Here is a 57671-nt window from a genome sequence, read left to right as displayed (position 1 = left end):
CAGACTTCGAGAATGTAAAAGATAACGAAACCGATATCGCAGCCATCAGAAAAGGATTAGAAGAAGCAGTTCACAGACAACTGATGAGCGATGTTCCTTATGGTGTTTTACTTTCTGGTGGTCTGGATTCTTCTATCATCGCGGCTGTAACTGCAAAATTTGCAAGACAAAGAATAGAAAGTGGTGACACTCAGGAAGCTTGGTATCCAAGATTACACAGTTTTGCTGTAGGTTTGGAAGGTTCTCCCGATTTGGCAGCGGCTAGAAAAGCAGCAGATCATATCGGTTCTGTTCATCACGAAATTAAATATACCGTTCAGGAAGGTTTGGATGCGATAAAAGATGTGATTTATCATTTGGAAACTTATGACGTAACGACTATCAGAGCTTCTACTCCAATGTATCTTTTGGCAAGAGTCATCAAATCGATGGGAATCAAAATGGTACTTTCCGGAGAAGGTTCAGACGAATTGTTTGGCGGTTACTTGTATTTCCACAAAGCACCATCTGCTCAAGCTTTCCACGAGGAAACCGTAAGAAAATTAGGAAAACTTCACCTTTATGATTGCTTAAGAGCCAACAAATCTCTAATGGCTTGGGGAATTGAAGGTAGAGTTCCTTTCCTTGACAAAGAATTTATGGATGTAGCGATGACCATCAATCCAAAAGATAAAATGGTAACACCCGAAAGAATGGAAAAATGGGTTCTGAGAAAAGCTTTTGAAGATATTTTACCCGAAAGTATTGCCTGGAGACAAAAAGAGCAGTTCAGTGATGGTGTTGGTTATTCCTGGATTGATACTTTGAAACAAGTAGCAGAAGATGAAGTGACAGACGAAATGATGGCGAATGCGAAATTCAGATTCCCGATTAACGTTCCGATGAGCAAAGAAGAATACAGATACAGAACCATCTTCGAAAGTCATTTCCCAAGTGATTCCGCTGCAAGTTGTGTTCCTTCTGTCCCTTCTGTAGCTTGTTCTACGCCTGTTGCTTTGGAATGGGATGAAGCTTTTAAAAATGCTAACGACCCAAGCGGAAGAGCGGTAAAAGTGCACGAGACAGCTTATTAGGAATTTATTAAAACTAACTATACTAACTACACCGAAAAACCGCAAGTCTAGGCTTGTGGTTTTCTCTTATTAATTAATAATTTTTTCTATAATTAACCCCTTGTATTAGATATTCTGCTTTATGCCCATCATTAATACGAAACAATGTTCTAAGACTTCTATATTTTTGGGGGTTAAGCACAGAGCAATTAAAATGTAAATGTGGACCCGTGCTCCATCCGGTATTACCACTTAAGGCTATCACTTGTCCTTTTTTTACTTTATCACCCTTTTTTACATTTAAACTATTAAATTGCAAGTGTACATAAGAGGCCATTGTTCCATCAGAATGTAAGATAATTATAAAATTAGCATCTTTAGCACAAGCTTCATTGTCACATCCTGTATTACTATCTTGCTTAAGCAAAATTACAACACCTTCTCTCGCTGCCAGAACTTCAGTTCCTTCCGGCATTTCAAAATCAAGGGCATTTTGATTTTTATGAGAATATCCCCCATTATATCCCTGCACTACTGCAAACATTCTTCCTTTAGCATAAGGTAGATCATAAATATAATCTTCATCAGCATCTTTCCAATTATTGCCTGGCGTCAACTTGAATTCAGGTATTTTTTTAAAGCTGGAAGGCTTATGGATATCTAGAGGAACAAATTGAGCTAACCTTAATTTGGATGTATTCTCTTCAATCACATACCGATTTTTGAAATGCTCGCCTATCGACCTCATATTCTCAACCTTTGGTTGTCCAAAAAACTCAATTGAATATGGAAGAGAATCTTGATTATCCATCAAAAGTGTAATGGTATCATTCTTCTTCTGGTAATAAATTTTAAGATTAGGTGCTTGCGAAAATAGAAAACTATTTTTTAAAATAATTATCGCCCAAATTAATTTTCTCATTCTTCAAAATAAAGCCCCCATTTCTGAGGCTTTTTAATTATTGCTTAGTGAAAATTATATTATAAGGCAACGGATCTGGTCTTTCAGAGGCAGGCTTATCATAATAGAAACAATCTGTATCTATCCAGTTGGTATCTTTGGAATAAATCCATTGCAGCTTTGTTTTTGCAGAATCTATAAAGTTGATAATAATATCTCCTGTTATACCACATAAATCTCTATCTATATAAAATAGTGAATATTTATTATCTGATTTCCCAAAATTAGTGCCTTTTATTTTTGCTTTATCATCGATTATATTGGTATTATCAAATAAAATATTTCCATTATTATCCGACACTTTAAACTTTCCTATTAAAATATCGGCATAATAGGCACGAGAGTCTAGAAAATCTTTATAGTATTTAATTTTTTTTAGAGTAATAAAAATAGTTTTATTGCTCCAAGTTGCTTTCCATACGCCTTCATATTGTGAAAGTTCATTGGTGGTGTCTTTCAAATAAGAATCCTTTGGAAATTCTATTCCGTAAGTTCTTAATGGATATTCCTGTGCGTTACAGGACAGAAATATGTTGACTATAATTAATAAGATTATTTTTTTCATAATTATATAATTTAATTTTATGGGCAAGGAGTTGATTTTACAGGCTGGTCAGCGCCATTGTATTCTAATTTCGCAGAAGATGTTTCGGTCACTTTATATACTTCCAGCCCATCAATTTTTGTAACTTCTTTTATAAATTGTGTGAATATTTTCTCAACATTAGCTTGAGTTAATTTTTCGTCATTAATTAATTTTCGATATTCATCTTTATACCAGGTCTGCCATTTTTCTTTTGTTTCATAATTAATAGAACCCGGCCAAGTAGCTTTAGTATATTGCAGCATATAATTTCCGCCAGAAGTTGTAACTATCGAGTACGCATTCATGTAGCTTCCCGTGTAACTACTTGCTTGCGGCATGAGAATATTAATAAAAGTCCTTACATCTGTTGGTGAAAAGATTTTTATCGGATGATTTCCATTAGCATCTTCATCTTGATGAGAATGCATCAATCCCGAAACGCCACTTTTATCGTCAGGTAAACTCATATCGGTAGTGCCTATCTTATTTTCAATATCTACAAATGAAGGCTGCAAACCACTATTTTTTGGTGGATATCTTTCAAAAGTACCTTTCTCGTGATCTAAACCAAAGACATCTGGCTTGTTTATATTATCATATTTTGCTTTAAATTTTGTATCAGCAAATTTTGCTTTTATCTTCGTACATGGATCATTCAACAAAGGAATACTCACCGTACCAGATCCCACACCATTGCAGTTACCCTTGTTGGATCCACCATAAAAAACATGCTGTGTCTCACCACATAGGTTGATCCATACCTCACCGGTGATGTATCGCTCTCCCGTAACAGGATTCTGAGAGTATGTATAATGGGAAAGCTGATAGACTCCGCAGCCATTTCCGCCGGTACCACCAGTTGGCCCACCGGTATCCCCAGTATTCGGCCAGTTCCCACCGCCACCTCCACCAGTATCACCAGGACCGTTTGTACCGCCTGGGCCGCTAGGGCCGCCACCGCCACCAGGATTACCTGAGCACCCACCACTGCCATTTACCATAGACATGTTGGTTTGTTGGGTTCCGTCCAAAGTATAGGTGCTGATGTTTCCCGAAAAGAACAAAAAATCGTTAGGATCATTTGTAAGCCAGTCTTCCGATGGAGAATATCTTACAATTTTCGAGGTATAAGTCCCATCAGAAACTTTGACTTCCAAATTATAAATATCCGGTGTACTGTCTGCAGGCACCACCGGGAAATTATAATAGATACTTCCATTGTTAGTAGTCTCAACGACGAAATCTGTCTTGACCTCCCCAAAGATGGTCTCTGATTTTCCACTGGCAGATGATGCTTTCAGGCTAACAATGAAGTTGGCTGTCTTCGCCTGCAGTTCATTGATAACCCCGGGGATACTGGATTTTGGCACAACCCGGAATTTTAAAGCTTGTTGATTGTTGCTGGTTTCGTTAGCGTTGAAATTGTCATTTCTACAACCAATGATGAGGAATGTAAGAATTACAAACCACATTAAATAGTTTTTTCTCATAAGTGTTTTTTATTTTTTTATTACATTACTAATGTAAAAAATTCTCACAATAAAAAAGTACGGAAAAACGCATTTTGATAAAAATTTAATGAATTTTTAATTTTACCAGATATTATTTGCCGATATATCAATATTTATTTTAATTTTATCTCATTAATGAAATTCAATTTTTAATTAAAAACAACACAAAAGATGAGAAAATTTATTCTTAGTATCCCGGCAAAAGCCGTTACGGATACCTACACCGCAACCATTACTAGTTCCCTTACACCAATTAATCCTTACAAAATCAATCTTACGGATGACGAGAAACCTGGCATGCGAACAATGGCAGAGGGCAGAGAAGGCTACGCACGACTAATCTCTCGTATTGCCACACAATTTCCTGACGCTCTGGGCAGAAGCGACAGTCCCGAAGAACTCGCTGCACTGCTGGATTATTACGGCAATCTGGAAGGGGGCAGAATAGCTATTCTGCAGAATCTTGAAACTTTTGAGGAGATTCAGCTAGGGGCTTCTGCAGATATAATGGCGCTTACAGACCGTTACAAAAAACCTGCAACTCTCCCGAGAAAATGATGCTGCGCTGGATCTTGCGATGCGCGATGTGGATAGCTGGAATAGCCGATTTACTAATAAAAGTAAAACAGCCGACGCACCACCATCTGAATAGTTTTATTATTAATCCCATAAGCCCGCTTTGAATTTTCAAGGCGGATTTTTTATGGCATTTACTTTACATTAGCATCTTAGAATATATATTGGAGAAACTTTCAGGTTAGGAATCAACTTAAAGCTGTTCGCCTATGAATATTATAGGCAAGCCTATCATTTCAGTAAGCGAGCCTATGGATTTAGTAGGCTAGCGTACCAATTTGAAAGACGTGCTTATAACTCTTGTAGGCCCGGCTAAGTATTTAGCAAGAGAGCCTATTATTTTGCTAAGCGAACCTACTATTTTCACAGGATCGGTTCCACTATTTATAGGATTGGTTATCTTTTTATTAACCTATCCTATAATTGATAAAGGCTTACCAATGAATTCTTTTGGTTCTCCTACTTTTTTAACAGGTCGCTCCTACGGAACTTTAGCCAATTGTAAGAAAACTATTTCTATTAATAGTTTGTAGCTCTGCTTCTTTATTTTGTTGATATTATTATGAACAGCTATGTTGCTTTAACACCAGTCTAAATAACAAGCTGCAAATTAGTTAAAACAAAAAACCACAAACTTAAGCTTGTGGTTTTTGATTTTTCAGTTGTAATTGTTTGGCTCTTTTTTTCCGTCTGTTGGAGATGACTTCTGTTATTTTCCCGCCGATCCACGAGAATGGGAAGAAAATCAGGAAGATGGATATCTTGTAGAAGACAGGATGGTAAGGATATATGATAATATCCAACATCGCAATGAATAGCATGATAAAACCTATCAAAATGGCATAAGCTACTTTGGCATATTTCACAATCATTGCGGTTACTACTCCACCGAAGGTCACGCCCAATCCACCAAAAAACAACAGTGCTATATAGAAAGAATCTTTGCCTTGGACAGACTGCAAGAGCAATTCCCAATGACTAAAAGGTGCAAACTGCTTATAGGTGATCCACGAGGAGTCTATCTTTACCCCAAGTGTGATAATGAGAGCGGCTACCGTAAGACCAGCCAAAACACCTAATGTATTCCTAAGAAAGTTCATCTAGTCCTTGTAAGCAATCATAGAGATTTCTACATCCACATTTTTGGGAAGGCAAGACACCTGCACGGTTTCTCTCGCCGGAAATTGATCGTTATTAAAATAGGAAGCATAGATCTCATTCACTACTGCAAAATCATCCATATTTTTAAGGAAGATAGAAGCTTTTACAGCATTATCAAAATTCATATCAGCGGCTGTTAAAATAGCTTTCAGGTTTTTCATCACCTGATGTGTTTCCTTATCAATACCTTCTACCAACTTTCCAGTTTCCGGATCTACAGGAATCTGACCAGAGATATACAAGGTTCCGTTGACTAAAGTTGCTTGCGAATAAGGTCCGATAGCAGCCGGAGCGTCTGATGTATGAATGATTGTTTTCATTTCGAGAGTTAAATTTTTACAAAACTATATAAATTAGATGGAAGTTGGAAGCCAGAGGTGATAAGATTTCCTGATTATGATTAAATAATTTGCAAATGCTACTCTTCTAACTTCGGTTTTTATTTTTCGTTTTTAAAAAGTACTGTTAGGTTGTGTGAAACTTCTTTCTTTATATTTCACCGCATCTTTCAGGATATTGGCTTTGATTCCGATAAAGAAATCATAGACTTTATACTGCCCAAAAGGCACCCAGTTGAATGTTATGGTAAAACTACGCTGATCTCTGGAAAACCCAAGTCTTGTGTACCCCAGCTCTTTCCTTTCTATATCATAGTTTGTACTTCCGTTGATATTCCAATAAGGTGTCAGCTTTATACTACCATCCAAACCAAGCGATGCAACTTTGGTACCTAAACGGGAAAGACCTCTTGTGTAAGCATAATTGGCATTCACATTCAGTGTCCAGGTTGGAGAATAGTGGGAGTAATTATCATCATCAAAGAAATAATTCTCGTTCCGTATTTCTCCTTTCTTTTTGTACTTTTTGGAGCCTTCTTCCTTCTTACCAAAAATGGCTTCACTCATCGGGTAAGATAATTGAACATTAATTCCTTGTAAACTGAAATGTCCAAAATTTTCTGTTCTTACGCCAACGTCACTTCCTTCGGTAAATACAATTTCATAAGGTTCAATCGTCATACTGGAGTTGACATTCAATTTATTATTAAAGAATGACGACTGCGCACTAACACTGAAAACCGACCATTTGTATTTTTCTGCCGCAAAGTTATACCCTCCGGAAATATTAAGATTTTCAAAAATCTTCACTTTTTTCACTCCGGTAGAGTCTGTTTTGGACTTCACTTTCATCTCCAAATTATTTGAGACATTGAAACCCATAGTTTGCTGAAGTCCGGAAGAGGGTGCACCATAAATCCCACCTTCGAAGATAGAATAAGGCGTCATTTCTCCTCTGGCATTAGAATAATTCTTATAATAACCCCAGCTTCTCTCACCAAAATCCGGAGAATAGGAAAAGCTCATACTTGGCGTTATCATATGACGAATAGCAACAATCGGAGAGTTTTTGTTAAAGTTTTTCTGACCATACAAAACCGTCTGCAAACTTGCACTTGTAGAGAATGTGGTATAACCACTAACATTACTTTTATAATTATCCTCCACCAAGTTGGTCAATGGATTGTATTTTTTTTCCAGAGTCTTTGTCGTTAAAACATTATCTGCATTAGCCGATAAAGTAAATGTAAAATATTTGGCTAATGTTGTGTTTGTAGAAAGTGAGATATTGTTTTTTGCGCCCGTTTTCAGGTCTTTCCACATTTCCTGTTTGAAAAGCTTATCTTCTGTAGTTGTTACATAATTACTCAATGCAAAACCTGTATTCACGTTGATGTTTTCCAGCAATCCGGTTCTAACACCTGTTTTTGGTTTGAAAAGATAGAACTGATTAACTGCAATCGTCATATCCGGCAAACGCAAATCAGTAAGTTTCGTAGCAAAGTTCTGGTTGTAAGCCATACTTGCACTAATTGTAATCGGAAGGTTCAGAAATCTTTTAGTAACATTCACTCTGGAAGTCTGGGTTGTATTCAGAACATTACCATTGAAAATATAATTGTTATTAACTGTATTAGTATAAAAAGCACTACTGCTTACAACATCCACACTGGCGTTGAATGTGAAATATGGGTTAGCTTTAGAATCCTGAGAATGTCGCCAAGCGATTCTGAAAGTTCTTGTTTTAGAATAATCATCCAAACCTTTGATTCCACGAACCGTATAACCGTAATCCGCCGCGAAATTTCCAGAGTAGCGGTATTTTTTAAGATAATTAAGTTCCGGCTTCAAATTCCAGCTTCCTTTGGTGTATAAATCTGAAAGAATTTTCAAATCAAAGTGATCGCCAATAGGTTGGTAATATCCCAAACCATTCAGGAAGAAACCAACGTCCTGCCTTTCTCCAAAACTTGGAATCAAAATACCCGCGGATCTTTTATCTGAAAAAGGAAGAATAGCAAACGGCATAATCAAAGGCGTGGGAACTTGTTCTATGTACATTTGGATGGGGCCAGTTACAATCTGTGAACTGTTTTTACCTTTCAAAAGTTTGATGATACGGGCAGACATATGATAATCCGGCAAAGAATCTTTTTTCTTCAGAAAATATTCATCCGTTGTGTACATTCCTCTGCTCATTACAAAAACAGAGTCATTATACTTCTTGGTTTTTTGCGCCACAATAACACCTTCACTCTCTTCTGTTCTGGCATTGAAAGCGATGGCTTGTTTGGTTTTGATATTGTAAATTACCTCGTTGTATTCATATTTTTTACCCGCTTGTGTTGCAATGGCCGGTTTTATAATCTTGCCTTTTTCATCCTGCTCTCCTCTTGCATAGATTTTCCCGGTTTCCCATTCGAATCTGATGTAATCTGCATCGATTTGCATATCCTGATAGATAATCTGAGCATTCTTATAAAGAGAGGTTTGCTTGTTGGTAATGGAAGAAGTATTTCGCTTTTCAGCCTTCATTTTTACGATACCTTCCAACTCTTCTTTAGGAAGAATCGTATCTTTTTTCTTTACACCTAAGGAATCTTTGGTTATATTTATAGAGTCACGAATACCGCTTTTTTCATCAACATTTTTAGGCACAGTTTGTGATAAAATATTGTTAAAAATTAGGATATTTAAAATTAGTAATATACTTTTGAAAATACTTCGAGCCAATGCAGTCATTCTGAAATTGGGTTCAAAATTAATTAAATTTTAAAGATTAAAATGACCAGCTTCAAATTTTATAATAAAATTTTCTTTCTGTTAACATTTTTTATCGGTTTTAGCAGTATTTATTCACAAAAAAAATTCACCATTGTTCTGGATGCTGGACACGGTGGAAGCGACATTGGCGCTAACAGAACATATAGTGACATTGGTTCTGTTCAAGAGAAAAACGTAACTCTGGGAATCGTTTTGAAATTGGGAAAAATGTTAGAGAAAAATAAGGATTACAAAGTCATCTATACCAGAAAAATAGACGAATATCCTTCTTTAACTACCAGAACAACGCTTGCTAACAGAAGCAAAGCTGACCTTTTCATATCAGTTCATGTCAACTCATCGCCGAGCAAAAGTGCTACAGCGCAAGGAACAGAAACCTTTGTCCAAGGTCCTAATCAAAACAAAGCGAATCTGGATGTTGCAAAAGCAGAAAATGATGTGATTTTCTTAGATGAAAAAGATAGAGAAAACTTCGCATCCTATAATCCAAGTTCTCCGGAATCCTTAATTGCCCTTAAAATTCAGCAAAGCAAATATCTTGAGGCAAGTCTTATCATTGGTGGCTTGGTTGAAGAGAATTTTGTAAAAAAAGATAAAAGAATGTCTCGTGGTGTAAAACAAGAAAACTTACACGTTTTAAGAATGAATGCGATGCCATCTATACTTATAGAAACCGGATTTGTTAACAATTATGAAGACGCTCATTATATTTCCACAGAAGACGGACAGCAAGCCATTGCAGAAAGTATCTTCAATGCTATTACAAGTTATAAAAAACTCGTGGATAGAAACGTAAAAGAACCGGAGCCTGAAAAACCTGTAGAACAGCCTTTGAAAAACGACTTCAGAATATTATTGATGAGCACGCCGTCCAGATATACAGAAGATGACCCAGCTCTGAAAGGTTTAAAATACATTTTACCTATTAAAGAAGGTGAATTCTACAAGTATTATTACGGAACAACAAACTATGCTTCGGTAAAAGACACCAATCTGAAGACAGCCAGAGATGCCGGATTTAGAAATTCTATGGCCATCAGTTTTGTTCCAAATCAAGCTTTAGGAATGGGTTACTATACTATAGAAGTATATGCCGGAAAAGATAAGTTAGATTCTAAATCTAATATATTAAGGGCTCTTCCAGATATTGTAAGAAATAAAGAGAATGGTATTTTCTATTATACTAATGGTAAGTACAGAACTCTTGAAGATGCTGTAAAAGCTCAGAAAGATTTGGAAAGTAAAGGGATCTCCAATACTGTCATCGAGAAAAAATTGAAATAGATAAAAACGATTTGCAAAAAGTAGAGAGTTTCTCTACTTTTGCATACCGTAAAAGGAATGGCCTATTCGTCTAGTGGTTAGGACTCAAGATTTTCTTTCTTGCAACAGCGGTTCGATTCCCCTATAGGCTACATTTGAAAATTAAAATGAAAGTTATTTTGAATAGCTTTCATTTTTTTTTATCTGAAAATCACGATTTTAAAAAAACATCTAAAAAAATATTTTGAATTTTAAAAAATATCTATACTTTTGCACCGCCTTAGAGGAGAAGAGAAAGATACCCAATCTTAATCATTCAAAAACGGTTTTTAAATCACAATAACTTCTAAGCAAAATAAAATTAAATTTTAAAAAAAGTTTGCAAATTAAAAAATAGTTTTTATCTTTGCACCCACATTTGAACGATATGGCAAATCATAAATCAGCATTAAAGAGAATTAGACAAAACGAAGTAAGAAGACTTCGTAACAGATACTACCACAAAACTGCAAGAACAGCTTTGAAAGCGTTGAGAAACGAAGAAAACAAGGCAGCAGCAGTTGAGCAGTTACCTAAAGTTATCTCTTTATTGGATAAATTAGCAAAGAAGAATATTATTCATAAGAATAAAGCTTCTAACTTAAAAAGTAAATTAACTAAACACGTAAACGGTTTAGCTTAATATAAAGCTTGGCCCGTTCGTCTATCGGTTAGGACCTCAGGTTTTCATCCTGGTAAGAGGGGTTCGATTCCCCTACGGGCTACTTAAAATACCTTCCCTAATTTTTCTGGAGGTATTTTTTTTAAACATTTAAAGTCTGTGTTTTTCATTTAGAATGGTACAGATAAACAAAAAGAAAAATTAACTAGGCCCGTTCGTCTATCGGTTAGGACCTCAGGTTTTCATCCTGGTAAGAGGGGTTCGATTCCCCTACGGGCTACTTAAAAAACCTTCAGAAATTTCTGAAGGTTTTTTCTATTATGATAATTAATCCAAATCCTTTTTATCTATACAATCTGCTCGTTTGTCTATTTTTATTTTGATTAATTATAGAGATTCTTACCTTTGGCAAAAAAATACATATGTATATTATTATTGCTATCGGCTTAGTCATACTGACTTTATTTCTTATCAACTCAAAACTATTTGATGAATTAAGGGCAAGAAAAACCAGAAGTTTCGAATTCTTCATTTCTTTAATTTCAACATTTATAGGTTTCTTTATTGCGTTAAGTCTTAATACAATTTTGTCAGACATTAATCAAAAGAAAAATCTGGTTAAAGTTTTGGATGCAACCAATCTTTCATTGGAAAATAGTGAAATGAAAACCCAAGGAATGTATTTGAACGCTGCCAAAAAAGGAGCTGATATTTCGGAAATTATTCAGTATGCCCCGATGGAAATTCCAAAACTCTATAGTAATCTGGAAACAAATTCGCTTGTAAGTGATTATTTTTTGTCAAATGCATTTCAGGCATACATTTTGTGTAACGACAATCTGCAAACTTTTGTAAAAAGCGCTAATGCAAGTAATGTAACATCAGAAAAGAAAGTCCTGATTTTAGAAAAATATCTGGCTTACCTTAATTTGGCAAAGCAAATCAATACATTAGAAATAAAAAGATTGAATGGAGACATTTCTCTGTCTGATGAAGACCAAGAGTTGCAAAAATTAATTCAACAAATAAAGAACAATTAACAAATGAAAAAAACACTTTTAACACTGGCTCTAGCAGGTATTGTGATGACAGCTAACAGTTGTAAAAAAAATGATGATTCTACAACAAAGATAGATTTTACCCAATCTTATGAAGATGCAGCTTTAGCACTATCTAGCGCTCAGAAAAACTACGAAGCGGCTTTGGCAACTAATGACCCAGTAAAAATAGAAGCGGCTAAAAAAGAATTAGAGGCAGCACAGCAAAAATATGTAGAAAGTAAAAATACTTATGTTGCAAAAGGCGGAACTGTAAAACCTGAGTACGAAAATTATCTGACAACTTCTACCCAAGCATTAGGAGCAACGGCTTCTGAAGCGATTGGAAATGTGGTGAAGGGTTCTGACAGCATCATCAGCGGAACGGTTACCAATGCTGTAGAAAACAAAACTACGGAGGTTAAAAATAAGCTAAATGCTGAAAAAACGAAGATTACAGATGAAACTAAAAAAACGGTTGCTGATGTAAAAGCTTCTGCCAATAAAACCAAAGAAGATTTCAAAAAGTCTGCTGAAGAAACGAAGAAATCAGCGAATGAAGAAATTGATAAGGCAAAGCAAAGTCTTAACAATCTTTTGAATAAATAATTACACCAAATCACACACTATATTTCAAAAAATCCTCAGAAATTTCTGGGGATTTTTTACTTTTACATTAATTATTGAAAAGCAATGAAAATCCTAATCATCAACGGACCTAATCTCAACTTACTTGGAACACGTGAACCGGAAATCTACGGCTCTGTTTCTATGGAAGATTATCTGAATGAATTAAAAAATGAATTCCCTTCTGCCGAAATTACGTATTATCAATCCAATATAGAAGGCGAATTGATTAACCGTTTACAGGAAGATGATTTCGAAGCTGTAATTATTAATCCTGGTGCTTTTACCCATTATTCTTACGCCATATCAGATTGTCTTAAAAATATCAATAAACCTAAAGTTGAAGTTCACATCAGCAACATTTACAAACGTGAGGAATTCCGAAAAAAATCTGTGACTGCGGAAAGTTGCGATGCGGTTATTTCCGGATTTGGAATGAAAGGTTACAAATTAGCAATTAAAAGTTTGATTTAAAAATCATAAAATCTCGCAGATTTTATAGATCATGCAGATAAACTTATATATAAATTCTGGAAAATTTGCTTAATCTGCGAGACAATTAAACGAAAAAAGAATCTCGATTGAGATTCTTTTTTATTTTATTCAATTTTGACAAAAAACTTACCAACCGGCGTTCCTTCTGCCATATTGCTTTTAGCTAATATCAGCCAATATTCTCCTTTTTGTTTGGTGTCATATTCAATGGTTGGTCCGAATGGTCCGTCAAAAGTATTGTCTGGCATTCTGATTTGATTGAATCTCAGATTCATTGGTTTTTCGGTTTTCAAATAACCTTTGATTTTTGGTTGATTGAGATTTTCTAATTTTAAAATCAGTTGGTCATCTGGGTTTTTGATTTCGAGATTCAATCGGATTGGCATTTTTGAGGCGTCGACTGTGACGATATTTTGATTCGATTCTTTTTCCGTTTTCAAAATGGTCGAAAGTGAATCAACTGGTTTTTCAATAGTGGTAACAGTATCTACTTTTTGTTCTTTGATTTCCGGTTCTTTTTTACAGGCAATCAAAAACAGTGGAATTAATGCCAAATATTTTAAACTATTTACTTTTAGGTTTTTTGATATTAATTGTTTCATAATATAAAATTTTTGAGAGAAATGTTTCTTTTTGATAAGATTCTATTCTTTCCTTAAGTTGATTTTTCATTTCGGAGTTTTTGGTTTTCTCGGCATAATCCAACAAAATTTGTTCGTTATAATTGATGGAAACCAAGTGATAGTTTTCCGCAAAATCCTTTCTTTTGATATTGTTGGACGTGATAATCCACCCCCAATTGACGTAACTGCAAACCAAAATCAAGCCATAACAAGCCCAAAACATTTTGTTAAAAAGGAAAGCATTGGTCTTCTTTTTCTGGATTTTGATGAATGTGAAAATCAATCCTATCAAAGCCATCGCCAAAAAAGCATAAACGCCCAAACGTTTGTAAGTCAAACCATAATTGATGATATATTCTGAATTTTTAAGAGAAGCCGAGATTACCAAAACCGCATTAAGAACTATCCATACTTTTGCAGAAATCTTAAGTGATTTTGCTTTGTCATCGAAATTAAATCCTTTTTTGAAATAAAATAAAATCACGAGAATTGCCATTATAATAGACATTATCACAGCATTAACACGTTCGTGTGTTTCAGCACTCAATCCGTCAGCAGACTTTGTAGCTTCGAAAAACTGTTCATAATTGTAAGTCGCAATGAAAATCAAAAGCAGAACGTTAAGCGCAGAAAAGGAAATCAATCCGCTCGTTCTTTCGGAATCGATATCGAGGAAAGAAAATGTGGGTCTTTGAATTTTGACTAAGCCAGAAAAATTGTCATTCAAGAATCTGTTTTGTTTGAAGATGAATCTTTCCACTCCGAAATTCCAGAAAATAAAACCAATGTAAAATCCGATAATTGCTAAAACTATAAAAGTCAAGGGTTGAAACTCTAGTTCGGAATCTCTGAACAGATTCGCAAAATGGTCGCTTCCAAAAGCATAAATAAAAAAGAAAATGGTCACAAAAAATGCAGGAATCAAAATAAAAGTGATAAGTTTTTTCCCAAAGCTTTTGCCTTCTTTCGGCTTTTCGTACCATTGCTCTATGTTGAAAACTCTTCCCAAGAATGTGAAGAGATTCAACAATAGAACTTCAATATATAGAAATGGTTTTAGTTTCGGATAAGTTCCTTTGAACCTCAATAAAAATAATGACACAAAAACTGCAGCAAACGAAATAGCATCGCCAAACCAAGCAAAAGCTAATGATGAAAAAATGGAGGTTACAAAAAGAGTTAGAAAAGTTCGTCTTTTGAATTCTGGTTTAGTTTGAATGTAAGTTAAGATACTTAGAAAAATCCCGAAAATTCCTAGATTGAGCGCAATATATTCTTTGTAAAAGAGAATGATAACTGCCAAAACTGTGATGAAAATCAAATGATGTTTTTTCATAATTATGATGTTTTATTATTTGAATTAAATCAGTACAAAACCACTGTTTCTCTTTGGTTAATAAAATCTTTCACATTTTCGAAATTCTGAAAAAGTAATTCCTCAAAATCCCAATGATAAAAAGGTCTCATACGTTTTCCTTTCCTGTAAGCCTGCATATAAATCCTGAAATATTCTGGAAGAATGAGGCTTCCTAAAAATATTGCCGCAAGGAGATGAGCGTTCATTTTGCCGTTTCCTAAAAGCAAAAACTGCATTGCAATTTCTTCTTCGAACTTGGTTCCACAATCCGTGAGCAAATGATGAACATCGTGATTTTCCATCTTTGGAATCATTGTAAAACCGTACTTTTTATAGAATTCGCCAAGTTTTCTTCCAAGCGTATCTTCTTCAAAAGACAATAATTGCTGTTGGGAAAACGCCCATTGCCTTTTCTTTTTCTTAAAATATTTTCTATATAACTTTTGCGTATTGTCGTAAACAAACAGCAAAAATTGAATGCGTATTTTTTTCATAATTTTTATTTTAAAATTGAGGTTCCGATGAAGAAATAGAGAATAGCAAAAGGAATATTAATGAGTAGAATCATAGCAGATTTGATGGATTCGCTTTTATAATTTGGGTTCATTAATCCATACATCATCAATCCGAAAAATGCGAGCAGATTAATAATAGTTCCAAAAATCAAAAGCAAGTAACCTCCGATTGCAAAACCTTCATCGCCAGAAAAAATGTAACCAAAAAGACAAATGTTCCCCAATATAAATGAGAGCCAGAAAAGGGATTTCCCAAGGTTTAGAATTTTAAAATTTTCCATAATGTGTTGATTTTAATATTAAATAGATTTCAAAGTGAAAAGTGTGATTTCCGGTCTGCAATTGAATCTGACCTGATAAGAATGTCCCAAAGCACGATTGATGTAAAGCATTCTGCCATCTTCCAAATCGATGATTCCGGAGATATATTTTCTGTTTTTAACTGGTAAAATTAATGGCGGAAGAAATGGCGGTTTCGCCTGTCCGCCGTGTGTATGTCCAGAGAGAATCCAACCTTGATAATTGTTCCAGACATCCAAATCGCAAACGTCGGGATTGTGGCAAAGGACGAGATTAGCTTCTTCCGGATTAATGGTTTTTGTTAATTTCTCAGGATGAAAATTGGTTCCCCACAATTCTTCGAAACCATAGATATTAAGTCCCGATAAATTCACTTTCTCATCCCGAAGAACTTGAATCTTGGAGTCAGTTAATATTTTTGAAACCTCATCTGCAACATATTCTTCTCTCCATTCTGCACCGTAATCGTGATTGCCTAGAATTGCCGTTGTTCCTAATGTTCCAAGAACGGCTTCTTTCATTACGATTTTCAGTTGTTCAAATTGTTCAGCATTATCTTCCCAACAGACAAAATCGCCGGTGTAAACGACAAAATCTGGTTTGTAAGTTTTGGCTTTTTTAAAAGAGTCAATCAAGAAATTCCAATCGAAACGATTACCGACGTGCAAATCTGAAATCTGCATCAGAACTTTATTATGAAGATTAGATGGGAGATTTTTGATTGGTAAATCTTGGTGAACAAACTCCAACATAAACGGTTCAATTTGCCAACTATAGAATAATGATAATCCTGCTGTTGCGAGTAATGATTTGGTTATAAATTTTCTACGATTCATTTTTAATTAATTGTAAAGTTCTTTGAATCACAAAGTAAATTTTCAAAAAAAATTGAGAGTTATCGTCCCAACAATTTTTCCAGATTATTAATATGTTCTGTGAACGCATCTCTCCCTTTTTGTGTGACACGGTAAGATGTTCTCGGTTTTTTACCCACAAATTCTTTTTTGATTTCTATATATTCAGCTTTTTCGAGAGCGGAACTATGACTTGCCAAGTTTCCGTCGGTGGCATTCAGCAAATTTTTCATTTCAGTAAAATCAACCCAGTCGTTGACCATAAGAACGGACATAATGCCCAATCTTACACGGCTTTCGAATTCTTTGTTGAGTTGATTAATGTTTAACATTTCTTCTAATTATTAATTGGCTGCCATTCTCCTTTTTTGAAAAACATATTCGAATAAGGTTTAGTTTTAAAAACTAAATAAAAATCCCGAGAGTTTCTATATAGTGTTGGCTCTGTTTCTAAAATGAAATTTGGATTTTCATTAATGATTTTCAAATGTGGACTTACTCCTCCTTCTATAAATTGAATTTTTCTTTTATAAATCTTTAATACTTTGCTTTCATTGGTAATATATAGATTCAAATCATCATCTTTTGTGATTTCGAATCTATAATGATTGTATTGCCAGTCAGCATTACTTCCTTTAAAAAATTTTCTATCAACAATGTATGTTCCATAAAAATCCTCCTTATCTATTTTTGTGCTATATAAAAAATTAGAAAGAATTGCAACAATAGCAAATGAGCCAACCACAATCCAAATTCCGACAGAAAGTTTTATAAATATTTTTTCCCTTGTTAAATGATAAATAGATAATAATATAAGAGTAATAAATCCTAATAATAAAAATAGTATCAGAGAAAAAAACATCCACATAATTTTTATTATAAAATAGAATCAATCATATTTTCTATACATCAAAATCCCATAAAAAATATGTAAAAATCCAAATCCTATTGCCCAAAATACCAATCCCCATCCCAGCCAAAATAAAGCTATAATTCCTAAAACTACTTCGCAAATCCCAAGATATTTGACATCGCTTAATGTGTATCTTTCAGCATTAATCAAAGCTAATCCATAAAAGATAAGCATTGACGGCGCAATTAAAGGAAAATAATGATGATACCAAAGTGCGACGCAAAAAAAACCACCTGCAATTAATGGAATTGCAAAATTGAGCAACAGTTTTTTCGTAATGGAATCCCAAACTTTCAGATTTTTCTTTTTACTCTTTCTGGCTGTAAAAATATAACCACTGGAAATTGCCAAGACTAAAATTACCAAAGCAACAAAGAATAGTTCTTGAGCCAAAGCTGGTGTATAGATATTTCTTTCACCGTCAAAGTAATCGATTCCCTCTCTCTGGAAAATAAAATAAACATAAATAGAGCCCAGCAACGCAACAATTCCTGCGACAACACCGGACAAACCGCTCAATGAAATAAATCTTGAACTGCGTTCCATCATCTGACGGATATGCGCTAATTCATCTTGGTAATTTTTTGATTCCATAAAAAGAACTTTGAATTACAAAGTTATAATTTATTTTAAAACTTCAAAATAAATTTTGAAGTTTTTTGAAATAAAAAAGGGAACAAGCAAGTTCCCTTTTATAAATTATTTTTTGATGATTTTAAAAGTATGAATTTCTGAATTGCGATCTGTCAGCCTTATTACATAGCTTCCTGAGGCAATATGAGCAATATCAATTTTTAAATTTTTATCAGATATCATTTTCTGAATAATCATTTTTGAACTCGCATCAAATATTTCAAACTTTTTAATTTCAACTGGCGAATCGATATTCAGAATTCCTGTTGTTACCGGATTAGGGAAAATCTTGATATTTTCCTTATCACTATATTCTACAGAAAGATTCTCATCACAATTAATCAAAGCATCCCAACCAGGATAAGTTGAACTAGAGTCTGAAGTAAACCTGAATGTCAAAGCTCCAGAATAATGTGAGGACTTATATGTCTGTGGAAGGCTTTGCATTGACCCAGAAGAAAACAAAATTGGAGATAATATATCTGGCCCATTATAAATCGTCAATCGATCGCAGCAGCTTTCTAGGTTGAAAAGCGTAAACTTTGCACTTACAAGTTTGCCCGCAGACATTGGATAGATGGTCTTAATCCAATTTTCATTGTCTTTATAATTTCCATTTGTACCACCAGAATCGTAGAAATGATCACCACAATAATTTGGTGTTGTACAGAAAGCTATTGATGATTTTGTCCATTCGGAATTACCAACAGTACATATTGATCTTACATAGACATCATAACAGGTATCTTCTAATAAATTAGAAATTAAATATGATTTTGCATTAACTAGAGTTCCTTGGCCAGTCGGAGTTTGCCCGAACTTAACAATTTCTATCTCCCACTGTGTTGCATTGGAATTTTCTGTCCAATTAACATTTAAAGAATTTGATGTTGAACGTTCCAACGTAATCAAAGTTGGTTTTCTTGCACAAGGTGGCAATGGCTCACAAATTATTTGAGCATCCCAGCCTGCCTTTTGATTATTGTTAGAATAAGTTGGATTAAAAACAAAAGTCAGCGCACCAGAAGGATCTGTCGAAACTAATGTTCCTGGCAGAGTTGAATTATTATAACTATTGTATAAAATTGTGTTACCATATGAATATGGACCATCGTAAACCATAAATTGGTCATATTGATGAATATCGAATAAATCGAAAATAGCTTTTACTCTATTTCCAGTCCCTGACGGATAAATAGTTTTAGTTAAATACTCATTATTTGGATAATTACTTAATCTTCCTCCTAAATCATAAAAATGATCTCCCGCACAATAATCAGCTTGCGTACAAACTAATTTAGACACGCCCCATTCTGATTTTCCACCAGCACATACAGATCTGATGTAAACTTTGTAGCAAGTATTTCTAATAAGTCCCGAGATGGTATAAGTACGAGAAGAAACGATTGTCCCAATTCCGGTAGGGACATCACCATCTTTTACAGCTTCTACTTCCCATTGGTTTGCATTGGAATTATCTGTCCAGTTAAATGTCAAAGTATTAAGTCCTGAATTCTGAAGATTAATATAAGTTGGAGGATTAGGACAAGCTGGCATTGGCTCACAAATAATTTTAGCATCCCAACCTGCCTTATTGCTATTATTTCCAGAAGTTGAAAAATAGAATGTTAACGCTCCTGTGTTGATATCTGTCGAAGAAATTGTAGTTGGAGGTGCTGAATTACCATAATTATAACTATATAGAACATTATCACTATATGTATTAGTTCCATTATATACAGTAAATGAATCGTATTGATTGATATCAAACATTTCAAAAACAGCCTTCACTCTATTACCATTTCCTGTTGGATAAATCGTCTTGGTAAAATATTCGTAGGTTGTAGGATAGCCACTTAATGCACCTCCTGAATCATAGAAATGATCACCACCACAATAATCACCTTGAGTACAGAACAACTTAGACACAGTCCAAGTAGAGTTACCTCCAGAACAAATGGATCGGATGTAAACTTTATAACAAGTATTACTTTGAAGACCTGTAATAGTATATGGATGGCTCGAAATAATTGTTCCGGCACCTGTCGGAGAATTACCATCTTTTACCACTTCTATTTCCCACTGTGTAGCATTGGAATTTTCCGGCCAGTTAATGGTCATTGTATTCAATGTGGAAGATTGTAATGTAATTTCTCCAGGAGCATTGGGACACGCTGGCATTGGTTCACAAACAATTCTTGCATCCCAACCAGATCTATTATTAGTATTACCAGATGTATAAAAATAGAATGTTAAGGCTCCTGTTAAAATATCTGTAGAAACCAAAGTTCCCGGCGGAGTTAAGTTACCATAACTGCTGTACAAAGTCTGACTGCCATAAGCATTAGATCCATTATAAACTGTAAATTGATCGTACTGATTAATATCAAACAAATCAAAAATAGCTTTTACCCTATCGCCATTTTTTGATGGATAGATGGTTTTGGTATAACTCTCATAATTATTTGAATAACCACCCGAAAATCCTCCAGAATCATAAAAATGATCGCCGCCGCAATAATCTGCTAAGGTTGCAAACTTGGGAGAACTACTCCATTCCGAAGTTCCGGCAGAACATAGAGACCTGATATAAATTCTATAAATACTATTGGAATCTAATCCGGTAACAGTATAAGGTTTTGTTGAAACTATCACTCCTTGGCCTGTAGGATTATTCCCGTCTTTTACAGCTTCTATTTCCCACTGTGTTGCATTGGAATTGTCTGTCCAATTAACTCTAAGACTATTCAATGCAGCGGTTTGCAATGTTATAGATTTTGGATATTCTGCACATGCAGGGATTGGTTCACAGAAGATCTCTGCGTCCCAGCCAGATTTTACAGAACTTCCATCAGAGGTAAAAGTAAATGTTAATGCACCTGAAGTATGAGTAGATCTGAATGCAGCAGGCAAGTCCGACATGCTTCCGCTGTTAAATAATACAGGTGAGTTTTTATCAGGTCCATTGTAAATAATCAATCTGTCACAGCACGATTCTAAAGCAAACTCATTAAAGACCGCTCTAACCCTATTTCCTGCAATTGCTGGATAGATGGTTTTTGTCCAATTCTCATTATCTTTATAATTTCCATTTGGACCACCTGAGTCATAAAAATGATCTCCCGCACAATAATCCGGAGATGTGCATAGTCTTTCAGGATTAGACCAGTCTGAGAATCCAGTGGCGCAAATTGATCTTACATAAACATCGTAACAAGTATTAGTAGATAAACCTGATTTTGTAAATGATTTTTGTGAAATATTCTCGCCAACACCTGTAGGGATCGAACCAGCTGGAACCACTTCTACCTGCCATTGTGTTGCATTAGAAGTATCTTCCCAGCTAAAAGTAATTAAACTAGGTTGTGAATTAGTCAACAGAATATTTTTAGGTACAGTAGGACAGGCCGGTTTTGGCTCACAGCTTATAGTCGCATCCCAGCCTTCTCCTCCATTTCCGTAAGCATAAAAACTAAAAGATAAAGCTCCCGTAGGATGAGAAGACCTAAACGTATAAGGCAGCTGCATATTTGTTCCGGAAAATAGGATAGAGCCACCAGCATTCGGGCCATCGTATATTGTAAAATATGAACAGCAGCTTTCTACATTGAATTTATTAAAAGTTGCTACAACCCTGTCCCCAGCATTCTCCGGATAAATTGCTTTAATAAGGCTCTCTCCAGGCGGATAATTGCCGTAAGCACCTCCTGAATCGTAGAAATGATCGCCACCACAATAATCTGCAGTAGTGCAGAAATTACTTCCTTTTATCCAAGGTGAGTAACTTCCTTCATCTCCACAAACGATTCTGACATATACATCATAACAAGTATTCTTAATCAAGTTAGTTATTATATATGGAGAAGACGTAACAATATTTCCAGTACCAGTTGGTGTTGTCCCTGCTGGTACAGATTCTATTTCCCATTTTCCAGATGAGGAGTTGCTGCTCCAACTCACAGTAAGAGATGAGGTTCCCGCACTTACCAATTGTAAATATTGAGGCGGATCGCAATAAGTATTAAAACTATTGACTACAGAAAAAGAACTTTCACCACATTCATTAATTCCCTTTACTCTCCAATAATATTTGGTTCCAATACTTAAATTCTTGGAGTATCTATTAGTGGATACTGTATAGCTTTCTTTAACAGAAAAATTAGAGTCTTTCGAAATTTCTAAAAGATAAGATTCAGAATTAGAATCGGATGACCAAGTGAATTCAGTATTATTATAATTGACTGAAAGATTATTATTGGTTGGCGTCAGCAAATTAGGAACAGAAACATTACTATCATAGATTATAAAGCTTATCGGATACTCAAAAGTATCTGTTCCACTTTGTCCTTTTACAATAATGTTATATTTACCTTTTTGCAAACTTGAAATCCCTAATATATTAAGGGTAAAGTTTCCTTCTGCAGATAAACTAACCGGACTAAAATTAGCTGACAAGCCATTAGGTAAATTCAATACAGAGAAAATCACATTATTTGAAAATCCATTTTTTGTATGGAAGTCAAAATCAATTGTAATGTTATCGGTACTGGTTTTACATAATTTGATATTATTCTGAGTTGTATTGAACCAGAAATCCTTAGTAACAATGCCTGAAGCGATGAGTGAGTAATTCTGGGACTGATTAACCAAACTTCCTTTATGTTTAATTGTCAACAAATAAGTTCCTGCTACTGGTGTATCAATCTCAATTTTCTCAACATTATCAAGATTGTTAACACCTCTTGTAGCTGCTGAATTGACAGCCGAAGGATCTAATTTCCATGGAAAATATTCTGTCCCATCTCTTGAAAGAATAATATCCAAATCGTTGACCAAATTTGGCGTCGGATCATCTATGGTATTAGATGGCAAATCGCCTACAGGATCTGTCCAGGCTAATGTAACCACTAACGGATTAATACCATCACTATTTAAAATGATCTCTTTTGTTTCACCATTAGCCAAGGAACTCTCTTCTATTTTGGAAAAAAGATTTTTATTCTTTATAATAGTTGCAGCTTTTTCAGCATTGATTAATCCCCAACCAAACTTGTAATCCGGCCCCGGAGCAACGCCTGCCTCATCAGCAGAGTGAATCATCAAGCCTTTAAGACTCGATGCTTTCATATAATTATTATTCAGTTGATTATAATACTGCTGCAACAAAAGTAATGTTCCGGCAACACTAGGAGAAGCCATAGAAGTCCCATCGTAATACTCATAAGAATTGTTAGCATAATTAACTGCAGAAAATGTGTGAACACCTTTAGCTGAAATATCCGGCTTAATACGTCCATCATCCGAAGGTCCCCAACTACTAAAATCTGACATTATCACAGAGGATGCATTAGTATAATTTAAAACTTCTTGCACAGCTGCAACAGTAATAACGTTTTTACTAAGCGCATGTCCTGTTATAAGGTCAAAGCCATTCTTCCCTGTATTAACGCCATAAATTCTGGAATTCCCGGCGGCACAAACCATTTGGTAGTAAGGTGCATTAAAATGAATTTCGTCAAAAGCTTTTGAATCATCATCATATTTCCCAAACTTTTCTACGCCATAATAATATGGATTATAGCCATAAGAGTGATTGGAAATCAAAAGTCCATTTGCGGCAGCATTGGCAACCTCTGCTACGTCATTATCCCAATCGTAAGCATTTGCGCTACCTTTAAAAGCCATTCCTCTTGCATTACCATTTTGCACAGCATCTGTCCCAATGATGGTTCCTGCAACGTGTGATGCGTGAGGATGCAGATAAGGAGAATTATCACTCAAAGAAATTCTGTTAGAAAAAAGCTCGTGCGTTAATAATGGACTTCCAGCATCCCAAACACCAGCAAGCATCCCTTCGCCTTGTATAGAAATTCCTAAACTACCACCGCTATAGAGTCTATCGGCACGTGAAGTTATTCCAGCATTCCGGTTTTCTGTCATGTAATAGATGGGCTTCAAATCTTTGGTGACACCTACTAATCGGGAATACGTAGAATCTGTAATTATAATTTTACGCCAATTGTTATGATCTGCCAGGGAATTAGCCAAATTAAAACTGAGGTCAAATTTCTTTCTTTGATTGTCGGAGAAAGATTTTAAATAATCAACTTTTGTAGATTGCTGAATCCGCCTGATGCTTTGTTGATCTTGGGAAAATATACTTATACTAAATAATAAGCATATTAAGAGAAATTGGTTATTTAGTTTTTTCATTTTAAAAAATTTCCCAAAAATAAATAAATTCTTAAATATTTCTTAAAAAATGTTAATAAAATTCAAAACAAAAACGATATTAATCATTTAGATCAATATCATTTTAAATTTTCGAACAGGTCGGAATATATTTTAAAGGTCTATAATCTTCTTTCCAATCTTATAAACTGTCCCTCGAAATCCTGCTATAACCTCATCATTCTGATTCTTGATTGTAATATCATAAATAGCCGTTTTTCTAGTGTTGTTCAAAAGAATACTTTCTGCAGTTAAAACATCACCGTTTTTTGCAGCTTTTGTGAAATTAATATAACAATTGAGCGCCACCGCAGCTTCACCGCTATTGTTGGAAGAAAACGCCAACGCCGAATCTGCAAAAGCAAATGTTACGCCGCCGTGAACCGTCCCGAGTCCATTAATCATTTCTGGTTTTATGGGCATTTTTATAAGGCAATAATTATCCTTGATTTCGGTCAATTCAATTCCGAGCCATTGAGAAAACAAATCTTTCTCAAACATATATTCTGCCGTTTCGCGAGCATTCATAAATGATAATTGATGATTGTTAAATGATAGTTGATGGATGATAGATGTTTAAACAAAATAATACTCAATGCTGGTACTCTCAAACGTTACCATTCTCCAACTTTTCTTCTTATTTTCCTTTGTAATTGGGCAAACGTTTTTCGATGAAAGCGTCAACACCTTCTTTGAAATCTTCGGTTTCTGCTGCATCTTGCTGAATGATGGATTCGTAATCTAATTGTTCGTTAAGCGTAAAGTTATATGATTTATTAAAAGCTTTTTTAGTTAGATAAAGTGCTGTTGTTGCCGCGTGGGAAAGCTGTGTCAGAACTTCCATTGATTTTTCTACAAATTCTGAATCTGCAAAAACATCAGCAACCAAACCTATTTTCTTAGCTTCTGTAGCAGGAACTTTTTTCCCTGTGAAAGATAAATAACTAGCTAATTGTCTTCCTACTAATTTGGGCAAATAATAAGTTCCCGCGGTATCAGGAATTAAACCAATATTCGCAAAAGCAAAAGAGAAATAAGAACTTTCTGTTGCTAGAGTAAAATCACAAATTGAAGCCAACATTGCTCCTGCTCCAACAGCCGGTCCATTAACTAAAGCAATGACTGGTTTTTTACATTTAACAATTTCGAGAACCAAAGGATTATAATATTCGATAACAAATCTCTGGATGGTTCTGTCATCTTCATCAAAACCTAAAGCTTCTTTTAAATTTTGTCCGGCACAAAACGCCTTTCCTTTTCCAGCAATGGCAACACATCTTACGTTATCATCATTACTGAATTTGTGAACCGCATTTCGCAATTCTCTAAGCATAACTTCGGTAAGGCTGTTATAACTATCGGGCTGGTTCAGATAAATCAGTTGCAGTTTTCCATCGAATTGGGAATCTATCTCTATTTGTGAATACATAGTTTTACTTTTTTGATATCAGCAATTTAATATATTTTATTGAAAGCATCGAAGAAATTTCTATTCTAGAAATAACAAAAGCCGACCATTGCTGATCGGCTTTAAAATTTTTAAATAAATTGGAATTATTTAACAATTAATTTCTGAGTATAATTCGCTTTAGAAGAAGTTACTTTCAATAGGTAAACTCCTTTTGTCAAATTAACATTGAACTCATTAGTAGATTCACCCGTTGCCGCATTGAATCCTGAAGTATGAACTACTCTACCATTCATATCATAGATTGCCACATTTGCATTGCTTCCTAGATCTTTTGACTTGATAAAGAAGTTTCCACTTGAAGGGTTTGGATAAACTTTGATATTATTAGCATTGAAAGCATTTTCGTTAACAGCAAGAACCTGAGCATCTCTTGTACAAACTTCTAAAGCCCAAGAATTGATAACTCCAACATTTCCAGGCGTATTATCTGATGCAAATAATTTCCAAGTTCCTTCTGCATTATGCCCTACAAAAACATTTAATGGCTGAAAAGGTTTTGCATTACCTGTAACTGGAGACGCACAAGTAATTGTTGTTGCAGCATCAGTAAATTTGGCCGTAATCCCTGAACGAGAACTACACTGATGATCCATTAATAATGCTGTTGTACCAACTGGACTTTCTATTCCAAAAGATAAATTTGCTGCGTTAGGATGAGTAATATTTGGTGTCACACTGATTTTTGTAATTACTCCTGTATCAGTGATTGATAATGGAGCTTCTACCTTTGGAGATGCTATTGCGGATCCGCCAGGTCCATCTTTGATATTTACCGGTGCCCCACTGTATGTATAAGTATTACACTCTTCACCCGCCACGCTATAATCAATTACAAAGCTTGGGCTTACGGCATAATAAATATTATTAACTGCTTCTACTAAAATATAAGCATTCGTAGCTGAGAAATCACTTGGTATTGTTACCGTTTCAGTTCCATCATTAGGTGTATTATCCAATAATGAAACAAAAGTTTTTCCTCCGTCTTTAGAAATCTTTAGATTAACAGTAGTAGTATTCACAGGTGCAACATTTGTATTTGCTACATCCCAAGTTACAGTAAAACTTCCTCCGGACGTTAATGATTGACCAAATGTTGGCGCTGTAACTTTAAATGGTCCAGAAGCTGCATTAACAGTAACTGCCATTGCATCTCTCGCAATATTAGGTTCCAATGGATTGTTATTTCGTAATACCACTCCAAAATTAAGCGTTCTCGCAACACTAGAAACAGATTCCCATCTTGTTGTATACACTCCAGCTAAAACTGTATTAAAATCAGGGAAATATCTATACGGATTAGCTGTTGGAGGTAATGCTCTGAAATTTGGTCCGGAAGGTTTTGCCAAATAAGCAATACTATTTGTTCCGATTTGAGCTGTTGCAGCCTGATCGGTTTGTTCAAAACTGTAGGTATAACCAGTCGTACTAGCATCGGTAGTTGTAGCTTTTACAACAAATGGTGTAGATGCCGGAATAGTGTAATCATTTCCAGCATCTACTGTTGGAGCTGGTAATGCATATGGTACATTTGTTCCACAAGAGACACCGTTGATTTTATTTTTAATCTGGTTGAGACTATTATAATGGAAATTATCGTGTGAGTTATACTGAACATCTAGATTTCCGGTGATGCCAGTATAAGCCATTACAGTACTTCCACTTCCCGGCTCTACTCGCTGATCTAACTGACTACTATAAAAAGTGTAAGTATGCCCGGCTCCCATCTGATGTCCCATCTCGTGAGCAACATAATCAATATCAAAAGTTGCTCCTTCCGGAAGGTTATGTGATGTCCATCCACCAGCTTTTAAACTAGAGCCACAAATAACGCCAAGATATGCCGCACCATTAGCATCTTTTTTATCAACAAGATGCCCAAGATCATACAAAGAGGCAGCGCCAGTTCCTAAAGTGGAATTGATACCACTGTTCGCCGTATCTGGCCCTCCTCCACTAGAATAAGGATCAGTATTTGCATTTAGAAATATTAGTGATTCTGTTTGAGAAATCAGATTATAATGCAAAGACAAATCTTTTTCAAAAAGGGCGTTTAGTCTTGTTGCAGTAGCATTAAGAGCAGCCAATACAACGGCTTTTTTCTCAGCATCGGTTGCTGTAGAAGGAATTCCAGCTTTATCCAAATGGTACTGAGCATATTCGCCGGTACAAGATAATGCCAACCTAAAAACATTAGTTCCAGCAGCTTTATTAGAAACATTTGGTGTTTCTTCCGCAGTTGATCCTGCATCTTTAACAGTACACTCAAACGGTTCATCTTCATTAACATTTTTTTTCTTCTGACTAGAATCAAAAACAACATATGTTTTATGATCTGCAGTTAGAGGTTCAATATATTCGGAATGGCCGGAACGAACTATGATTGAGGATAGCCCTTGCGGAGAAAGACTAAATCTCAAATAAGCAGATGCGTCGTCCAAACTTGTTCCAACGTATGATTTAATGTCAGAAAATTTTGCCTGAAGATCCTCAGCCATATTAGAATACTCCCAAATTTTAAATCGCTCTAATTTTCCTTCAGAATTCGGGATAGTAATCACTACACCTTGCTTTCCGGAAAATTTATTATTTACAGGGCTAAGTAAACTCTGTAATTTCTGTTGATCTAAACTAAACAAGTTTTTCTTAGCCAGATAAGCAACACTTTCGTTAACTTTCTGCCTGTCGGAAACTTGAGACACCTTAGTCCATTGCGAATAACCCAAAAGAGGCAAAGCAATTGCAGACAATAATAGATATTTCTTCATATTAAATTATTTTGTGCAAATTATGAATTTTATATGAAAACCAACAATTTAATCCCGCAAAAAAGAATTATTTAACAATAAAAACATTATTAAATTAAAGATTGCCTTCAAAATAAACGAAATTAGTTAATACATGACAAATATTAAAAAACAAAAAAGCCAGGAGCAAAATTCCTGACTTCCTGTCGTAATAATTTAAAATATGAATTTATTTTTTAATCAATTTATTCGTAAATGTATTTCCGTTAGCCGTTATCGTTTGAACGATATAAACGCCGCTTTTCAGATGACTTACATCAACTTTAGATTCATTGGAATTGATTGTTTTCACAAGACTTCCGTTGCTTGAGTAGATATTCGTCGATACGATTTTGGTTCCGCTTAAGCCTTTAAATTCGAAATAATCCTGAGTCGGATTAGGATAAATGCTTATTTTAGAATTGAAATCAGCATCAGAAACATTCAGGATACCACATTCAGCTTCAAGCTCATATAAACACTCTTGATTAAGAAGTTGAAACCAATCAAATGTGTTTCCGCCCATTGCCAGACTTTCCCCAACCACGCCTTCACCAGTTTCGTAATGTGCAGTTGTAGCCCAAGCATTGGCATCAGATTTTGTACTCATCCAGATTCTACCATCAGACATTGTTCCGTTTAACAAAATTGGATTCGCTAACTTTACTTTTACTTTTCTTACGACAAACTCGTGCAAAGGTTCGTATCCAACATCTTCATAGGATTCGATTGTACTATCAGTAATTTGTAAAATCTGCTGATTTGGGACATTTCTTCTTGGATCTTCCGGGTCTTCCGGCGTAGAAAGAGTATTATCGTAAAAGATGAAATTCACAAAAGTTGGCGGAAGTTTACTCGCCAAAGTCACTACTATACTATTGATTTTAATGGTCTGATTAGCTTCGAGTGGAATATCAACAGCTGCTTTTTGTCCGCCATTTCCGATGATGAAAACACCGTTTTGCTCTTCGGTATCATTAATAACAACCGTATTACAAGTTTCTGCTTTTGCCGCTAATTTAGTTTGAGTTTTAACTTCTCCGGATAATGATTTGGAAACAGAATTTCCGTAACCCAGGTTTTGCGAATAGGAAAAAATAGAACCTAGCGCAGATAAAAAAAATACAATTTTCTTCATAATTAATTTTTTAAGATTTTTTAAAATACATTGATATAATCACATCAATCAGAAAAATATTTTATCTCATTGATGAAGTAAATGTATATACTTTAAGAATCAAAAAATAGCATTACACTTTCGAAATATCATATTTTAAAATACAAAAATTAGCTTTAAACCACTGATAAATAAAAGATTAAATATTTTTATGTTTCTTCTCCGCTTCTCTCAAAAAAGCTGATGGAGAAATTCCGGTTATGTTTTTGAAAACAGTTGTAAAGGAACTATGTGAAGAAAAACCAGCTTCTTCTGCGAGATAACTTATTTTGTAATTAAGGAATTCCGGACGTTCGTTAATCTGCTTGCAGATATAATTGATACGAAGCTCGTTCAGATAATTATTGAAGTTTTTCTCTTTGTGTTTCTTGATGGTTTCGGAAAGATAAGTTGGATTGGTCTTGAACATTACCGCCAGACTCGCAACCGTCAGTTTGGAATTGGTAAACTTGGCAGATTCCTCAAACTTTTCTAATTTATCGAGAATCATAGTTTCTGCAGAACTTGGAACGGAAAACGAAACTTTTTCCTTTTCTTCAATTTCGGGCTGAACAATTGCTTTCGGTTCTGAAGTTTCCTTTACTTCCTGCTTTTCAAGATTCGAAATAAAATTCTGATAAATCAATTTCTCTTTCTTTCTTTTTTGATTGATGAAGAAAATAGAAATCCCTCCAACGACAACCAAAAATCCACAACTGATTAGTAAAAGATTATTATGTCCTTCTTTATCGGATATCTTTTCCAAAAGATTTTTTTGCTCTTCAGAAACTGCGGTGTTGATGGCTTTCAGATTATTATCCTTCACATCAGACTCCAGTTCCAAAAGCTTCTCAGAATATTCGATGTATTTTTCTTTATTATTCAAAGCTTTGTAAGAAGCAATCAGCTTTTTGTACATATCAGCCCGCAATCTATTGTCTTTGAAAGCATCTTCTTTCAACACAACTTCCAAGGAATCGATTGCTCGCTGATTTTCATTTTTATCAGCATAAACCTTAGCCAAATTATTGTAGATAAAATACTTAAACTCTTTATTTTCATTATCATGGATTGCCAAAGCTTTGTTAAGAAAATATTCCGCCGAATCATTTTGTTTGAGATAAGCATACGAAACACCCATATTATAAAACGCTCTTCGAAATTGGAAAATATTTTTTTTATTGGGGTTCCCTATATTTCCAAGAAACTTCAAAGCTCTTTGATAATCTTTTCTCGCCACAATAAAATTCTCTTTATCGGCTTCCAGATTTCCATATTCTATGTACAATCTTGCCGTCAGATAATTCTTTTCGTAGCCATTCGGAAGTTTATCAACTTCTAGTTTTGATAAGTCGAGGTAAGGTTTTATTTTTTCAGGGAAATTCAGAAAGGAATATTGATTGGCGATTGAACCGTAGATTTTTGCCTTCAACTTGGTATCATCCAACTTCTCAGCAATTTCCTTCGCTTTGAAAAGCATCTCTGTTGATTTTGCAAAATCTGGTTTTTTTATTTTCAGATAAGCATCTGCCATTTTCATCCGAACTTCATATTTTTCTTCTTCGGAAATTGGTTGTTCAAGCTTTTTGATACTTTGCTCGACGATTTGTTCCGGCGAAATTTTACTTTTATCCAAAGTCTCTGAACCAGCCAAGTCTTCCTGATTTTGATTTTGACCAAACCAAAACGAAGCAGTAAAAGCAGCGAAGAAAATTAAGATAAAGCGATTCAAATTCAGATTTTATTCACTCAAATTTATAAATAAAAATCCCGAATTAAAATTATTTGAATTCTCTTTCTAATTATCATAATAAAACCCAACATCCACTTTGTCATTCCGGAGGAATCTAAATAGTTTATTTCAGTGTGTTGAGATTCCAAAGAAACTTGAAAATACTTCTTAATAGTATTTAAAATAATTTTCATTACAAATTGACAATGATTTTTTATCAAATTTTTACATTTTCGGAAATTTTGTCTTTTCGAATTAGCTTTAAATTTAATTATTCGGAAATTTCGTCTGATAATTTTAAAAATTCAACAATAGAATACTTTTTGTGATTAAGGTTTCAGAATTAAATGATTGATGAAGCATTAAGAAGTTAAACCTTAAAAATTTATTTTCTTAATGCTTTTAAAAAAACAAAAATCATAGTTTCAAAATCTAAAATTGAATGGAATTTGATACAAGTTTTTCAATCATTAATCTTTTAATTTTTAAATCATTTAATCCAAAAATATTATGAATCTAAATCAATATACAGTAAAATCACAAGAAGCCATCCAGGCTGCCCAGCAAGTCGCAATGGAATTTGGCAATCAGCAAATAGAACCTCAACATTTACTTGAAGGAATTTTTCAGGTCGATGAAAATATATCGCCTTTCTTACTCAAAAAATCTGAAGCAGATGCCACTTTGGTAAGAGAGCGCAACCGTGAAAGTCTTGAAAGACTTCCGAAAGTACAAGGCGGAAATATTTATCTTTCACAATCAGCAAACAAAGTTTTGCTTGACGCGCCTAACATCGCCAAAAAAATGGGCGATGAATTCGTGACTATTGAACATCTTTGGTTATCACTTTTAGAAACAAATTCTGAAGTTTCTAAAATGTTGAAAGATATGGGCGTGACCAAAAGTCTTTTGGAAGGAGGAATTAAAGAATTAAGAAAAGGCTCGAAAGCGACTTCTGCAAGTTCAGAAGAAACGTATCAATCCTTAAATAAATATGCTAAAAACTTCAACGAACTTGCTGCAGAAGGAAAACTTGACCCAGTAATCGGGCGTGATGAAGAAATCAGAAGGGTTTTGCAGATTCTTTCAAGAAGAACTAAAAATAATCCAATTCTGATTGGTGAACCTGGAGTTGGTAAAACCGCTATTGCAGAAGGAATTGCGCACAGAATTATCAATGGAGACGTTCCTGAAAATTTGCAGGATAAAACTTTGTACTCCTTAGATATGGGTGCTCTGATTGCCGGTGCAAAATACAAAGGTGAGTTTGAAGAGCGATTGAAATCTGTTGTTAATGAGGTCATCAAATCGGAAGGACAAATTATTCTTTTCATTGACGAAATTCATACGTTAGTTGGAGCCGGAGGTGGTGAAGGCGCGATGGATGCTGCAAATATTTTGAAACCCGCTTTGGCAAGAGGAGAATTAAGAGCGATCGGTGCAACCACTTTGAATGAATATCAAAAATATTTCGAAAAAGATAAAGCCTTAGAAAGACGTTTCCAGAAAGTAATGGTGGAAGAACCTGATACAGAATCTGCGATTTCTATTCTTCGTGGAATTAAAGATAAATACGAAGCGCATCACAAAGTAAGAATCAAAGACGAGGCGATTATTGCAGCTGTGGAAATGTCTCAACGATATATTTCTGACCGATTTTTACCGGATAAAGCAATTGACTTAATTGATGAAGCTTCTGCAAAATTGAGAATGGAAATCAATTCAAAACCTGAAGAACTGGATGTTCTCGACAGAAAATTGATGCAGATGGAAATTGAGTTGGCGGCTATTTCAAGAGAAGGAAGTCAAACCAAAATCGACCATTTAAAAGAAGATATTTCGAAAATTTCTGAACAGAGAAATGAAATAAACGCTAAATGGCTGAAAGAAAAACAAAAATCTGAGGATTTAACGTCCATCAAAAAAGATATAGAATCTCTGAAACTTGAAGCAGAAAGAGCGTCAAGAGCAGGAGATTACGCAAAAGTTGCGGAAATCCAATACGGGAAAATTAAAGAAAAAGAAGATGCTTTGCAGAAACTCGAGCTTGAGATGCAAAATCATCAAAATGAATTGATTAAGGAAGAAGTAACCGCAGATAATATATCAGAAGTGATTGGAAAATGGACGGGAATTCCTGTTACAAAACTACTTCAATCTGAAAGAGAAAAATTATTACATCTGGAAACAGAACTTCACCACAGAGTTGTCGGTCAGGAAGAAGCGATTGAAGCGGTTGCAGATGCAATCAGAAGAAACAGAGCAGGCTTGAGCGATGAGAAAAAACCAATCGGAAGTTTCTTATTCTTAGGAACAACCGGAGTTGGTAAGACAGAGCTGGCAAAGGCTTTGGCCGAGTTTTTATTCGACGACGAAAACAATATGACGAGAATCGATATGAGTGAATATCAGGAACGTCATTCAGTTTCGAGATTAGTTGGTGCGCCTCCGGGATATGTGGGTTATGATGAAGGCGGACAATTGACGGAAGCCGTGAGAAGAAGACCTTATTCCGTGGTACTTTTGGACGAAATTGAAAAAGCGCATCCTGATGTTTTCAATACATTACTTCAAGTCTTGGATGACGGTCGTTTGACGGATAACAAAGGTCGTGTGGTAAATTTCAAAAACTCAATTATCATTATGACATCGAATCTCGGCTCGCATATCATTCAGGAAAATTTTGAAAATATTACAGAGGAAAATCAGGATGAAATTGTTGATAAAACGAAAATTGAAGTTTTTGATTTGTTGAAACAAACTTTACGTCCGGAATTCCTGAACAGAATTGATGAAACCGTTTTGTTCCAGCCTTTAAGAAAAAAAGAAATCGGGAAAATCGTTCAGTATCAATTGAGAGGTTTCAATGATTTGTTGCTGAAAAGAAATATTATTTTGACCGCAACACAAGATGCTTTGGATTATCTGACCAACAAAGGTTATGACCCAGTTTTCGGAGCAAGACCTTTGAAAAGAGTGATTCAGCAGGAAGTTTTGAATAAATTATCGAAAGAAATCCTCGCTGGAACCGTGAATGACGGCGACAGAATTACGCTGGATTATTTCGAGGAGACAGGTTTGGTTTTCAGACCGGTGGAATAAGAGTTAAATTTTTCTTCATATTAAATACTATTTTAAAAAAATCCTTTTTAGCAATGCTAAAAAGGATTTTTTTATTCAGGAATAAATCATCGTCTTATTTTGAAAAATTAATTTTAATTTGCGTCAAAATTAATGATTCAATGAAAATTCACTACCTCTTGTGTATTTTGCTATCATTTATAGCAAATAGTCAAATCAAATTTGAAAAAGGTTACATCATCACTCAAAGCGGCCAGCAAAAAGATGTTTATATAAAAAATCTAGACTGGTTGGAAAATCCTGATACTTTCATTTACAAATCCGGAGAAAATGACGAGCAAAAGACAGGTCAACTGATTAATATAAAAGAATTTTCAGTTCCGAACTATTTTAAATTTGTTAAATATACGGGCAAAATAGATGTCTCTTCTAATAACATGAATGATTTATCATATCTTCCAAATCCAATCTGGGAAGAACGAACCATTTTCTTGAACCAATTGACTAGTGGAAAGCTTAAACTCTATCAGTATAGAAACAAGAATATTGAACAATATTTCTATTCAACGGAAAATGGAGAAATCATACCATTGGTCTATAAAAAATATAATCCTGGCGGAGACACATATAAAATTGCTGAGAATACAGAATATATTGACCAACTAGTAAGTTTAACTGGAGAAAAAACCCGGAAAATTAAATATGAAAAAAGTTATCTTGTTGATTTTTTCCAACAATATAACGGAGAAAAAAATGAAACAAAAAATAATAAGTTAGATTTTAATTTAAGCTTTCGGATGGGTGTAAGTTTTAATAAACTAAATGTTGACCTTCACAGTTTTTATCAAGATGTAGATTTTTCTGATAAAACAGGCTATACAATTGGTCTGGAAGCTGAGTTAGTTTTGCCGTTTAACAAAAACAAATGGTCTATAATTGCAGAACCAACATATTACAGATATAAAAATGAAAGTGTTTCCAAGGATGGAACGTATAAGTTCGCTACAAGTTTTGATATGCTAGACTTGGAAATTGGACTGAGACATTATATGTTTCTCAGCGACAAGTCAAAAATTTTCATCAATGCCGGAATAGTGACCAATATTTATATGACCAAAGATGCACTCATGACCTACACCAGCCTCAAACCTGGCTATTTGAATGGTGGTTCTTATTATGACACAAAAAGTACATATTTGAATTTTGGAATCGGTTATAAGTACAAGAATAAATTCAGTGGTGAGCTGAAAGTTTCTACCAGCAAAGAATTATACGAAAGAGGCTATTGGAGTGCGAAGCTTAGCAGAGTTTCTTTTATTTTAGGATATAATATTTTTTAAAGATATTATTTGTAATAAGACAAGAAAACCTCAGCCGAAATAGCTGAGGTTTTTGAATTTTATTAAACTAACTGGCTTTATTTCACACCCACCAATTCTATATCAAATATAATAGTAGAACCTCCCGGAATTGCGCCTCCAGCTCCTTGATCTCCGTAAGCTAAATCGGAAGGAATATAAAATCTGTACTTAGATCCTTTGCTCATCAACTGGATTCCTTCTGTCCATCCTGGGATAACAGCGCCCAAATTAATATCTGCTGGCGCACCTCCATTTTTGTCGGTTGAGTCGAAGACGGTTCCGTTCAATAATTTTCCGGTATATTTTACCTGTACTATATCGGTTGCTTTCGGTTTTGTTTTACCATCACCTTCCTGCAAAACCTCATACTGTAAACCAGAAGCAGTAGTTTTCACTTTTGGGTTGGTTTTATTTTTAGCCAAAAACTCCAGACCTTTTTTCTTATTATCATTGGACTGTAATCCTGCTTCTGACTGCTTTTTTTGATGTTGCTTCATCATAAAATCTTGCATAAAGCTGTTCATCTCTTCAGCTGGCAACATCTTTTTCTTCGTGCTGTCCATTTCCTCTTTGATACCTTGAGCCAAAAGTTCTGCATCTACTTTGAAACCTTCCTGTTTCATATTTTGAGCGATGCTCATTCCTATGTAATAAGAGGCTTTTTGCTCGTCGGTATATTTGCTGTCATCTTTTTTATCTCCTTCCTTAGCACAAGAAATAATACTAAGGGTTGCTATGCAAAACAATGCGATAGTCTGTCTTTTCATTTTATAATTTTATGATTAACGAATTAATGGCTGCAAATCTATCATTTATTAAAGAATTATCCCCACCACAAAGAAGTTTTCTATAATTAAAGTTGACTAAGAATCCGAAATCACCTTATCCAAATCCAGCAGAAGATAATTAATATTCTGATTAATAGTTCTTGTGGCAGACTGCATTTGATTCAGCATCGATGCGCGATTATGTAAGTCGGATGAACGATAAAGTCCCCCGTTTCCAAAATTCACAGATTGATTGGCGGTATTCTCATCGCTGTCAAACTGGTACTGAATCCACCTTTGCTTCATATTCTCGATGATAGAATGTTCCCGGTTTCCGGTAAACTTCTTCTCGGTGTACATATACCAGATGAAAGGCGGAAAATTCTTGGACAGTAACTTTTGTTCCCAAATATCACGCAGGAGATTTCGCCCGTGGATGAATTCTACTTTTTTACCTTTAGGATTAAAAGTTGCTAAACCAAGTCCCGCCCCCAACAAACCTCCACCAATATTCACTGCGTTTTCTACACCATTATCCTTGATAACACCTCCTGCAACAGAGGTTACTGCACCAGTAATAATAGAAAAAAGTATCAATTTATTATTTCGGTTGTCATTCATATTATCTACATAATTGGCCATCTGGGCAACCCTTTCACCTTCGCAGTCAAATTCCGCTGCTACAGCATCTAACTCCGTCAATGCAATACTGATTTTACTATTAATTTTAGTTTTCAACTGTACAACTCTCAGTTGAGATTTTAATGTCGAATCTTTTTTCAAATCGATGATTTTCTCTGCTTCATCAATACTTTCCAAAGCATTAAGAATCAAAATACTTTGGTCGGAAAAATAATTCTTGAGTTTCTGATTGGCATTAATAATAGAATCAGAATTGTATGATGGGATTTTCTGAGAATAATTGTATTGCAAAGGCGCTTTACAATAGCTGTCCTTCAACGTCAGAATATTTTGCTGAATGGTTTTATTCTTTTGTGAAACGCAGGACGAAAAGAATAGCAACATCAATAAAAGACTAATATTTTTCATACAAAATCTCTTTTGTAAAACTAAAATTAAAGACTCTTCAAATTATCATCCGGCGTATAATCCATAAAAATCCCGCCATCCAGATTCACAGATTTTATTTTCTTCTTAACCGGAATATTCAGACTGGTAGATTTCTGGTCTTTCTCCCAAACAACTGGCGTAAAATGGCCTTTTTCCGTTGTTCCATCTTCATAAGTCAAAACAACATCAAACGGAATCGCAAATCCACCAACATTATCAACCGTTAAAACCATCTGATTCTTTTCCTGAGAAATAGAATTGATTTTCAAATCGATATAATTATTCGTATAAAACCAATTATTGAAGAACCAATTCAGGTTTTTACCAGTACCTGTATTCATAGAATTAAAATAATCCCACGGGATTGGATGCTTTCCATTCCAATTATCCATATAATGATGAAGCGCCTTCTTGAACAAGTCATCACCCAAATAATCCTTCAAAGCCAAATAAGACAATGCTGATTTTACATAAGCATTGTTCCCATAACCTGCACCAGAAAGTTGTGAGCTTAGCGTAATAATCGGTTGATCCTGTTCCGTAGAAGCATCATTAATCCAACGCTTCACACGGAAGTTCTTCATAAATTTATCCGCTGCTTCTTTTCCATTTTCATCAATTCCGATCAGATATTCCAGCATAGTCGCCCAACCTTCATCCATATAAGCATATCGGGTTTCGTTGATTCCCATATAAAAAGGAAAATAGGTGTGCGCAATCTCGTGGTCAGCCGTCAGTCTCGCATCCTGCAAATCATCTGGGATACTGGTGTCATTTATCATCATTGGATATTCCATATCGGCGTAACCTTGGATGGCCGTCATCACAGGAAAAGGATATTCTACACCAGGCCAGTTGTCGGTAAACCATTTCAGGTTATAGCGCATCCAGCCCGTGTATTGTTCAAAATCTTTCGCGCCGGCATTGTAAGCCGATTGCACACTTGCTCTTTTGGTTTTTAATTGAACACTCGATGCATCCCAAACGTAATGATTGCTCAATGCAAAACAAAAATCAACAATATGATTGGCTTTGAATTTCCAGACATTCCATTCATTTTGTTTCGTCACTTTTCCCGATTTCATTTCTTCGGCATTTGCAACGTGGATGATTTTATCCGACTTTAAAGACTCTTTGAAACGTTTCAGATATTCGGGTTGAAGTACGTCTTCAGGGTTCAGAAAATCCCCCGTTGACCAAACCACAAAATTCTTAGGCGCAGAAATAGAAAAAGAGTAATCATTGAAATCATTATAAAACTCCTGTCTGCCGTTATGCTGCAACATATCCCAACCGTTATAGTCATCATAAACCGACACTCTCGGGAAAGAATAGGCTACATAAAAAGTCTCTGGGTCTATTTGCCCTTCTCTTCCACTTTCTTTAGCTAATGGATATTCCCACTCGATTTTGATTTCTGTATTAGATTTTGAAGCCAATGGTTTTATTAATTTCACGGCCTCAACAGTTGACCAGTTATCACTATTGATATTATATTTTTCTCCGTTGATGTAGAAAGATTTAATTTTCAAACCATCCGTCAAAGCATCTTTCGAAGCATAGCCAGCTCTTGCAGATTGTGGTTTGGTCATATTATTCACAAATCTAATCGCTAAGATTTTCAATTCATCCGGACTATTATTGGAATACTGAATCACCTCGGAACCAGAAACAATCTTGGTTTTTGCATCCACTTTAACATTCACATCATAAACCCCTTTGTTTTGCCAATAGTTTCTGCCCGGCTTTCCAGAAATATCACGTGTTCCGTTGGTATAAGCTTTCTTAATGTTTCTCGGCATATACAATTCCTGTGCAGACATTGTAGTGCCTATCAACATCAATCCCAATAATAGTTTGTTCATTTTTTAACAATTAGAAATCAAAAATAAAAATTTAAAATGAAAAGATAATTTTCGGAATTCCAGAAAAAATTAAAAGCATCTCACTTTCAGCAAATAAAATCAATTCAAACAAACGATTAATTAAATATTATCCAACACATTTAATTAATTGTTAAATATTTTTTAAAACAAACCATAAATAAATGTAAAAAATACATACATTTGATTGAAATTTTAAAAATATAATCCTATGAAGAAAACTTTTTTTTACCTAGCTACAGCCATTACATTGACTGCCTGTACTCAAAACTCTGAAACCGAAACTTTAGCAGAGGAAAATTCTACAACTACCGTAGCCGCAAGAAGGTCTTGTCCTTCTGAAGAAATCAGACAACAATTACTAAGTACAGATGCCAGTGCGAGAGCAAGATACGCTAATATAGAAGCAGGACTTCAATCTTTTATTACTTCGGGAAAGGTTTTAGCAGATGGTTCCGTAGATATTCCGGTTGTAGTTAATATATTGTACAAGTCATCTGCAGAAAATATTTCTGATGCGAGAATTGCTGAACAGATTGCTATTCTTAATGCTGATTTTGCGGGAACTAATACGGATGCGACTAAAATCCCGACAGAATTTTCAGGTGTTAAAGCAGGCGATACTCAGGTGAGATTTCATCTTGTAAAAACCGTAAGAAAAGCTACCACTAAAACAAAATGGGGCACTAATGATGCTATGAAAAAATCATCATCAGGCGGAATCGACGCAACAAGCCCAGCTAATTATTTCAACCTTTGGGTTGTTGGAAATATGGGTGGAATTCTTGGATATGCGACATTTCCAGAATCTGCAGGACTTTGGAACGATGGTGTTGTAATCGCAGCGCCCTATTTTGGAAAAACTGGTACTACAGCGCCTTATAATCTTGGAAGAACCGCAACACACGAAGTTGGACATTACCTTAACTTAAGACATATCTGGGGCGATGCATCTTGTGGAAATGACCAAGTTGCTGATACACCGACACAAACTGGTGCCAATTATGGAAAACCAACCTATCCATTATATAACACTTGCAGCGGAACATCCAGATCTGTAATGTTTATGAATTATATGGATTACGTGGATGATGCTGCGATGTTTATGTTCTCTGCCGGTCAGAAAGCAAGATCTCAATCTGTATTGACTTCCAGTGGAGCTAGATCTGGTTTAAGAGTATACTAACTAACTATTTAATTATTTCCAAGCTGTTTTCACCTTTTGGTAAAAACAGCTTTTTTATTTTAAATATTATTATTATTGAAATTAATATTATTTTTACGATATTAATTTCTCAAAAAGAGACAAAACGTTTTCTAATGAAAAAACATTTCCTTTCCTTCCTATTTCTGACCTTTGCGATTAGCATTTCAGCACAGAAAAGCATTGACCAAAAAGTCAATGAATTAATTTCCAAAATGACTCTGGAAGAAAAAGCTGGTCAGCTCGTTCAATACAGCGGCTTCGAATATGCGACAGGGCCACAAAACTCTAACTCCAAAAAAGTTCTGGAAGAAATAAAAGAAGGAAAAGTAGGTTCTATGCTCAATGTAACTGGCGCAGAAGAAACTAGAGCGTTCCAAAAATTAGCTTTAGAATCCAGATTGAAAATTCCATTACTCTTCGGACAAGACGTGATTCACGGTTTCCGAACGACATTCCCTATCAACCTTGGCCAGGCAGCAAGCTGGGATTTGGAAATGATAGAAAAATCTGAAAGAATTGCAGCTATTGAAGCTTCTGCCTACGGAATTCACTGGACATTTGCGCCAATGGTGGATATCGCAAGAGACCCAAGATGGGGACGTGTAATGGAAGGTTCCGGCGAAGATACTTACCTCGGAACAAAAATTGGATTGGCGAGAATCAAAGGTTTTCAGGGAAAAGGTTTAGGAAATATTGATGCGATAATGGCTTGCGCCAAACATTTCGCAGCTTACGGCGCAGCAGTTGGCGGAAGAGATTACAACTCTGTGGATATGAGTTTGAGACAATTGAACGAAACTTATTTACCTCCTTTCAAAGCAGCTGCTGAAGCTGGCGTTGCAACCTTTATGAATTCATTTAATGATATTAATGGAATTCCTGCAACGGCTAACAAATATATCCTGAGAGATTTATTAAAAGATAAATGGAACTTCAAAGGTTTCGTAGTTTCGGATTGGGGAAGTATTGGAGAAATGATAAAACACGGCTATGCAAAAGACAATGCCGAAGCCGGAGAAAGAGCGATTCTTGCTGGAAGCGATATGGATATGGAAAGCCGAATCTATATGGAACAGCTTCCGAAACTAGTGAAAGAAGGAAAAGTGGATATCAAGTTCGTGGATGATGCGGTAAGAAGAATTTTGATTAAAAAATTTGAAATGGGATTATTTGATGACCCATACAGATTTATTAACAATGACAGACAAAAGCAGCAGACCAATAATCTTGAGAACAGAAAATTTGGAAGAGAATTCGGCGCAAAAAGTGTTGTTCTTCTGAAGAATGAAAAGAAACTTCTTCCACTTTCAAAATCTACAAAAACAGTTGCTTTGATTGGTCCATTCGGAAAAGATGCGGTTGCGATGCACGGATTCTGGTCTGTTCCTTTCAAGGATGATGCGCAGAGAATCGTGACTCAATTTGATGGAATCAAAAATCAGTTAGACAAAAACTCAACCTTACTTTACGCAAAAGGCTGCAATGAAAACGACGAAGACAAATCGATGTTTGCAGAAGCCATCGAAACGGCGAAAAAAGCAGATGTCGTGATAATGACGCTTGGCGAAGGACACGCTATGAGTGGCGAAGCAAAAAGCAGAAGCAATATTCATTTTTCAGGTGTTCAGGAAGACTTATTGAAAGAAATTGCCAAAACCGGAAAACCAATTGTATTAATGATTAATGCCGGAAGACCTTTGGTTTTTGATTGGGCAGCGGATAATATTTCAACCATCGTTTACAGCTGGTGGTTGGGAACAGAAGCTGGAAACTCTATCGCGGATATTTTATTTGGAAATGTAAATCCAAGTGGAAAACTGCCAATGACTTTTCCAAGAACAGAAGGTCAAATCCCAGTTTATTACAACCATTACAACACTGGAAGACCAGCCGAAAAATCCACGGATAGAAACTATGTTTCCGCTTATATTGATTTGGATAACGACCCGAAATTTCCTTTTGGATTTGGATTAAGTTATACCGATTTCAAGTATTCAAACTTTAACCTGAGTTCTGAAAATCTTAAAGGAAATCAAACTTTAACGATTAATGTTAATGTTGCCAATACAGGAAATTTTGATGGTGAAGAAGTTGTTCAGTTATATATCCGAGATTTGTTTGGAAAAGTAGTAAGACCTGTGAAAGAGCTGAAAGGTTTCCAAAAGATATTCTTAAAAAAAGGCGAAAACAAAACGGTTACTTTCAAATTGACGCCGGAAGATTTGAAATTCTATGATGACGAACTGAAATATGATTGGGAAGCAGGAGAATTTGAAATAATGGTTGGAACTAATTCGAGCGATGTGATGGTAAAAAAGATTGTTTGGGAAAAGTAGTTTCCTTATAATTAAAAAAAATCAAGCAGATTAAGCAGATGTTAAAATGAATCTGCAAAATCTGCTTGATTTGCGAGACAACAAAAAACAAAATCCTCTTTCAACAAGAGGATTTTTTATTTGTGACTATTTCTTAAAACTAATCTCCGCCAAAATCGGAAAATGGTCAGACGGATAAAGCAAATTTTCGCGTCTGTCATTAATTGTTCTGTTGGACAACACATCAAAACCTTTTACAAAAATATAATCAATCCTTTCCTTCGGAACGGTGTTGATATCAAAAGCCGTGAACGTTCCTTTCGGTCCATAATGTGGTTTTTTGGAATGGTAATAAACATTGTCCAAAGACTTAGAAATAATTTTAATCGGTTCAGAATCGTCTGTTAAGTTGAAATCCCCAGTCAAGGTCAATGGAAGATTTTTCGGGTTAAGTTCTTTGATCTTTTCAAGAATCAACTTCACAGAATTCACTCTGGCAACATCGCCAACGTGGTCAAAATGTAGGTTCATCGCCAAGAATTGTTTTCCTGTTTTCTTGATTTTGAAAAATGCATAAGTACAAACTCTGTTGTAAGCCGCGTCCCAACCTTTCGAAGGTTTTTCTGGCGTCTCACTCAACCAGAAAGTTCCGGATTTCAGAACTTCCAATTTGTTTTTGTCATAGAAAATAGCAGAATATTCACCTTGATTTTTCCCGTCATCTCTTCCAACGCCCACGTAATCGTAATCTTTCAAACTGGTTTTGATGTCAGTCATTTGCTGAGGAACTGCTTCCTGAACACCAAAATAATCCGGATGATAATAAGACATCAATGCCAAAGCATCTTCTTTTCTGTTGTCCCAGGAGTTTTCTTTATCGCTTTCTAATGACAATCGGATGTTGTAAGTCATCACTTTCAAATCCTGAGAAAACACAAGACTGGATGCGAACATTAATCCGAAAAATAATTTTTTCATTTTAAATTTTTATAATTGAATTGATTTTAAATCTATAGAATATTTTTGAGTCTCACGTGCTGAAGAAGCATAATCGTTTTCGCATCTTTGATTTCTCCCGAGTCAATCATTTCAAGAGCTTTATCTATATTGAGTTCCAAAACTTCTATTTCTTCCTGCTCTTCTTCCAGTCCGCCACCATCATTGATCTTCATCGATTTGGAATATTCCGCAATGAAAAAATAAAGAATTTCCGTCACAGAACCTGGCGACATATAAACTTCGAACACTTTTTTGATGTCAGAAATCTCATAACCCAATTCCTCTTCTGTCTCTCTTTTGATACAGTCTTCAGGATTATCTTTATCCAAAAGTCCGGCGCAAGCTTCTATCATCATTCCGTCCTCGTTTCCATTGATGTAAGTCGGCAAACGAAATTGCCTCGTGAGAATGACAGTTTTCGATTCTTTGTTGTAAAGTAAAATTGTTGCACCATTTCCACGGTCATAAGCTTCTCTGCTTTGGGTTTCCAGCGTTCCATTTTTCTTCAGATATTCGAAAGTCACTTTGTTCAAAGTGTACCAATTATCGGATAGGATTTCGGTTTTTAAAATCTTGACTTTGTTATTCTCCATTGAAATCTATTATCTATTCGTCTATTTTCTTTTTGTCTAAGATTTATAATCCTCAAAATTCTGAATTCCATTAAGGAAATCCTTTACCGCCATTCTTTTCTTCCCTTGTATTTGAACATCTTCCGGATAATAAATACCGTCTTTTGTATAGAATTTGAACTCGTTTTTAGAAATGTCAAAATCTCCAGCTTCTTTTGAATGTGATTCTAATTCAAAATGTCCTTTGAAGATTTTAAGTGATTTTTCTTCTTCTCCGATTTTCAAAATTGTGAAAGCTGTTGGATAAGGCGACATTCCTCTCACGAAATTATGAATCGTTTCAGAACTTTGATTCCAATCGATTTTTAAATTTTCTTTAAATATTTTATAAGCCGTTTTTGGATTTTCTTTTTGGGGCTGAGGTTTTTCCGTGATTGAGTTTTCTGCTAATCCGTTCAAGGTTTCAATAATCAAATCAGCACCAATCACCATTAATTTATCGTGTAAAGTTCCGGCGTTATCTTCCGGTAAAACTTCGGTTTCTGCTTGGAGAAGAATATTGCCTTCATCAATTTTTTCATTGATGAAAAATGTAGTTACACCCGACTTGGTTTCGCCATTGATGACCGCATAATTAATTGGAGCGGCTCCACGATAATCAGGTAATAAAGAGCCGTGCAGATTGAATGTTCCCAATCTCGGAATCGAAAACAAAACCTGAGGCATCATCCTGAAAGCCACAACTACAAAAACATCGGCATTCAGATTTTTGATTGCTTCTAAAAATTCTGCATTTCTGAGTTTTTCCGGCTGGAAAAGGTTGAAGTTATTTTCTTCTGCGAAAACTTTCACTGGCGAAGGTGTGAGTTTCATTCCTCTTCCGCTGGCTTTGTCTGCTGCTGTTACAACGCCTACAACTTTATGATGAGATTTGAATATCGCTTCCAGAGAAGCCTTTGCAAAATCGGGAGTACCGAAAAAAACGACATTAAGGGATTTCGTCTGCATTGATTTTATAATTGATGATTGATAGTTGATAAATGATTGAATCTAATTATTTAACATATAAGTTTTGTAGTTCAACATCTTGACTTTTCCGATATCCAAAAGAAAAATCAAGGTTTCTGAAATAGATTCTTTTGAATAAAAATTGAGGTTTGCTGCCACTTCGTCCAAAGACATTGGTCGGTTCGACAATTGCTGAGAGATATCATAAGACAAAGTTCTCTTGGAGTTGGTTCTCTTTCTGCAAACCGAACATTTACCACAATTTTCCGCATCTCGTTCTCCGAAATAACTTAGAATGAGTTTCATTTTACAAAAATCGGGATCTTGAATGAAGAACTTGTTTTCTTCCCATTTCCTCAGTTTATTTTTCTGAATATTATGGAAAAGTGACCAATACTCTCCAAACAAATGCCGGTCATTTCTAGGTTTTAAAAACCTGATAGAATGCTGGCTTCCGTCGAGATATTCCAGATGTCCAGCTTTCTGTAACTGCAAAAGTTTTTGTTTGAAGTTCTGAATGTCCATTCCGTTTTTTTTGCAAAAAGCCAAATCACTGAAATGTACTTTCTGAATCGATAATCCCGGCAAATTCCTAAACAACAACTCTATAAAATAAGCATCCGAAGAAGCCAATTGCTCTAATTCATCCGACTGAACAAAACTCTGAATTGTGGAAGCTGAGATATTATTTTTATAATAAATCAGTTCTTGATTGTTCAGAAACGTCAGAATATTTTTGATTTTCGCTAACGATAATTTCGTCAGATTCTTGATTCTGTTGAGGTCAAGCTGGAAGGTTTTCTCCGGCCAATCGTTATCTCCAATTTGAAAAATTGAATAGAGATAAGTCAATATTTTCTCGTATTCGGTTTTGTTAGGAATTTGATTTTTAAATGTATTATCGATGTTCGTCAATTCCTGTTCGTTCCAAAGCATTAATGTTAAAGCTTCTTCTCCATTTCGTCCAGCTCGACCAATTTCCTGGTAATAATTTTCAATTGTGGAAGAAGGTGACAAATGAATTACAAATCGTACATTATCTTTGTCGATCCCCATTCCGAAAGCGTTGGTGGAAACCAAAACGTGAAACTGGCTGCTAATCCATTTTTTCTGAAGTTTTTCTTTTTCAATTGAAGATAATCCGGCGTGGAAAAAATCTGCGTTTTGGAATTTGTTATTTTTAAGGAAATAAGTTAATTCTTCCGCTTCTTTCCTGGTTCTTGTATAGATGATTCCAGAAGAGGGATTTTGTCTCAGGAATTCTAGAATCCTGCTGTACTTATTGGAAGTATTTTCAACAATAATATTTAGATTTTCTCGCTTGAAACTTTGTTTGTAAACCTGAGGGTTATGCAATCCTAATTTAGATACAATTTCATCAACCACTTGATTGGTTGCAGTAGCCGTCAAAGCCAGACAAGGCACATTTTTGAATTCCTGTCTGAATTTTTTGATATTCTGATAACTCGGGCGAAAATCTGAGCCCCATTCCGAAATACAATGCGCCTCATCAACCGCAATAAATGAAACCTCAATCTCCTGGATACTTCTTAAGAATAGTTGATTTTGTAATCTTTCAGGTGAGATATAAAGAATTTTTATTAATCCCTCTTTGCATCGATTGTAAACAGACTCTTCCTCGAATTCATCCAAATCTGAGCTCAGTAATTCGGCTTCGATTCCTATAGCTTGCAAAGCATCGATTTGATCTCTCATCAATGCTAAAAGTGGAGAAATAACCAGACAAGTTCCTTGTAAAACAATGGCTGGCAACTGATAACAAAGCGACTTCCCACCACCTGTTGGTAATAATGCCAAAGTATCTTTACCATTAACAATGGAAAGAATAATATTTTTTTGAGAAGACCTAAACTCATCAAACCCCCAAAATTGTTTAAGTGTTTGATGAATAAGTCTATCTTGTGATTCTGTAGAAGAAAGCATTTGTAAATTTAATCAATTCCTGAACATAAAAAAACCGTTTCGCAATAAACGAAACGGTTTTAATTTATATAAATTTATTTTATTTAGCTTCAAAATATACTCTTCTGTTTGCTCTGTTTTTCCATTCAGGGCACTTTTCAGCTGGTTCACATTCTGGATAAAGAAGATCTTTTTCTCCTCTTCCGATAGCCTCCAATTTTGCTTTATCTGCACCGTTTTGGATTAGATAATCTTTCACATTGTTAGCTCTTCTTTCAGAAAGCTTTTGGTTATATTCATCAGATGATCTTGTATCTGTTCCTCCAATTACTTTAAAATTAGAATTAGAAGCATTGATATAATTAATCGCTTGAGTAAGAATTGGTGTATTAGAAGGTAGGATTCTATCAGAATTCAAATCAAATTCAATTCCTTTCATAATTCTTTCCCCATCTGTTACAACGCCTGTAGTTGTATTAGAAGGATAAGGACAACCTTGATTTTCTACTGGTCCTGGAACCGTAACACATTTGTCATAAAGATCGATAACACCATCTAAATCTACATCCAATGCAACACCAGCCCCATCTACTCTAGCTCCAGCTGGAGTATCTAACTGTCTGTCCCAATCGTCACAAACACCATCATTATCTACATCTCCTTTTTTACAAACTTCAAGATCCTGAGTTTTGTCATTAAGAACATCTAATTTGTAATAGATTTCTTGTAATGGATCATGCCACATCAAGTGAGATTCATGTTTCCCAAGTTTGAAGGTAATACCTAGAGTTCCGTTGAAGAAATTATCAGAAATTTGATCTTCTGTCAAGTTGTAACCATTTTGACCAACTCCAGCCCCATCAAATTCATCATCACCAGTAACAACATACATTAATCTTCCTTCAATGTCAAATCTATTATTGATTTTAAATTTAAGACCTGCTCCAGCCTGACCGAATAATGATCCTATTTTGAAAGGCTTAGATTCAAAATTAAGAGTTTGGTTATAAGGACCTGGATCTTGTCTATAAGATCTATATGCTAAAGTACCAATACCTGCATAACCATGTAATGCCCATCTAAAAGGAGATTTGTTATCTACTCTTCTTAGGAGGTTAGAAAAATTAACGTCTCCTAAGATTGAAATTGCATCATACTGAGTTCTACCGGCTGGATAATTACCTTCTAAAGGCTTATGATCCTTTGTATTTACTTGACCTTGTCTTGTTTCTCCACGGTCATACTGTAGATTAAGACCAAAGGCATGTGTTATAGCTTTATCTACACTGATATAAGCAGAATATCCAAAAAGGTTTTTACCATTTCCGTTTTTGATAGAGGTCATATCCGCAGACTGAATCAAAGGTACACCTGCACCAACCGATATAGACCAATCATTGAATCTTTTTGATGCTTGAGTAAATGGAGAAACATTCTGAGATCCAGAGTTAGCATCTGTCGATACCTTCTGACCTGCTAAACTCATAGGTAACAATAATCCTATTGCTACTAATGATAATAAATTTTGTTTCATATTTTAAATGTTTTTTTTCTAGTTTATTTATTTTGCAACGAAATATACTCTTCTGTTAGCTTCATTCTTCCATTCTGGGCATTTTGTTGCCGGATCACATTCTGTATATTTCAAATCTTCTTTCCCTCTACCTTCTGCAGTAAGTACATTTGCAGAAACACCTTTATTTACAAGGTAATTCAAGACTGCGTTTGCTCTAGCCTGAGATAATTTTTTATTGTATTCTATAGAACCTCTACTATCTGTAGCTCCAACTACAATAAACTTGCTATCACCTCCTAAAGTTTTTATAATATCAGCAGCATTATTAAGATCAGAGAAAGATTTAGGTCTTATAACATCTTTATTCAATTCAAATTCAATTCCATTGAAATATTTATTAATCTCATCAATAGCTACTTCTTTAGTAGGTAAAACTTGAGGTGTACTTTCTATAGGACATCCATTATTTTGGATTGGTCCAGGAACAGTGACACATTTGTCATTGAGGTCTATAACGCCATCCAGATCAGTATCTAAAGCAACACCAGCACCATCAACTCTTGCTCCAGCCGGCGTATCCAATTGTCTGTCCCAATCGTCACAAACTCCATCATTGTCCTGATCTCCTTTTTCACAAACATTGAAATCTTTAAACTGTTCTTCCAAAGCTGCAGCTTTTGCATATGCTCCCTGTAAAGGATCCACCCAACGTAAATGATCTTTGTGTTTACCTAATTTAAATGATAAACCTAAATTAAATAACCATGCATTATCTGAATAAGTATCATTAATTTCGTTATATCCTGTATCTGTTCTTGACCATCCGCCACCGTCAAATTCCTCATCTCCGCTGATCAGATACAGAGCTCTTAATTCTATATCAAGTAATCTTGAAATATTATATTTCAATCCTACTCCACCAGTGTAAGTGAAACTTGCGATATTCATTTTTTGCTCTATATACAGAGGCCATTTGCTTAACCTATCATTATCCTGCAAAAAGGTTTTGTATCCTGTGAAACCAATACCGGCATAACCATGTAAAGCCCATCGGAATGGAGACTTATTATCTGTCCTTCTCATTAGGTTTGAGAAGTTGATGTCTCCCAACAAAGCAATTTGGTCAAATTTTGTATTACCACTTGCAACTCCAGCTGCATCATTTAAATAAGCTTTTTGCTTTGTCTGACCTCTGGTATACATCAAGGACAATCCGAACGTGTGGCTAATTTGTTTATCCAAACTAACATAACCGTTCCACCCCCAATTAATTTTTCCATCATAAAATGATGTAAGATCCGAATTTGTCATAAAGGATGCTCCTCCACCAACAGAGATAGACCAATCTTTAAAAAGTCGGCTTTTGTTGTTAAATGGTTGAGTTTCGGGCTTAGTGTTACCGTCATTAGTCTGTGCCAGACCTAAAAATGGTAAAAATAAGAAGAGTAATAGTTTTTTCTTCATAGTCATCTGTGTTATAAAAATCTACTTCAGTTCGTTAATAATCCTTTTGGCAAAGTCTCTTTCATAGAGGTTTTTGTAATGAGGAATAATTAACCGCTTCGAAATAAATTTTATATTGTTATATAATATTATATCAATGTCTATAATCCTATCCCGATAAGCTCCTAGAGCAGCAGAATCGCTTACACGACCCATACTCTTCTCGATAGCTTTCATCTCAGAAAGTAGTTTTATAGGTGAAAAATGTGTTTTTAATTTAATTGCAATATTACAAAAATTATTATAACTTTCAAACTCTACAGGTTTTGTTATTATTAATTCAGATTTATTTAATATTGCACCCGCTTGATTTTCTATTTTTTCAAGAGCAATCTCGATGTTTTTTTCCGGATTATTTATATTACTTCCGAGTAACAAAATGACATCATTGTACGACATATAGACCAAATAATATAATTAGATGAAAAGTTTTTTCAAATTAGTTTTAGCAAATTTAACTGCAATTTTCATTGTAACAGCAGGTTTGTTCCTGTTTTTTATTGGATTCATTATTCTATCATCATTATCTGGCGGTACAGATGTAAAATCAGATTCTGTTCTGACGCTTGATTTAAAAACAAAAATAATTGATAGTCCTTCTGAAGATCAGGAAGAAATTTTCGCATTCAAAACAGAAGAAACGCCGGTTTTGCTTTATAATGTTTTGAAAGCCATAGAAAATGCAAAAACTGATGATAAAATAAAAGGAATCAGTTTAGAAATGGATAACATCAATGCTGGGATGACTCAGTTAGACGATATCAGAAATGCACTGAAGGATTTCAAAAAAAGTGGCAAATTTGTTTATGCTTATGGAAACGCGGTTTCTCAAGGTGCTTACTATCTTGGTTCCGTTGCTGACAAATATTACTTGAATCCGGCAGGATTAATAGAATTAAAAGGTCTTTCTACAGAAGTGACTTTCTTTAAAAACTTTGCTGAAAAATATGGAATCGGAATTCAGGTAATTCGTCACGGGAAATTCAAGGCAGCAGTTGAACCATTTTTAAGAGATGAAATTTCTCCAGAAAACAAAGAACAATTATCAACATTATTGAATGATATTTGGTCTAATACTTCAACTAAAATTGCTAACTCTAGAAACATTCCTGTAGCTGAACTCAATACAATTACAGATAGTCTTTATAGTTATTTGCCGAATTTGAGTCTAAAATACAAATTAGCAGATCAACTCATTCAAAAATCTGAATACGATAACATCATCAAGAAAAAACTGAATATCAATACAGATAAGAAACTCAATAAAATTTCTTTTGCCAAATATTCTCAATCATTAGAATCTGATAGTAATGGTAAAAAAATTGCAATTCTTTATGCATCTGGAGCTATCTATAACGGAAAAGGTTATGACGGAATTTATTCTGAAAACTTCGTAAAAGAAATCAAGAAACTTCAGAAAGATGATGATGTAAAAGCGGTAGTTTTCAGAATCAATTCTCCTGGAGGAAGTGCTAATGCTTCTGACGAGATTCTTTTCGAAATGCAACAACTGAAAAGAAAAAAACCTGTTGTAGTTTCTTTTGGAGATTATGCAGCTTCCGGAGGTTACTATATTGCAATGGGCGCTGATAAAATTTTCTCTGAGCCTAATACTTTAACAGGCTCGATTGGAGTTTTTGGAGTGGTGCCTTATTTCAAAGAATTGGCTGAGAAAAACGGAATCAGAAGTGATGTCGTCTCTACCAATGCCAACTCTAATATGATTTCGGCCATCAATGGATTGACTCCCGGTACGTTGAATATAATGACAAGAAGTGTAGAAGCGACTTATCAGAGATTTGTCCATTTTGTAACATTGAATAGAAAAAAATCTTTTGAACAAATAGATGCTATTGGTGGAGGAAGAATTTGGTCTGGTGTTCGTGCGAAACAAATTGGCTTGGTAGATGAGCTGGGTTCTTTGCAAGATGCGATTAACTTTGCTGCAAAATCTGCCAATCTGAAAACTTATGGTGTTGCTACTTATCCGGCGAAAGTTTCAAAATTCGAGCAAATATTTTCTGCTGAGACTGAGGAAGATTTCTCTACAAGAATGATTAAAAACAAAATCGGGAAAGAGAACTTCAAGATTTTCCAGCACATCACAGATCCTGATACCAAATCTGCTGTAATGATGGAAAGCCCTTTCAGTATTAAGATTAACTAATCTTTCTATGCGATATAAAAAAAGCACAAAGCCTTTATTGGTTTTGTGCTTTTTTGTTTTAATGATTTAAGTTGAAAGTCCAAAGTTGTTTAGATGTTGAATCTGCAGCCCGGCTTGAGCGGAAATCCTTTTACGCAACGAAGTGGAGTGAAAAGATTGGGAGCGGAAGACGGAAATAGCTGCCCAAATCAAAAAAAACACATTCAACTCAACTATAAAAAAAGTCCGCTTAATTACGGACTTCTATATTGGTTGTATTGTTCTAAAATTTGTAAGCTAAACTCCAGCTAAATCCCATCGTAAAACTTCCTGAACTTCTTCCAAAACCAGGAACAATCATTGGTTCTATCTCATCTTGTTTGGTTGTATAAGCTAAATATCGAGGCTGTAAATTCACATCTATGAAGAAGTTGCTTTCAAAAACCTGAACCCTTGCGCCCAACATTGCTTCTATCCAATAACTGCTTTGCGTGGAAGGATCAAAAGCTATGGTTACACCTTCACTATTAAGACCTTTTACAGGAATTGCCATATATTCCTGATTATAGAAGCTACCTGCCAATTTTCCGCCAGCATAGAAACCATTCAGGTCATTTTCAGAATCCATAGATAACATATAATATCCTCCAACTTTAGCAAAAATCCCATCAACTTTAGCATCGTAGCCATTCTTCTGATAAACGTTTTTGTCGTAACCTAAATCTATTACAGCGTGAACTCTTTTGTTGATCCTACTCGAGACATAGCCTTGAAATAATTTTCTATCGCTAAAGAAGCCAATTCCAAGATTCAGTACATCTACGCCTACTGTAAGATTGGGTTTATATTGCCATTTAATCGAATCTGACTTTTTCTCTTCTGCTTTATTCTGAGAAAAAGTAGAAATACAAAACAGACTAAAAACGAAGATAAAAATTGATTCTAGTTTCATCAGTTAATGAAGTATGATTGGATTCGACATTTTGTACAGGATTACTTTCCAAAAGCTCGGCATTCAGGTTTTCATAATTAATTTTATAACCACACGCAGGAGAAACATAAATGGCTTTTGTCGTATAGTTAATCCTTAACTTACTTCTTGGCCCTTCTTTTCTTGTTCTAAAATAAATATCAGTATAAGGAGAAGCATCCACTCGCATCGGAACAAAAATAGAATCCACATTGGCTTGGGCAGTAATGATATTGGTTAAATCGGCTTTTCCATAATCTACATCTACGTAAAGTGTATCAATTCTAACCAATTGATTACTCGTATTGGCTGCACTTTTAAATTTAAGTTTCAATCTTGGCGTAGAATCAGCACTCAGACAGATATCATCATCTCCTCCACAACTGGTGAGAAGTAATAAAAATCCGAAAAACAATATTAAATTCTTCATTATCTGATGTTAGAATTTAGAATAAAATTAAATCTTATTTTTTGATTAACAAAGCAATATTCTCTACGTGATGTGTTTGCGGAAACATATCAACCGGAAGAATTTTCACCAATTCATAATCATCTTTCATCAAAGCAATATCTCTGGCTTGTGTTGCAGAATTACAGCTTACGTAAACGATTCTTTCTGGGGCTAACTTCAGGATTTGTTCTACTACTTTTTGGTGCATGCCGTCTCTTGGTGGATCTGTAATCAAAACATCAGCTTTTGGATGATTGGCTAAAAACTCATCATTGAAGACATTTTTCATATCACCAGCGTAGAAAGTCGTATTGTTAAGACCATTCAGTTCTGCGTGTTCTATAGCTGCATCAATAGCCTCTTGTACAGCTTCGATTCCAATAACGTGTTTGGCATTTCTCGCCACATATTGAGCAATTGTTCCAGTTCCTGTATAAAGATCGTATACAACTTGGTCACCAGTTAATTCAGCAAACTCCAATGTTTTTCTGTAAAGTTCTAAAGCCTGACGGTAATTGGTCTGGAAGAAAGATTTTGGTCCGATTTTGAATTTCAATCCATCCATCTCTTCATAAAGAAAACCTTCACCAAAATAAGTTTGGATATCCAAATCGTAGATGCTGTCATTTCCTTTTGGATTGATGGCAAATACAAGCGTTTTGATTTGTGGGAATTGGCTTAAAAGAAAATCGAATAATTGGATTCTCTCGGCTTTCATTTCCTTAAATAATTGGAAAAGGACCATCCATTCTCCTTTAGAATTCTGACGCATCATCAACGTTCTCAAGAAACCTTCCTGAGCTTTGACATCATAAAATTCCAAGCCGTTTTCAATTGCATATTTTTTTACAGCTAACCTAATTTGGTTTGATGGATCTTCTTGCAAAAAACATTCTTTCAAGTCAAGAATCTTACTCCACATCCCTGGAATATGAAATCCCAGTGCATCTCTATTACCAAAATTTTCTTCTGAACTAATTTCATATTGAGTCAACCAACGAGCATTGGAAAAAGAAAACTCCATTTTGTTTCTGTAGAAATATTGCTCTTCTGAACCCAAAATTGGAATAATTTCAAATCCGGAAACACCTCCGATTCTTGTAATATTATTTACAACTTCGTTATGTTTGAAATCAAGTTGTTTCTCATAGGCAATATTCTGCCATTTGCAACCACCACAAGTTCCGAAATGGATACACTTTGGTTCAACACGATCTTCAGAATATTCTAAAATATCTACAGCTTCGCCTTCGTAATAATTACTTTTCGCTTTCTTGACTCTAACATTCACCAAATCTCCGGGAACTGCTCCAGAAACCAAAACGGTTTTTCCTTCTGCAGTCTTACCAACAGAAACTCCTTTCGCACCTGCAGAAAGGAGTTTGATATTTTCAAGAATAAGATTCTTTTTTCTCTTCATCTAATATTTATTTTGTTGCTGCAGAGTCTGCATTTGCCGGAGCCTTTTGCAACAGATCATTTTGTAATTGTGCACCTTGATTTACAGATGGTGCTTGTAAACCAGAAATTTTATTCATTTCTTCTACAAACTTAGCATCACCAAGATTATAAAAAGTTTGGCTAGCCACTTTTCCGTCTTTGTCAATCAAGAAAAATCCAGGAATTTTGAATCCATAGATAAAGAATTTTTTAGCATAGTCAGAAGCTAATCCTCCTTCAGCATAATAATTAGTTCCAGGAATTCCTTTCAACATTGCATTAGCTGTTTTAGTAAATTGTTCTTTAGTGTCATCAAGATTTACAAAAGCAAAGTTAACTTTAGCCTTGTAGAAATTAACCACTTCTTTTAGAACAGGGATTGTAGATTGTCCAATGTAAGGATTCCAAGACGCATAGCTCATCACCAAAGTTGGCTTACCATTAGTTTCTATATTTCCGGATTTTCCGTCTAGTTTTACAAGATTAACTTTTGGAGCAACTTCTCCTTTCTTCAATCCAAAAACAGCATTGATCGCAGAATTAAGATCTTTCTTAACTTCAGAATCTTTGATATATTCTTCGCTGACTTTCTGAACTTTTTCTACTTCACTTGTGTAAGGATTAAGATCAAATTTAGCAATCACAAAGGCCAACAAATAATCTTTTGTTTTCTGAGACATCTCTTTGTTAGTCGCTAAAAATCTAGCAAAAATTGTAGACATACTTACATTGTCTTTGTCTTTCTGCTTAACTGCAAAGTTTTGGAAATCCTGTCCTACTTTATTCAAAAGATAATTTCTATAAACCGGAAGATTTTCTACCATTCTGTCATTGTTCTTTGTCAAAGATTTTTCATAATCTGTAAAAACTTTAGAAACTTTGAAAGATGGATCTCCTATTGTTTGTCCGTGAGTAGATTCGTATTGAACCAAGAAAGTTAAAATATTTGTTGTTAACTCATCTTTTTTAAGTTTAACAACATCACTATCTGGTCCGATTTTGTCAGCCGTCTCATCCAAATTTTTCTCAAGATCAGAATGTACCTTCTTAATTTCAGTTAAGAAATCAGCTTCTTTTTTCTGAAGCAATTGCATATTCAATTTAGAACTATAAGACTGAAGATATTTTTGAGTTTCTGTAATGAAGTCGTTATTTTTCTTAGCATCACCTTCAATTTTATAAACTTCAGGAAATGATGTAGCTTCACCAGAAACTTTTAAAGTTTGACCTTTTTTAAGATAAATGAAATTCATTTTCCCAGCGTAAGTCATCGCATACATTCCATTTTTTGGCGCATTGAACTCACCTTTGAAGTTTCCTTTATCATCAACCCCAAGATTGATCAATGGTAAAGTAGCAACACCAGAAGCTTCTATAAATTCAATTCTTTCCAAAGGAGAACCTCCTTTGATATTTCCTTCAACTTTAACCTTAGAGCAAGACACTGCCATAAAAGCAATTAAAAGAAGAAATAAGTATTTTTTCATTTTAAAAATTAATTTGTGCAAAAATAATCTAATTAAGAACTTAAAAAAAATGAAAACAACATTTTTATAAAAAGATTAACAGATAAGTAGGAGAATTTGTGTGTATTTGGAATTAATCCAATTATAATTAATTCAAATCAAATTCTAAATGTTGTATTATGGCATTTTTATAAAACAAAAAATCTCATCAGAATACATACAGTCTGGTTTTTAGTATTGAATATGATTCGTTAAAGAGAGACTAAAGCTTTAAAACAAAAAAAGCTCATCAAAATAAATTGATGAGCTTTAAAAAAAACTGGCGGCGACCTACTCTCCCGCTTTCGCAGTACCATCGGCGCTAGAGGGCTT

47 protein-coding genes and 3 tRNA genes (1 of these 50 running past the window's edge) are annotated in these 57671 nt (G+C 35.0%); 16 read left to right on the top strand and 34 right to left on the bottom strand.

The features are described 5' to 3' along the window. A protein-coding gene (asnB, locus tag BUR19_RS00250) for an asparagine synthase B (RefSeq protein ID WP_074232936.1) crosses the window boundary here: on the top strand, window positions 1–1073 show its 3' portion. Its footprint begins 589 nt before the window's first position; 1073 of the gene's 1662 nt are visible here — the last part of the coding sequence; the start codon falls outside the window, past its left edge; the stop codon is at window positions 1071–1073. Between the two features lie 73 nt (window positions 1074–1146). Here asnB and BUR19_RS19225 read toward each other — a convergent pair whose 3' ends face one another. From BUR19_RS19225 to BUR19_RS00235, 3 genes are read right to left on the bottom strand one after another with little or no spacing between them, the layout of a single operon-like run. After that, window positions 1147–1974 (bottom strand): M23 family metallopeptidase, encoded by an 828-nt coding sequence (locus BUR19_RS19225; protein ID WP_074232935.1) that lies wholly within the window; start codon window positions 1972–1974, stop codon window positions 1147–1149. A gap of 37 nt (window positions 1975–2011) precedes the next feature. Beyond that, complete coding sequence (locus BUR19_RS00240) at window positions 2012–2578, bottom strand: DUF6705 family protein (protein ID WP_074232934.1); 567 nt, start codon at window positions 2576–2578, stop codon at window positions 2012–2014. 17 nt (window positions 2579–2595) lie between these two features. After that, the gene (locus BUR19_RS00235; RefSeq protein ID WP_074232933.1) at window positions 2596–4089 is read right to left on the bottom strand and encodes a hypothetical protein; all 1494 of its coding nucleotides are present in this window, start codon (window positions 4087–4089) and stop codon (window positions 2596–2598) included. A 192-nt stretch (window positions 4090–4281) separates the two neighbouring features. Between BUR19_RS00235 and BUR19_RS00230 the strand changes: the two genes are divergently transcribed. Together BUR19_RS00230 and BUR19_RS18760 are read left to right on the top strand one after the other, a co-directional pair. Further along, a complete protein-coding gene (locus BUR19_RS00230; protein ID WP_074232932.1) occupies window positions 4282–4668 on the top strand; it encodes a hypothetical protein in 387 nt (128 codons plus the stop codon). Window positions 4669–4964: 296 nt separating this feature from the next. Continuing rightward, entirely contained in the window at window positions 4965–5219 is a 255-nt protein-coding gene (locus tag BUR19_RS18760; RefSeq protein WP_139297233.1) for a hypothetical protein, read from the top strand. 102 nt (window positions 5220–5321) lie between these two features. Here the strand turns inward: BUR19_RS18760 and BUR19_RS00225 are convergent, their stop codons facing one another. The 3 genes from BUR19_RS00225 to BUR19_RS00215 form a co-directional block, all read right to left on the bottom strand. After that, on the bottom strand, window positions 5322–5786 hold the full coding sequence (locus BUR19_RS00225) for a hypothetical protein (RefSeq protein WP_074232931.1): 465 nt from the start codon (window positions 5784–5786) through the stop codon (window positions 5322–5324). Further along, a complete protein-coding gene (locus BUR19_RS00220; protein WP_074232930.1) occupies window positions 5787–6167 on the bottom strand; it encodes a RidA family protein in 381 nt (126 codons plus the stop codon). Between the two features lie 132 nt (window positions 6168–6299). Beyond that, on the bottom strand, window positions 6300–8927 hold the full coding sequence (locus tag BUR19_RS00215) for a putative LPS assembly protein LptD (protein ID WP_074232929.1): 2628 nt from the start codon (window positions 8925–8927) through the stop codon (window positions 6300–6302). Between the two features lie 42 nt (window positions 8928–8969). Here BUR19_RS00215 and BUR19_RS00210 point away from each other — a divergent pair, with 42 nt between their 5' ends. The 8 genes from BUR19_RS00210 (at window position 8970) to aroQ (ending at window position 13031) form a co-directional block, all read left to right on the top strand. Beyond that, window positions 8970–10253, top strand: coding sequence for an N-acetylmuramoyl-L-alanine amidase family protein (locus BUR19_RS00210; RefSeq protein WP_074232928.1), 1284 nt, complete (start codon window positions 8970–8972; stop codon window positions 10251–10253). Window positions 10254–10312: 59 nt separating this feature from the next. Further along, window positions 10313–10384: transfer RNA gene (locus BUR19_RS00205), tRNA-Glu, on the top strand. 275 nt (window positions 10385–10659) lie between these two features. Beyond that, the gene (rpsT, locus tag BUR19_RS00200) at window positions 10660–10914 is read left to right on the top strand and encodes a 30S ribosomal protein S20 (RefSeq protein WP_074232927.1); all 255 of its coding nucleotides are present in this window, start codon (window positions 10660–10662) and stop codon (window positions 10912–10914) included. 10 nt (window positions 10915–10924) lie between these two features. Then, window positions 10925–10996: transfer RNA gene (locus BUR19_RS00195), tRNA-Glu, on the top strand. 105 nt (window positions 10997–11101) lie between these two features. After that, window positions 11102–11173, top strand: a tRNA-Glu gene (locus BUR19_RS00190). 142 nt (window positions 11174–11315) lie between these two features. Next, a complete protein-coding gene (locus BUR19_RS00185; RefSeq protein ID WP_074232926.1) occupies window positions 11316–11933 on the top strand; it encodes a hypothetical protein in 618 nt (205 codons plus the stop codon). 3 nt (window positions 11934–11936) lie between these two features. After that, window positions 11937–12539: a hypothetical protein gene (locus BUR19_RS00180; protein ID WP_074232925.1), complete on the top strand. Its 603-nt coding sequence runs from the start codon at window positions 11937–11939 to the stop codon at window positions 12537–12539. 84 nt (window positions 12540–12623) lie between these two features. Then, window positions 12624–13031, top strand: a complete 408-nt coding sequence (aroQ, locus tag BUR19_RS00175) for a type II 3-dehydroquinate dehydratase (protein WP_074232924.1) — start codon at window positions 12624–12626, stop codon at window positions 13029–13031. A 125-nt stretch (window positions 13032–13156) separates the two neighbouring features. Here the strand turns inward: aroQ and BUR19_RS00170 are convergent, their stop codons facing one another. From BUR19_RS00170 to BUR19_RS00105, 14 genes are all read right to left on the bottom strand, one after another. Continuing rightward, the gene (locus BUR19_RS00170; protein WP_074232923.1) at window positions 13157–13654 is read right to left on the bottom strand and encodes a hypothetical protein; all 498 of its coding nucleotides are present in this window, start codon (window positions 13652–13654) and stop codon (window positions 13157–13159) included. Continuing rightward, window positions 13617–15011 (bottom strand): DUF4153 domain-containing protein, encoded by a 1395-nt coding sequence (locus BUR19_RS00165; protein WP_074232922.1) that lies wholly within the window; start codon window positions 15009–15011, stop codon window positions 13617–13619. The genes BUR19_RS00170 and BUR19_RS00165 overlap by 38 nt, the downstream gene beginning before the upstream one ends. A 29-nt stretch (window positions 15012–15040) precedes the next feature. Continuing rightward, window positions 15041–15526, bottom strand: coding sequence for a Coq4 family protein (locus BUR19_RS00160; protein WP_074232921.1), 486 nt, complete (start codon window positions 15524–15526; stop codon window positions 15041–15043). A 5-nt stretch (window positions 15527–15531) separates the two neighbouring features. After that, entirely contained in the window at window positions 15532–15828 is a 297-nt protein-coding gene (locus tag BUR19_RS00155; RefSeq protein WP_074232920.1) for a hypothetical protein, read from the bottom strand. An 18-nt stretch (window positions 15829–15846) separates the two neighbouring features. Further along, window positions 15847–16683 carry a metallophosphoesterase gene (locus BUR19_RS00150; RefSeq protein WP_074232919.1) on the bottom strand — a complete coding sequence of 279 codons (837 nt, stop codon included), beginning with the start codon at window positions 16681–16683 and terminating at the stop codon, window positions 15847–15849. Between the two features lie 59 nt (window positions 16684–16742). Then, on the bottom strand, window positions 16743–17033 hold the full coding sequence (locus BUR19_RS00145; protein WP_074232918.1) for a winged helix-turn-helix domain-containing protein: 291 nt from the start codon (window positions 17031–17033) through the stop codon (window positions 16743–16745). A gap of 5 nt (window positions 17034–17038) precedes the next feature. Continuing rightward, window positions 17039–17563 carry a hypothetical protein gene (locus tag BUR19_RS00140; RefSeq protein ID WP_083600611.1) on the bottom strand — a complete coding sequence of 175 codons (525 nt, stop codon included), beginning with the start codon at window positions 17561–17563 and terminating at the stop codon, window positions 17039–17041. 27 nt (window positions 17564–17590) lie between these two features. After that, complete coding sequence (locus tag BUR19_RS00135; protein WP_074232916.1) at window positions 17591–18208, bottom strand: hypothetical protein; 618 nt, start codon at window positions 18206–18208, stop codon at window positions 17591–17593. A 105-nt stretch (window positions 18209–18313) separates the two neighbouring features. Beyond that, the gene (locus BUR19_RS00130; protein WP_083600610.1) at window positions 18314–24460 is read right to left on the bottom strand and encodes a fibronectin type III domain-containing protein; all 6147 of its coding nucleotides are present in this window, start codon (window positions 24458–24460) and stop codon (window positions 18314–18316) included. Window positions 24461–24592: 132 nt separating this feature from the next. Continuing rightward, window positions 24593–25006, bottom strand: a complete 414-nt coding sequence (locus BUR19_RS00125; RefSeq protein ID WP_074232914.1) for a PaaI family thioesterase — start codon at window positions 25004–25006, stop codon at window positions 24593–24595. A 109-nt stretch (window positions 25007–25115) separates the two neighbouring features. Then, entirely contained in the window at window positions 25116–25907 is a 792-nt protein-coding gene (locus BUR19_RS00120; RefSeq protein ID WP_074232913.1) for an enoyl-CoA hydratase/isomerase family protein, read from the bottom strand. Window positions 25908–26032: 125 nt separating this feature from the next. After that, entirely contained in the window at window positions 26033–28714 is a 2682-nt protein-coding gene (locus BUR19_RS00115) for a reprolysin-like metallopeptidase (protein WP_074232912.1), read from the bottom strand. A gap of 208 nt (window positions 28715–28922) precedes the next feature. Further along, entirely contained in the window at window positions 28923–29870 is a 948-nt protein-coding gene (locus BUR19_RS00110) for a T9SS type A sorting domain-containing protein (RefSeq protein WP_074232911.1), read from the bottom strand. Between the two features lie 178 nt (window positions 29871–30048). Next, complete coding sequence (locus BUR19_RS00105; protein WP_074232910.1) at window positions 30049–31620, bottom strand: helix-turn-helix domain-containing protein; 1572 nt, start codon at window positions 31618–31620, stop codon at window positions 30049–30051. 510 nt (window positions 31621–32130) lie between these two features. Between BUR19_RS00105 and clpB the strand changes: the two genes are divergently transcribed. Both clpB and BUR19_RS00095 read left to right on the top strand, forming a co-directional pair. Further along, window positions 32131–34722: an ATP-dependent chaperone ClpB gene (gene clpB, locus BUR19_RS00100; protein WP_074232909.1), complete on the top strand. Its 2592-nt coding sequence runs from the start codon at window positions 32131–32133 to the stop codon at window positions 34720–34722. A gap of 140 nt (window positions 34723–34862) precedes the next feature. Then, window positions 34863–36041, top strand: a complete 1179-nt coding sequence (locus BUR19_RS00095) for a porin family protein (RefSeq protein WP_074232908.1) — start codon at window positions 34863–34865, stop codon at window positions 36039–36041. Between the two features lie 77 nt (window positions 36042–36118). On the opposite strand, the gene BUR19_RS00090 is transcribed toward BUR19_RS00095, so the two are convergent. The 3 genes from BUR19_RS00090 to BUR19_RS00080 all read right to left on the bottom strand — a co-directional run bounded on the left by BUR19_RS00090 (window position 36119) and on the right by BUR19_RS00080 (window position 39765). Continuing rightward, window positions 36119–36829, bottom strand: a complete 711-nt coding sequence (locus BUR19_RS00090; protein WP_074232907.1) for an FKBP-type peptidyl-prolyl cis-trans isomerase — start codon at window positions 36827–36829, stop codon at window positions 36119–36121. A gap of 96 nt (window positions 36830–36925) precedes the next feature. After that, the gene (locus tag BUR19_RS00085) at window positions 36926–37879 is read right to left on the bottom strand and encodes a hypothetical protein (RefSeq protein ID WP_074232906.1); all 954 of its coding nucleotides are present in this window, start codon (window positions 37877–37879) and stop codon (window positions 36926–36928) included. A 26-nt stretch (window positions 37880–37905) separates the two neighbouring features. Further along, a complete protein-coding gene (locus BUR19_RS00080; RefSeq protein WP_074232905.1) occupies window positions 37906–39765 on the bottom strand; it encodes a M1 family metallopeptidase in 1860 nt (619 codons plus the stop codon). 229 nt (window positions 39766–39994) lie between these two features. Here BUR19_RS00080 and BUR19_RS00075 point away from each other — a divergent pair, with 229 nt between their 5' ends. Both BUR19_RS00075 and bglX read left to right on the top strand, forming a co-directional pair. Then, a complete protein-coding gene (locus tag BUR19_RS00075; RefSeq protein WP_074232904.1) occupies window positions 39995–40969 on the top strand; it encodes a zinc metalloprotease in 975 nt (324 codons plus the stop codon). Window positions 40970–41103: 134 nt separating this feature from the next. Beyond that, window positions 41104–43326, top strand: coding sequence for a beta-glucosidase BglX (bglX, locus tag BUR19_RS00070; protein ID WP_074232903.1), 2223 nt, complete (start codon window positions 41104–41106; stop codon window positions 43324–43326). Window positions 43327–43452: 126 nt separating this feature from the next. Here bglX and BUR19_RS00065 read toward each other — a convergent pair whose 3' ends face one another. The 7 genes from BUR19_RS00065 to folK all read right to left on the bottom strand — a co-directional run bounded on the left by BUR19_RS00065 (window position 43453) and on the right by folK (window position 51204). Next, window positions 43453–44283, bottom strand: a complete 831-nt coding sequence (locus BUR19_RS00065) for an endonuclease/exonuclease/phosphatase family protein (protein WP_074232902.1) — start codon at window positions 44281–44283, stop codon at window positions 43453–43455. A 32-nt stretch (window positions 44284–44315) separates the two neighbouring features. Next, a complete protein-coding gene (nudK, locus tag BUR19_RS00060) occupies window positions 44316–44897 on the bottom strand; it encodes a GDP-mannose pyrophosphatase NudK (RefSeq protein ID WP_074232901.1) in 582 nt (193 codons plus the stop codon). Between the two features lie 36 nt (window positions 44898–44933). Then, a complete protein-coding gene (fmt, locus tag BUR19_RS00055) occupies window positions 44934–45884 on the bottom strand; it encodes a methionyl-tRNA formyltransferase (protein WP_074232900.1) in 951 nt (316 codons plus the stop codon). A 42-nt stretch (window positions 45885–45926) separates the two neighbouring features. After that, window positions 45927–47828 (bottom strand): RecQ family ATP-dependent DNA helicase, encoded by a 1902-nt coding sequence (locus BUR19_RS00050; RefSeq protein ID WP_074232899.1) that lies wholly within the window; start codon window positions 47826–47828, stop codon window positions 45927–45929. A gap of 79 nt (window positions 47829–47907) precedes the next feature. Continuing rightward, on the bottom strand, window positions 47908–49341 hold the full coding sequence (locus tag BUR19_RS00045) for an OmpA family protein (protein ID WP_074232898.1): 1434 nt from the start codon (window positions 49339–49341) through the stop codon (window positions 47908–47910). Between the two features lie 27 nt (window positions 49342–49368). Then, complete coding sequence (locus BUR19_RS00040) at window positions 49369–50787, bottom strand: OmpA family protein (protein WP_074232897.1); 1419 nt, start codon at window positions 50785–50787, stop codon at window positions 49369–49371. Between the two features lie 21 nt (window positions 50788–50808). Further along, window positions 50809–51204: a 2-amino-4-hydroxy-6-hydroxymethyldihydropteridine diphosphokinase gene (gene folK / locus BUR19_RS00035; protein ID WP_317041444.1), complete on the bottom strand. Its 396-nt coding sequence runs from the start codon at window positions 51202–51204 to the stop codon at window positions 50809–50811. Between the two features lie 43 nt (window positions 51205–51247). On the opposite strand from folK, the gene sppA reads away from it, so the two are divergent. Further along, window positions 51248–52993 (top strand): signal peptide peptidase SppA, encoded by a 1746-nt coding sequence (gene sppA, locus BUR19_RS00030; protein WP_074232895.1) that lies wholly within the window; start codon window positions 51248–51250, stop codon window positions 52991–52993. 262 nt (window positions 52994–53255) lie between these two features. Here the strand turns inward: sppA and BUR19_RS00020 are convergent, their stop codons facing one another. Genes BUR19_RS00020 through BUR19_RS00005 form a run of 4 tightly spaced genes read right to left on the bottom strand, consistent with a single transcriptional unit; the run spans window position 53256 to window position 57320 of the window. Further along, window positions 53256–53924 carry a DUF6048 family protein gene (locus tag BUR19_RS00020; protein WP_074232893.1) on the bottom strand — a complete coding sequence of 223 codons (669 nt, stop codon included), beginning with the start codon at window positions 53922–53924 and terminating at the stop codon, window positions 53256–53258. Continuing rightward, on the bottom strand, window positions 53890–54372 hold the full coding sequence (locus BUR19_RS00015; RefSeq protein ID WP_074232892.1) for a DUF6452 family protein: 483 nt from the start codon (window positions 54370–54372) through the stop codon (window positions 53890–53892). The genes BUR19_RS00020 and BUR19_RS00015 overlap by 35 nt, the downstream gene beginning before the upstream one ends. Window positions 54373–54406: 34 nt before the next feature. Continuing rightward, window positions 54407–55813 carry a 23S rRNA (uracil(1939)-C(5))-methyltransferase RlmD gene (gene rlmD / locus BUR19_RS00010; protein WP_074232891.1) on the bottom strand — a complete coding sequence of 469 codons (1407 nt, stop codon included), beginning with the start codon at window positions 55811–55813 and terminating at the stop codon, window positions 54407–54409. A gap of 7 nt (window positions 55814–55820) precedes the next feature. Beyond that, a complete protein-coding gene (locus BUR19_RS00005; protein WP_074232890.1) occupies window positions 55821–57320 on the bottom strand; it encodes a TlpA family protein disulfide reductase in 1500 nt (499 codons plus the stop codon). Between the last annotated feature and the right edge of the window lie 351 nt (window positions 57321–57671).

It is taken from the genome of Epilithonimonas zeae (assembly GCF_900141765.1).
In the GTDB taxonomy this organism is placed as follows: domain Bacteria; phylum Bacteroidota; class Bacteroidia; order Flavobacteriales; family Weeksellaceae; genus Epilithonimonas; species Epilithonimonas zeae.
Note: the sequence above shows the minus strand (reverse complement) of the source record. Positions and strands in the feature narration are given on the sequence as shown.

Coding starts and splice junctions, on each gene's coding strand:
- BUR19_RS19225 (WP_074232935.1), bottom strand. CDS start 1,974: ATGAGAAAATTAATTTGGGCGATAATTATTTTAAAAAATAGTTTTCTA.
- BUR19_RS00240 (WP_074232934.1), bottom strand. CDS start 2,578: ATGAAAAAAATAATCTTATTAATTATAGTCAACATATTTCTGTCCTGT.
- BUR19_RS00235 (WP_074232933.1), bottom strand. CDS start 4,089: ATGAGAAAAAACTATTTAATGTGGTTTGTAATTCTTACATTCCTCATC.
- BUR19_RS00230 (WP_074232932.1), top strand. CDS start 4,282: ATGAGAAAATTTATTCTTAGTATCCCGGCAAAAGCCGTTACGGATACC.
- BUR19_RS00225 (WP_074232931.1), bottom strand. CDS start 5,786: ATGAACTTTCTTAGGAATACATTAGGTGTTTTGGCTGGTCTTACGGTA.
- BUR19_RS00220 (WP_074232930.1), bottom strand. CDS start 6,167: ATGAAAACAATCATTCATACATCAGACGCTCCGGCTGCTATCGGACCT.
- BUR19_RS00215 (WP_074232929.1), bottom strand. CDS start 8,927: ATGACTGCATTGGCTCGAAGTATTTTCAAAAGTATATTACTAATTTTA.
- BUR19_RS00210 (WP_074232928.1), top strand. CDS start 8,970: ATGACCAGCTTCAAATTTTATAATAAAATTTTCTTTCTGTTAACATTT.
- rpsT (WP_074232927.1), top strand. CDS start 10,660: ATGGCAAATCATAAATCAGCATTAAAGAGAATTAGACAAAACGAAGTA.
- BUR19_RS00185 (WP_074232926.1), top strand. CDS start 11,316: ATGTATATTATTATTGCTATCGGCTTAGTCATACTGACTTTATTTCTT.
- BUR19_RS00180 (WP_074232925.1), top strand. CDS start 11,937: ATGAAAAAAACACTTTTAACACTGGCTCTAGCAGGTATTGTGATGACA.
- aroQ (WP_074232924.1), top strand. CDS start 12,624: ATGAAAATCCTAATCATCAACGGACCTAATCTCAACTTACTTGGAACA.
- BUR19_RS00170 (WP_074232923.1), bottom strand. CDS start 13,654: ATGAAACAATTAATATCAAAAAACCTAAAAGTAAATAGTTTAAAATAT.
- BUR19_RS00165 (WP_074232922.1), bottom strand. CDS start 15,011: ATGAAAAAACATCATTTGATTTTCATCACAGTTTTGGCAGTTATCATT.
- BUR19_RS00160 (WP_074232921.1), bottom strand. CDS start 15,526: ATGAAAAAAATACGCATTCAATTTTTGCTGTTTGTTTACGACAATACG.
- BUR19_RS00155 (WP_074232920.1), bottom strand. CDS start 15,828: ATGGAAAATTTTAAAATTCTAAACCTTGGGAAATCCCTTTTCTGGCTC.
- BUR19_RS00150 (WP_074232919.1), bottom strand. CDS start 16,683: ATGAATCGTAGAAAATTTATAACCAAATCATTACTCGCAACAGCAGGA.
- BUR19_RS00145 (WP_074232918.1), bottom strand. CDS start 17,033: ATGTTAAACATTAATCAACTCAACAAAGAATTCGAAAGCCGTGTAAGA.
- BUR19_RS00140 (WP_083600611.1), bottom strand. CDS start 17,563: ATGTTTTTTTCTCTGATACTATTTTTATTATTAGGATTTATTACTCTT.
- BUR19_RS00135 (WP_074232916.1), bottom strand. CDS start 18,208: ATGGAATCAAAAAATTACCAAGATGAATTAGCGCATATCCGTCAGATG.
- BUR19_RS00130 (WP_083600610.1), bottom strand. CDS start 24,460: ATGAAAAAACTAAATAACCAATTTCTCTTAATATGCTTATTATTTAGT.
- BUR19_RS00125 (WP_074232914.1), bottom strand. CDS start 25,006: ATGAATGCTCGCGAAACGGCAGAATATATGTTTGAGAAAGATTTGTTT.
- BUR19_RS00120 (WP_074232913.1), bottom strand. CDS start 25,907: ATGTATTCACAAATAGAGATAGATTCCCAATTCGATGGAAAACTGCAA.
- BUR19_RS00115 (WP_074232912.1), bottom strand. CDS start 28,714: ATGAAGAAATATCTATTATTGTCTGCAATTGCTTTGCCTCTTTTGGGT.
- BUR19_RS00110 (WP_074232911.1), bottom strand. CDS start 29,870: ATGAAGAAAATTGTATTTTTTTTATCTGCGCTAGGTTCTATTTTTTCC.
- clpB (WP_074232909.1), top strand. CDS start 32,131: ATGAATCTAAATCAATATACAGTAAAATCACAAGAAGCCATCCAGGCT.
- BUR19_RS00095 (WP_074232908.1), top strand. CDS start 34,863: ATGAAAATTCACTACCTCTTGTGTATTTTGCTATCATTTATAGCAAAT.
- BUR19_RS00090 (WP_074232907.1), bottom strand. CDS start 36,829: ATGAAAAGACAGACTATCGCATTGTTTTGCATAGCAACCCTTAGTATT.
- BUR19_RS00085 (WP_074232906.1), bottom strand. CDS start 37,879: ATGAAAAATATTAGTCTTTTATTGATGTTGCTATTCTTTTCGTCCTGC.
- BUR19_RS00080 (WP_074232905.1), bottom strand. CDS start 39,765: ATGAACAAACTATTATTGGGATTGATGTTGATAGGCACTACAATGTCT.
- BUR19_RS00075 (WP_074232904.1), top strand. CDS start 39,995: ATGAAGAAAACTTTTTTTTACCTAGCTACAGCCATTACATTGACTGCC.
- bglX (WP_074232903.1), top strand. CDS start 41,104: ATGAAAAAACATTTCCTTTCCTTCCTATTTCTGACCTTTGCGATTAGC.
- BUR19_RS00065 (WP_074232902.1), bottom strand. CDS start 44,283: ATGAAAAAATTATTTTTCGGATTAATGTTCGCATCCAGTCTTGTGTTT.
- nudK (WP_074232901.1), bottom strand. CDS start 44,897: ATGGAGAATAACAAAGTCAAGATTTTAAAAACCGAAATCCTATCCGAT.
- fmt (WP_074232900.1), bottom strand. CDS start 45,884: ATGCAGACGAAATCCCTTAATGTCGTTTTTTTCGGTACTCCCGATTTT.
- BUR19_RS00050 (WP_074232899.1), bottom strand. CDS start 47,828: ATGCTTTCTTCTACAGAATCACAAGATAGACTTATTCATCAAACACTT.
- BUR19_RS00045 (WP_074232898.1), bottom strand. CDS start 49,341: ATGAAACAAAATTTATTATCATTAGTAGCAATAGGATTATTGTTACCT.
- BUR19_RS00040 (WP_074232897.1), bottom strand. CDS start 50,787: ATGAAGAAAAAACTATTACTCTTCTTATTTTTACCATTTTTAGGTCTG.
- sppA (WP_074232895.1), top strand. CDS start 51,248: ATGAAAAGTTTTTTCAAATTAGTTTTAGCAAATTTAACTGCAATTTTC.
- BUR19_RS00020 (WP_074232893.1), bottom strand. CDS start 53,924: ATGAAACTAGAATCAATTTTTATCTTCGTTTTTAGTCTGTTTTGTATT.
- BUR19_RS00015 (WP_074232892.1), bottom strand. CDS start 54,372: ATGAAGAATTTAATATTGTTTTTCGGATTTTTATTACTTCTCACCAGT.
- rlmD (WP_074232891.1), bottom strand. CDS start 55,813: ATGAAGAGAAAAAAGAATCTTATTCTTGAAAATATCAAACTCCTTTCT.
- BUR19_RS00005 (WP_074232890.1), bottom strand. CDS start 57,320: ATGAAAAAATACTTATTTCTTCTTTTAATTGCTTTTATGGCAGTGTCT.